We start from the raw sequence: 57671 nt of genomic DNA, 5'->3' as shown, positions 1-57671 counted from the left end.
GTTCATGCGTTCGCGTCTGCCGTCGATCATCTTGCTCGGTGTCGTCGGCTACTCGGTCGCGTTGTTCTTCGTCTTCTTCAATGCCCCGGACCTCGCCTTGACGCAGCTCGTCATCGAGACGGTATCGGTCGCCTTGTTCTTGCTCGTCTTCTACCACATGCCGGAGATCAGCAAGAAAGAAGTACGTGTTAAGTTTAAAATCGAGAATGCGATCGTCTCGATTTTCGTCGGGGTGACGGTGACGCTCCTCAGCTTCATGGCGCTGTCGAACCGTTCATTGTCGTCGATCTCCGAGTATTATAAAGAAAACGTCTATGACTTGGCAGCCGGGAAGAACATGGTCAACGTCGTCCTTGTCGACTTCCGTGGCTTTGATACGTTGTTCGAGATCGTCGTCCTTGCCATCGCGGCCATTGGGATCTATACGATGATCAAATTTAGAACGACAGTACGTACGAAAGGAGCGCGCGAACATGAACCGAAAAAATGATCAGGTCAATGACGTCATCTTACAGACGGCCGCGGTGATCATCTTCTTCATCATCATCGTGTTCTCGATCAATTTATTCTTCGCCGGGCACTACTCGCCGGGCGGAGGTTTCATCGGTGGTTTGATGACAGCGGCGGCGCTCGTCCTCTTGCTTCTCGCCTTTGACTCGAAGACGCTCGCTGACGTGCTCCCGTTCGACTATCGGAAGATGACGGCGCTCGGTCTCGTCATCGCGATGCTGACGTCACTTCATAGCATCTTTTGGGACCGTCCGTTCCTGACGCACGCCTATGACAAATTCGATTTGCCGCTCTTGGGCGAACAGACGCTTCACACGGCGATCGCCTTTGACCTTGGCGTTTACCTTGTGGTCATCGGTGTGACGATGACGATCATTCAAACGATTGGAGAGAGTGAATAATGGAAATCTTCGTTAGCATCATCATCGGTGTCCTGACGATGAGCGCGGTCTATATGATTCTCTCAAAGAGTTTGTTGCGCATCATCATCGGCACCGGGTTGCTCAGCCACGCTGCCCACTTGCTCGTCTTGACGATGGGTGGACTGAAAACCGGAGCGGCACCCGTTCTCGTCGATGGGGTCACGGAATATACCGACCCGCTCCCGCAAGCGCTCGTCTTGACGGCGATCGTTATCAGCTTCGGGGTGACCGCGTTCTTCCTCGTGCTCGCGTATCGGGCTTACCAGGAACTGAACACGGATAATATTGAGGAAATGAAAGGAACGGAATCGAATGATTAACTTACCGATCTTTCCGATTGTCATCCCGGCGCTTGCGGCCATCTTTCTTCTCTTCGCACCGAAGCAAGTTCGTCTGCAACGCGGAGTGGCACTCGGGGCTTTACTTGTAACGTTTGCAGTGACGGTGCTGCTCATCTTCACCGTGTCTCAAGACGGCATCATGACCGTCAACTTAGGGAACTGGCCGGCACCGTTCGGAATCACGCTCGTCTCGGACATGCTGTCGGCACTACTCGTCGCCACGTCGACGTTGCTCGTCTTTTTCATCGTCTGGTTTGCGACCCATTACTTCTCAGACGCCTATGAATCGAACTACGTCTACGTCGCGATGCTGTTCCTTCTCGTCGGGGTGAACGGTGCCTTCACGACAGGCGATATTTTCAACTTGTTCGTCTTCTTTGAAGTCTTCCTCATCTCGTCGTACGTGTTGATCGTGCTCGGCGGGAAGGGCGTCCAGTTACGCGAGTCGATTAAGTATTTGCTCGTGAACGTCATCGCCTCGGCGCTGTTCGTCATGGCCGTCGCGCTTCTTTACGGGACGGTCGGTACGCTCAGTTTGGCGGACCTCGCGCAAAAGATTCCGCTCGTGGAGAATCAAAGCGTCATCACCGTCATCGGTGTGTTCTTCGTCATCGTCTTCGGCTTGAAAGGGGCACTCGTGCCGCTCCACTACTGGCTCCCGGGCTCATATGTCGTGGCGCCGACACCGATTCTCGCCATGTTCGGGGCGCTGTTGACGAAAGTCGGCGTCTACTCGATCTTGCGGACGTATACGCTCCTGTTTGATGGTGGAAGTGCGTTCATGCAGAACTTCTTGATTATCCTCGCCGTGTTGACGATCGTCATCGGGATGATCGGGGCGATCGCCTATAACGACGTCAAGTTGATCATCATCTACAACATCATGATCGCCGTCGGGGTCATCTTGTACGGAATCGCACTCAACACGCAGACGTCGCTCGAAGGGGCGCTCTACTATTTGATTCATGACATGTTGATCAAGGCCGCCTTGTTCATGCTCGTCGGGATGATGATCGGCATTACCAAGTCCGGTCAACTGCGCGACATGGGCGGTTTGATCACCCGATTCCCATTGTTCGGTTGGACGTTCTTCATCGCAGCGTTGTCCCTCGCCGGGATTCCGCCGCTCAGCGGATTCTTCGGGAAACTGTTGATCGTTCAAGGCGGGGTCGGGGAAGGCAGCCTGTTCGGGCCGCTCCTCATCTTGCTGTCGAGTCTGTTCGTCCTCTTCTCGGTCATCAAAATCTTCTTGTACGGATTTTGGGGAGAAGAGAAACGAGTCTATGACGGTCCGCTCGTGCCGTATATGAACCGCCTCATCGTGCCGACGTTCTTGCTTGTCGCCGTCGCCGTCGCCTACGGGTTTGGTGCCGAAGCGATGCATCCGTTCATTACTCAGGCAATCGAACCGCTCGTGCAACCCGAAATCTATATCGATGCCGTGATTAAGGAGTGATTTAGAGATGGCTTACCAACTACTCATCAACTTTTTCCTGGCGTTCATTTGGATGTTCTTCACGGGTACGTTCACGACGAGCGGATTCATCATCGGTTACTTGCTCGGGTTACTCGTCATCTTCATGATGCGCCGCTTCTTTAAAAACACGGACTTTTACTTCACCCGTGTCTTGAAACTGTTTCAACTGTTCTTGATTTTCTGTCGCGAACTCGTCGTAGCCAACATCGAAGTGCTCCGGCTCGTCTTGAGCCCGAAACTAAAAATCCAACCAGGCATCTTTCGGTATCACACCGAACTCGATGCCGGCTGGAAAGTGAGTTGGCTATCGATGCTCATCACGCTGACACCAGGTACGCTTGTCGTCCAAGTGTCAGACGACAATAAGACGCTCTACATCCATGCGCTCCATATGCCGGATAAAGAGTCGCTCAAACAAGACATTTACGATAACTTTGAGTCGAACATCAAGGAGGCGACCAGCTAATGTTAAATATTATTATTTACGTCGCCCTCGCCATCCTCGTGCTCGCCATGCTCGGTATGCTGTACCGGGTCGTCAAAGGGCCGACGACAGCGGACCGAGTCATCGCCCTCGACTCGATCGGCATCGGGTTGATCTCGGTCGTGTCGTTGTTATCGATTTTGCTCGATACGACGATGTTCTTCGAGGTCATCCTCTTGCTCGGGATTTTAGCCTTTATCGGAACGGTGGCGTTCTCGAAATTCCTCGAGAAGGGAGAGATCATCCAACATGACCGCAACAATGATTTATGACATCTTGACCGGCGTCTTCACGATCATCGGTGTGTTCTTCACCGTCGTCGCGGCCATCGGTCTGATCCGGCTCCCGGACATCTATTCTCGCGCCCACGCCGCCTCGAAGAGTGCGACGCTCGGCGTCATGTTCGTCCTGTTCGCGGCGCTCTTGCACGTCTGGGTCGACCAGCGCATCTTTGACGCACGGCTTCTGCTCGGACTGTTCTTCGTCTTGTTGACGGCGCCGGTCGGCAGTCACTTGGTGGCCCGCGCGGCCCATTCTCAAGGTGTCCCGCTTTGGAAGAAATCGCTCCAAGATGCACTTCGAGAAGATAAGGACAAAGGAATCGAATGACGAAAGGCTCTTCCAAGTCAAATTGGAAGAGCCTTTTTGCGTCACATCAGATACGTCACGTCAGAGGCTGACGTCGGATAGGCGAACTCCAAGTGTTTGATGTGTTGATGGGTGATGTTGTTTTGTATAATAAACGAGAACAAGTTGATCAATTCCGGTGCATGTTGCCCAATCAAGTGGGCCCCGAGCACGTGGCCGTCTTTGCTGAGCAGAATGCGGGAAAACGCCGTCGTGTCGTTGATGCGCTCATACGTCAAGAAATGGGACAAGTCGTTGTCCTTACACTCGTAGTCGATGCCGCGCGCCTTCGCCTCCTCGACCGTCAGTCCGACCTTGGCAATCGGCGGTGTCGTGAAGACGACCGTCGGGGCAGGGCGCTCCGGTAAAGGACGCGTGTTGTCCCGTAACAGGTTGAGAGCGGCGATGCGTCCTTCCTGCCCCGCGAACGGGGTGAGGGCGGGGTTGCGGCTCTTGGCGACGTCCCCGGCTGCATATACGTTCGCATTCGTCGTCTGCAGGAACTCATTGACGAGGACGCCGCCGTGGTCGGACTCGATACCGGCCGCGTCCAAACGGAGCCGTTCGATGCTCGGAATTCGCCCGGTGGCGTTAAGGACGACGCCTTCGAGGGTAGAGTCATCTGATAACGTCAGCACGTCCCCATCCATCCGGACGGGCTCGATGCCGTAACGGACATCGATGCCGATTCGAAGCGTCTCATCGACGAGACGTTTGACGACTTTGCGATCGAATTGTTTAAGTGCCCGCGATCGGATGAGGAGGGTCACCTCGCTCCCGAAGCGGCGGAGGATATGTGCGAATTCGAACGCGATATAGCCGGCCCCGATGATGATGACGTGTTTTGGCAAGTCGTCGAGGTCGAAAACGTCGTCGCTCGTGATGGCCAAGTCGCCACCCGGGATGTCGAGCGGTCGCGGAATGAGACCTGAAGCGATTAAAAACTGATGCGCCGAGATTTCATGCCCATCAATGACAATTGAGTCTTCATCGATGAAATGGGGTTCGCCTTCGAACAAGTCGATGTCGTGCTCTTTCCAATGATGCATCTTCGTCGTCGGGACGGCGAAACGATACTCGTCGATACGCCGTTTAAAGGCGTGCCAATCGAGCGTGAGCGCGCCGTGGACACCGAGCGATTTCATCCGTTCCGCACGGGCAATGAGCTCTGCTCCTTCCGCGAGCATCTTTTTCGGGTCACATCCGCGTTGCGGGCACGTCCCGCCGAACGTCCAATTCTCGACGATGGCAATTTGTTTACCGGCGTCGCATAATACGTTAGCGGCTTGGCTCGCTGCCGAGCCGCTGCCGATGATGATGACATCGTACCGTTTCATAACAAAACCCTCCCTCTGAGACTTCATCAAATTTTTCCCGTCTGGAAGGAACTTAAACTGAGGTGATTGAATTTGAGTCATTCTGACCACATTAAACATAAATTGGCGCTGCTCCCGGACGAGCCCGGCTGTTACTTGCATAAGAACGAGTACGGCGAGATCATTTACGTCGGGAAAGCGAAAAATCTGAAAAATCGGGTCCGGTCTTATTTTACCGGGGCGCATGACATCAAGACAATGCGCCTCGTCGCTGAGATTCGCGACTTTGAGTATATCGTCACGGCGAGCGAACTCGAGGCGCTTCTGCTCGAGATGACGCTCATCAAAAAGCATGACCCGAAATACAACATCCGTCTCAAAGACGACAAGTCGTACCCGTACATCAAAATCACGAACGAGCCGTACCCGAGGTTACTCACGACGCGGAAGCTGAAGCGGGACGGCGGCTTCTATTTCGGCCCGTACCCGAACGCCTATGCTGCCAACGAGACGAAGCGGTTGCTCGATAAACTGTATCCGCTCCGGAAATGCCAACCGATGCCACGCAAGCTCTGTCTGTATTACCATATCGGGCAGTGTCTCGGACCTTGCGAGCTCGCCGTCGACACGGATGAGCAAAAAGACATCGTCCATGAAATTCGCCGCTTTTTGAACGGCGAGACGAGCGAGACGCTCGCCAAGCTCCAAGTCGACATGGGACGAGCGGCCGAAGATATGCAGTTCGAACGAGCCGCTGAGCTCCGTGACCAAATCCGGGCCGTCGAGTCGATTATGAACAAACAGAACATGATCACGGCCGACCCGACAGCACGCGACGTCTTCGGCTATACGCTCGACCGCGGCTGGATGTGCGTCCAAGTGTTCTATATGCGGGGCGGCAAGATGATCGAGCGCGACGTATCACTGTTCCCGCTCCACGGCGAGCCGTCCGAGGAGCTCGAGAGTTTCATCGTACAGTTCTACGAGCAGAACGTATTGCCGAAGGAAGTGCTCGTCCCCGAGATCGTCCGCATCGATTTGTTGAACGAGGCGATCGGGACGAAAGTGATGCAGCCGAAGCGCGGGGCAAAGCGACAGCTGCTCGACTTGGCGACGAAAAATGCGGGCATCGCCTTGAACGAGAAGTTCGAGTTGCTCGCCCGCGACGAAGAGCGGACGCTCCTCGCCATGCGTGAACTCGGTGAGGCGATCGGCATCCCGAACTTGTCGCGTGTCGACATCATCGACAACGCGAACATCCAAGGGGCGGACGCCGTCTCGGCACTCGTCGTCTTCGAAGACGGGAAGCCGCTCAAGAAGGAATACCGGAAATACAAGATTCGTACCGTCCAAGGACCGGACGACTACGAGACGATGCGAGAGGTCGTCCGTCGTCGGTTCCGTCGCCTGTTGACGGAAGAGAAGCGTCTACCGGACTTGCTGTTGATTGACGGGGGCATCGGGCAATTGAACGCCGCCCTCGACGTCCTGCAGAACGAGTTCGGGCTCGACTTGCCGGTCGGGTCGCTCAAAAAAGATGACCGTCACCGGACGAGCCAGCTCTTGTTCGGGGAAGGCGGCGGGGTCGTCGAACTGAATTCGCGCTCGAGCGCGTTCTATTTGCTCCAACGTATGCAAGACGAGGTCCACCGCTTCGCCATCACGTTCCACCGCAGTTTGCGGACGAAGAAGATGACGAAGTCGGTGCTCGACGATATCCCGGGCGTCGGGCCGAAGCGACGTCAGCAGTTGATCCGCCATTTCGGGTCGATGAAACAGATCCGCCTCGCCTCGCTCGAACAGTTGAAGGAAGCAGGCCTGCCCGAGAAGTTGGCCGAGACCGTTTTGCAATACGTTCATGAGGAGACGGACGAATGAGTCGAGGGGCATCCTCCGAGATGCCTGCCATCATCCGTCCGGTCGTCGAGGCGTTCATCGAGCGGGTCGACGGTGTGATCCCATCGCTTGAGCACCTCTATTTGCATGGGTCGGCCGCGATGGGAGGGTTTCATCCGGATCATAGCGACCTTGATTTTCTGATTGTCACGAGTCGTCCGCTAACGCCTGAAACAAAGGTGGGACTGACACGTCTCTGTCTTGAGTCATCGAACGAACCCTATCCGATTGAGTTGAGTGTCCTTACAGTGGGTGACCTGACAGCTTGGAGGCACCCGAGTCCATTTGATTTTCACTACAGCGAGGGTTGGCGTTCGCGTTTCGAATCGGCGCTTCAAACGGGGGAAATAGCGACCATACAATCCGGAATGACCGATCCCGACTTGGCCGCCCATATAAAAATCACTAGCGAGCGAGGCATCGTGCTCTACGGTCGTCCGCTCAAGGACGTAATCATCGGCTTCAATGAAGTCGACTATCGAGATGCCATCCTGTTTGATGCGCGAGACTGTCTCGATTCGATCCACGACACGCCGATGTATAGTGTGCTCAATCTGACGCGTGTCCTGGCGTATTGTTCCGACGACCTCGTCTTATCGAAACAGGAGGCGTTTGAGTGGTCGACAGCGAAAGGCTTCTCGATCGATGTGTTACCGACAATCGAGAAAGCGGCAGCGGCTTACGCCGGGAATGATGTAAGCTTCACAGCAGATGAACTGAATGTCTTCCGAGACTTCGCCCGGGACAACCTTCAACACATATAAAAAGAGCCGATGCGGTCAGTTCGCATCGGCTCTTCGTCATTCATACGTATCTTTTCGGTCTAGTTGGACGGTGATTTGGACGGCCTGGCGCGCCACATCGGCGTAGCCCTCGGCGACGCATTGGAAACGACCGGCAATTTGTTCGGCTAAAAAGCCAGCCTCAAGCTGGAAGTAGCCGGTTGCCTTTTCTTGGGTCGCAGGCGGGGGAAGTAGTTCGAACAAGAACTTATTTCCTTTTTCTTTCAACAACGTCAATTCTCCCCAGCCGGCTTCGGCAAAAAAGGCGCTCAGTTCGTCGTTCGTCATGACCGGGAACTTGCGTGCGACCCGTTTGCCCGACCAATAGATGACTTGGGCGTAGTCGTCCCCGAGCAAATCCGTCAACACATAATCGCGAAGCAGTTCGATCGCGAAAGTGGGTTGGCTCATCGTTTCCATCTTCTTCCATCACTCCATTCTCTCTATACCATTATAACGACGATTCGCCTTTTGGTCACCGGGTATTTTGCAAAAGAATGTGGCACAAATCGGTCGGGTTGTCTTGTCATACAAATTTCACAAGAGTAGAATAGGAGACAGAAAGCTATATTTACATTTGAAAACGCTTTTATTTACAAAACGAGCCAAGGGCTCGTGAAAAGGGGGAACTAGAATGGCAGCGCGTCGTGACTATTTCAGTCGTAAAGTCCATTCGCTACTTGGGGTCATCCCAATCGGCTTGTTTTTGATCGTTCACTTGTCGGTCAACTACTATATCGTCGATGGGGTGGAGTCGTTCAACAAGGCAGCAAAATTTATGGAGAGCTTACCGTACTTATACTTCCTTGAAGTGACGGTCATCGCTTTGCCGATGATTTTCCACGGGGTGTATGGCGTGTATTACGCGTTCCTCGGTTCGATTAACACGAACCGTTACTCGTACGCCCGCAACTGGATGTATATGATCCAACGCTTCACGGGCGTCTTCCTCGTCATCTTCATCGCATGGCACGTTTGGGAAACGCGCTTGGCGAAGTTGCGTGGCGTCGAAGTGAACGCGGAGATGATGCAAAACATCGTCGATAATCCGCTCATGCTCATCTTCTACATAGTCGGGATTCTCTCGGCTACGTTCCACTTCGCGAACGGTCTCTGGTCGTTTGCCATCACGTGGGGGATCACACAGTCGCCTCGTTCACAGCGCTTCATGAGCTATGTCTCAGGCGTCGTCTTCTTGGCACTATCTTTTGTCGGCATCCGTTCTATCTTGACGTTCGCAGGCATCTTGTAATTAGGGGGAAAAGTTCATGGCAAATCAAAGTTTGATCGTCATCGGTGGCGGTCTGGCTGGACTCATGGCGACAATCAAGTCGGCTGAGATGGGTGTTCCGGTAAAACTATTCTCGCTTGTACCGGTCAAGCGTTCACATTCAGTTTGTGCACAAGGCGGTATCAACGGTGCCGTCAACACGAAAGGGGAAGGGGATTCTCCTTGGCAACACTTTGATGACACGGTCTATGGGGGCGACTTCCTCGCCAACCAACCGCCGGTCCAAAAGATGGCGGAAGCGGCACCGAAGATCATCCACATGTTCGACCGCATGGGCGTCATGTTCAACCGGACGCCAGAAGGTCTTCTCGACTTCCGTCGTTTCGGCGGCACGCTCCATCACCGTACGGCTTACGCCGGTGCGACGACAGGGCAACAGCTCCTGTACGCACTAGACGAGCAGGTTCGTCGCTACGAGGCGCAAGGGCTCGTCGAGAAGTATGAAGGCTGGGAGTTCCTCCGGGCCATCATCGATGAAGCAGGTGTGTGCCGTGGTGCGGTCTGTCAGGATTTGCGCTCGATGGAAATTAAAGCGTTCCCATCGGACGCGGTCATCCTCGCGACAGGCGGCCCAGGTGTCATCTTCGGCAAATCGACGAACTCGGTCATCAATACCGGCCAAGCGGCTGGAGCGGTCTATCGTCAAGGTGCGGTCTATGCGAACGGTGAGTTCATCCAAATCCACCCGACGGCGATCCCGGGGGACGACAAGCTTCGTCTCATGAGTGAATCGGCGCGCGGTGAAGGCGGACGTGTCTGGACGTATAAAGACGGCAAGCCATGGTACTTCCTTGAAGAGAAGTATCCGGCCTATGGAAACCTCGTGCCGCGTGATATCGCGACGCGTGAAATCTTCGACGTCTGTGTCAACCAAAAGCTCGGCGTCAACGGCGAGAACATGGTGTACCTCGACTTGTCGCATAAAGACTCGAAAGAGCTCGACATCAAGCTCGGCGGGATCCTTGAGATTTACGAGAAGTTCGTCGGCGACGATCCACGAAAAGTCCCGATGAAGATCTTCCCGGCCGTTCACTATTCGATGGGCGGACTATGGGTCGACTACGATCAGATGACAAACATCCCAGGCTTGTTCGCAGCCGGTGAGTGCGATTACTCGATGCACGGTGCGAACCGTCTCGGGGCCAACTCGCTCTTGTCTGCCGTATACGGCGGGATGGAAGCCGGTCCGGCGGCCGTTCACTACATGCGCGGTCTCGACCAGGCGACAGAGAGCGTGGCAGAAGCGCTCTTCAACTTCAACGAACGTGAAGAAATCGAGCGGTTCAATGACATCCTCGCGATGGACGGTACGGAAAACGCGTATCAAATCCACCGTGAGCTCGGCGAACTCATGACCGACAACGTCACGGTCGTTCGTTACAACGACAAGCTCGAGGCGACGGACCTCAAACTCCGTGAGCTTCGTGAACGCTATAACAACATCTCCGCGACCGACACGGCTCGCTGGAGCAACCAAGGGGCATCGTTCATCCGACAACTCGACCACATGCTCGACCTCGCGCGCGTCATCACGCTTGGCGCGTTGAAACGTGACGAGAGCCGTGGCGCTCATTACAAACCGGACTTCCCGGAACGTGATGACGACAAGTTCATGAAGACGACGATGGCACGTTACAACGCAGGGGAAGTCGATATCTCGTATGAAGAGATCGACGTTTCGTTAATCCCGCCACGCAAACGGGATTACTCGAAGAAAGGGGCGAAGACGAAATGACGACGCCGATGCAATCTGAACAAAAAGATATTCGTTTTATCATTGAACGCCAGGACGGACCGGACCAAGCCGCTTATACGGAAGAGTTCACCGTCCCGTACCGCCCGAACATGAACGTCATCTCGGCGTTGATGGAAATCCGCCGCAACCCGGTCAATGCGAACGGGGACAAGACGACACCAATCAACTGGGATATGAACTGTCTCGAGGAAGTGTGCGGTGCCTGCTCGATGATCATCAACGGCAAGCCGCGCCAATCGTGTACGGCGCTCGTCGACAAGCTCGAACAGCCGATCCGCCTTGCCCCGATGAAGACGTTCCCGGTCATCCGTGACCTTCAAGTCGACCGTCAGCGCATGTTCGACGCGTTGAAAAAAGTGAAGGCATGGGTCCCAATCGATGGAACGTACGACCTCGGACCAGGACCGCGGATGCCAGAGAACAAACGTCAATGGGCGTATGAACTATCGAAATGTATGACGTGCGGTGTCTGCCTCGAGGCGTGCCCGAACGTCAATGACAAATCGAGCTTCATCGGACCGGCCGCGATCTCGCAAGTCCGTCTCTTCAACTCGCATCCGACTGGCGCCTTCCACGCGGAAGACCGTTTGGAAGCGCTCATGGAAGACGGCGGCCTCGCACAGTGCGGAAACGCGCAAAACTGTGTCGAAGTTTGTCCGAAAGGTATTCCACTCACGACATCAATCGCCGCGATGAACCGTCAGACGACGCTTCACTCGTTCAAATCGTTCTTCGGTAGCGACAAAGGCCGCACCGGTTCTGCGGTCGAGGCGTAAGGCTACGGATGACGAAGTACTTCCGGGAAGCCGATTGGGAAACACGTGTCAGAGCAGGGGTCGCGCTAGACGTCAAAGTCCGATTCTCGGAGTGCGACCCGTACGGTCACATGAATAACACAATTCCGTTCATCTATTTCGAGGACGCGCGGATCGAGTTTCTTGAAGCGACAGGTTTTTCGTTAAAAGATGGATTTGTCGTCGTAGCAGACGCCCAGTGCGACTACGTTCGCCAAGTGATGCCGCGGCAATCGATTGTGGTGTATGCCAATGTCTTGACGGTCGGAAACACTTCATGTGATATTCATTACGGGGCATATGATGGAGACCAGCTCATGTTCGCGGGGCGTACGAGCCTCGTGCACTTGTCGAAATCCGGTCGTCCGACCGAATGGACTCCAGAATATAAAAATCGCTTGCAGAATTTTTGCGAATCCGCTATCATTTGATAATGAGTTCACAAACAATTATTCTGCGGGTTCGCCTGTAGAATTGAAATTTGAAGGGAGACCTCACGTCATGGAAAAAACGTTCACAGTCGTTGCAGATTCAGGAATTCACGCTCGTCCAGCTACACAGTTGGTAAACACAGCTTCTAAATTCCAATCAGATATCAACCTTGAGTACAACGGTAAGACAGTAAACCTCAAGTCGATCATGGGTGTACTTTCACTCGGAATCGCAAAAGATTCTACAATCAAAATCACTGCAGCTGGTGACGATGCAGAAGAAGCGGTTAACACGCTTTCTGACATGCTCACAAGCGAAGGTCTTGCTCAGTAATTGAGCGACGGACGAGGCGGCCAATCGGCTACCTCGTCTTTTTTGTTTGTCACGAGACCGTTTCTTTTTCAGAATCGGCTTTTTTGGTAAGATAGATGGGAATGGAAGTGATGATTATGAAACGAGCGATTGGAGTACTCGATTCAGGAGTTGGCGGCTTGACTGTGGTCAAAGAACTGATGCGCCAACTACCGAAAGAAGAAATAATTTATATCGGCGACACGGAACGGTGCCCGTATGGCCCGCGCCCGCACGATGAGATTGAAGCCTATACGTGGGAACTGATCGAGTTCCTGTTAAGTAAGAACGTGAAGATGATCGTCATCGCCTGCAACACGGCGACAGCGGTCGTCTTGAAAGAAGCGCGCAAACGCCTCAATATCCCGGTCATCGGTGTCATCGACCCGGGGGCACGGGCGGCCGTCAAAGGAACGCGCAATAAACATATCGGCGTCATCGGAACGAAGATGACGATTGAAAGCAACTCATACGAGACGGCGCTCCGACACGTGGCCGGCGAAATCGATGTATATTCGCTCGCCTGTCCGCCGTTCGTCCCGCTCGTCGAAGCCGGCGAACTCGATGGGGAGCGCGTCCGCGACATCGTCGCTGAGACGATTCGTCCGCTTCAGTCTTCCGAGATGGACACGCTCATCCTCGGCTGTACGCACTATCCGCTGCTCGCACCGGTCATTCAAGACGTCGTCGGACCCGACGTCCATTTGATCTCGTCCGGTGACGAGACGGCGCTCGAAGTAGCGGCCATCCTTGACTTTAAAGAGCTCGAGAACGATTTGGATACGGTCCCGGTGCACCAGTTTTATGCGACCGGGGATGTCGTCATCTTTGACCGTTTGGCGACAGAATGGCTCGGTCAACCCGTGAGAGCGGAGAAAGTAGAGGTGTCCGGTGTCGATGCGTAACGAAAGACAACATGACGAGCTCCGGCCCGTCGAGATCGTTCCCCATGTGAATAAACATGCGGAAGGGTCGGTCCTCATCTCGATCGGGGACACGAAAGTCATCTGCACGGCGACCGTCGAAGAACGCGTCCCGAACTTCTTACGCGGCAAGAAGCAAGGCTGGATCAACGCCGAGTATGCCATGCTTCCGCGTGCGACCGGTAACCGCACGGTCCGCGAATCGGTCCGCGGCAAACAGTCGGGCCGGACGATGGAGATTCAACGGTTGATTTCGCGGTCGCTCCGTTCGGTCGTCGATTTAGAACGGCTCGGTGAACGGACGATTTGGATCGACTGTGACGTCATCCAAGCCGACGGGGGCACCCGTACGGCCTCGATTACAGGCGGCTTCTGCGCGCTCGTCCTCGCGGTCGACGCGCTCATCCGTCAAGGCAAGCTCGACGACACGCCGATCAAAGAAGGCGTCGCTGCCATCTCGGTCGGACGGACCGACGAATTGCTCCTCGACTTGAACTACGAAGAAGATGCCGCGGCCGAGGTCGACATGAACGTCGTCATGACGGCGAGCGGACGTTTCGTCGAAGTGCAAGGGACAGGGGAAGAAGCGACGTTCACGTTGCTCGAGATGAACGAGATGCTCCACATGGCCCAAAGCGGAATCGAGACGCTGTTCAAAGCGGCCGAAGACGCGCTCGGTGCCTCGTGGTGGTATGTCGGGGAACAATTGGAGGAAACAACATGAAACTGATCGTCGCAACACGCAATAAAGGAAAAGTCGCAGAAATTGAAGGAATGCTCACGCCGCTCGGGTTCGAAGTCGAATCACTTCTAGATTATCCGGACGCACCAGAGACGGACGAGACTGGGACGACGTTTGAAGCGAACGCCGAGTTGAAGGCGACGGAGGCGGCCCGCTATTTCGGCCACGCCGTCCTCGCGGATGACTCTGGACTCGAAGTCGATGCGCTTGACGGGGCACCCGGTGTCCATTCGGCTCGTTTCGCCGGACCGGAGAAGTCGGATGAAGCGAACAACGCGCTTCTTCTCGAGAAGTTGAACGGAGCGACCGAACGAACGGCTCGCTTCATCTGTGCCCTCTGTCTCGCCAAACCAACAGGGGAGACATTGACGGTACGCGGCACGATCGAAGGGACGATCGGCTACGCGCCTCATGGGGAGAACGGTTTCGGTTACGACCCGCTCTTCATCGTTCCGTCACTTCACAAGACGGCAGCAGAACTTGAACGCGACGAAAAGGCGGCGGTCAGTCACCGCGGTCAAGCACTACGAAAGTTAGAGGCAGAAATTATTCCGTTTATGGAGGGGTGACCTGTATGCGTTTTCTCGTAGTCAGTGACAGTCACGGATTGACAGAAGAACTATCGATCATCTTCAACCGGCACGAACAAGAAATCGATGACGCGTTCCATTGTGGGGATTCCCAGCTCGCGCTCGTCGATGAACATCTGCTCCCGTATCGTACGGTGCGCGGTAATTGCGACTTCGGCGGCGACCTCCCGCTTGAGCGAATCGAGGAGACGGCTGAAGGGACGATTCTCATCGTCCACGGCCATCACCACGACGTGAAGTACGACTTGAACCGGTTGCGTTACCGGGCTGAAGAGGTCGGGGCGAACGTCGTCTTGTTCGGCCACTCGCACGTCGCCGGAGCTGTGATTGAGGACGGGGTGCTTTACGTGAACCCGGGTTCGATTCGCATGCCGCGTGGACGGAGTGACAAGACGTATGTACTGATGGATCTCGAGAACGGACAGGCAACGGTCCGCTTTTATCGATCAGAGGACGGTTCGGCCGTCGAAGATCTCGATGTGAGCGGAAAGCTGTGACGGAATGAAAAGAAGGAATTGACAGCAAACCATTTTTCTATTATAGTTTTCTTGTCAATGTCCCAATAGCTCAGCTGGATAGAGCAACGCCCTTCAAGACAAATAGGAGCCTTTATAGGGAAACAGAAACCTATAGAGTGGACGACACTATATCGGTGAAGCCTTAACAGATGATGCTGATGGTAATACCGAGGAAACTTATTTCCTTTCGGGGACAAGGTGGTTCGAAGGACTAAAGGTCATCCTTTAGAGGTAGAGCCATTGAAGAAGCAGTTTGCTCGTGAGGTTCCGTAGAGACTACACGTGTCGCACCTGAAATGGTGAAGATATAGTCCAGACTACAAACAACACACGTTGGTGGCGAAAGCCATGGTGGTAAGCTAAGGCGTCGGTCGGGGGTTCGAATCCCTCTTGGGACACTTCCATTTAAAATAGAGATAGCCTCCACGGAGGTTGTCTCTTTTTTCGTTTTTCAGGGTATTGATTGACAACGAATCGATTCCTAAAGGAAGATGGAGATGAATGGAAAGGGTGTGGGGAGATGGCAAAAGAGCAAGCGTACCCGTTTCCAGGGAACTGGTCGCGGCTTCAGAAGATGATTCAAGAGGCAGACGCGGCCGGGGAACGGCAACGGGTCGAACCGATTCTGTGGGATTGGTACGAGGCAGTGCCCGGCGATCCATTTATTTTCATGGAAATATTCCAATGTCTGATGGAACGACCGGAAGAACCGGAGACGCTCGAGAAACTCGAAGAGCTCGTCACGACACAGATGACGGTGGCAGAAGAACCTGCAGCCGGCGGGCTTCAAATCGCCCAGTATTACATCATGCGTGACCAACCGTTCGAGGCGGCCCATTGGATCAACCTGTATCTCGAGTGGCAAGAAAAGACCGATCATGTCAACACGCAAGCACATCAAGTGCTCCAAGTGTTGAAGTTGACCGAGTTCCCAGCCGCGATCGCCAAAGTGAAGCGAATCCTTAACCGGGGCGGAATCGGCGAACAAATCGAGACGCTCGAACACGTTCATTTCAATATCGATGACGTCCTCGACAACGTCTTGAAAGAGCTCCTCGTCGCGGAACGGCCGAAGTTGATGAAGTTGATTGTGCTCCAAAAGGCGTTCGACGAGCTGCCGGTCATCGAATGGACCGACCTCGGGACGCGGCACCGATTGACGCATGACGAAGCGAAAATCCACACGGAAGCGTGGGAGACGATGGTCAACGGGTTGCAGCGAGCGGTATATGGTGACGAGATCGCGACGCAGCTGCTCATGAACTACATGTATACGCACTACCCGTTCACGCCTGAGGAAGCGTCTGCCGTGGAGACAGCGATTGTTCAAGCGAAAACGGCCATCCTGCAACATGAGGAAACGGACGGCCTCGCCGCCGAAATTCTTGAGGCGGACATGCGTTTCACCGAGGCGTTTCTGGACTAAATCCTTGTGTGCAGTCGTCGGATTTATGCTATAATACGGATTGTTGTACATTTTTGTACGTATAAACGAATTGTTGGAGGGACTTAGCATGACAGCAAAATGGGAAAAAACATCAGGTAGCCAAGGCGTACTCACGTACGAAGCACCTGCAGAAGCTTTTGATAAAGCAGTTGACGCCGCATTCAAAGATGTCGTCAAAACTTTGAACGTGCCTGGCTTCCGTAAAGGGAAATTGCCACGCCCAATGTTCAACAAAATGTACGGAGAAGAAGCACTCTATCAAGATGCGCTCGATATCCTCTACCGTGACACAGTTCAAGGTGCGGTCGAAGAAGCTGGTTTCGAACCAATCGCTCTCGAAAACATCGATGTAGACGGCACGCTCGAAAAAGGCCAACCTGTAACGTTCAAAGTAACGTTCGTTGTTGAGCCAGAAGCTGAGCTTGGCGAATACAAAGGTCTCGAGTACGAAGCTGTTGAAACAACAGTCACTGACGAAGAAGTTACAGCTGAACTTGACGCGCTTCAACAGCAAGGCGCAGAGCTTGCTGTCAAAGAAGGCGCAATCGAAAACGGCGATACAGCTGTCTTTGATTTCGCAGGTTTCGCTGACGGAGAGCAATTCGAAGGCGGCACGGCTGAAAACTACACACTCGAAATCGGTTCAGGCCAATTCATCCCTGGATTCGAAGAGCAAATGGTTGGCATGACGGCTGGCGAAGAAAAAGACGTTGAAGTAACATTCCCTGAAGAGTACCACGCTGACAACTTGGCGGGTAAACCAGCGACATTCAAAGTCAAACTTCACGAAGTCAAAGCGAAGCAAGTTCCTGAGCTCGACGACGAGTTCGCAAAAGACATCGACGAGTCAGTTTCATCACTCGACGAGTTGAAAGCGAAAATCCGTGAGCGCTTAGAGACTGCGAAGAAACAAGAAGCGGAAGGCACAATGCGCGACCAACTCGTCGAGCAAGCAACAGCTAACGCAACAATCGACGTACCTGCAGTACTCGTTGACCAAGAAGTAGACCGCATGGTTCAAGAGTTCGGCACACGTGTTTCTTCACAAGGAATCGACCTCAACATGTACTTCGAACTCACTGGTACTTCTGAAGAAGCGATGCGCGAAGAGATGAAAGAGCAAGCTGAAGAGCGCGTTAAAGCTCGTCTCGTCTTGAAAGCAATCGCTGAGAAAGAAGCGATCGAAGTGTCTGACGAAGATGCTGAGAAAGAACTCGAAGAAATGTCTAAACTTTACAACATTGCACCGGATCAACTCCGTACAATGCTCGCGCCACAAGGCGGAATCGAGACACTTAAAGGTGACCTCAAATTCCGTAAAGCGATCGACGTTCTCGTTGAAAACGGGAAAGCGAAGTAATCGGATGACAGAAGGACGGCTGCTCAGCAGTCGTCCTTTTTTTCGTCACGACACTTTGCATGTGTTTATCTTTGATGAAGTGATTTGTTCATGCTACAATTATTGCAACGCAGAGATGTAAATGTTTTTTCGAGAGTGCTTTGCACCTGAAAATACAAATAGGCGATTTATCGCACTTACATCCATTTTCATTCAGAAGGGGTGTACCGAATGTTCAAATTTAACGAGGAAAAGGGACAACTTAAATGCTCGTTTTGCGGGAAATCGCAAGAACAAGTCCGTAAACTAGTCGCCGGTCCTGGCGTATACATTTGTGACGAATGTATCGAGCTTTGCAATGAAATCGTTGAGGAAGAGCTCGGTGTCGAAGAAGAAGTAGAATTCAAAGACATTCCAAAACCACAAGAGATTCGTAACATCTTAGACGAGTATGTCATCGGTCAAGACCGGGCGAAACGTGCGCTTTCGGTAGCCGTCTACAACCACTATAAACGCATCAACGCCGGTGGCCGTTCTGATGATGTCGAACTTTCGAAATCGAACATCGTCATGATTGGACCAACTGGTAGCGGTAAGACGCTTCTCGCTCAAACGATGGCCCGCGTCCTGAACGTCCCATTCGCAATTGCGGATGCGACGAGCTTGACGGAAGCCGGTTACGTCGGGGAAGACGTCGAGAACATCTTGCTCAAGCTGATCCAATCGGCGGACTACGATGTCGAGAAGGCTGAAAAAGGGATCATCTATATCGATGAGATCGATAAGATTGCCCGTAAGTCGGAAAACCCATCGATCACGCGTGACGTATCTGGTGAAGGTGTCCAACAAGCACTTCTCAAAATCTTGGAAGGTACGGTCGCAAGCGTACCGCCGCAAGGTGGACGGAAGCATCCGCATCAAGAGTTCATCCAAATCGATACGACGAACATCTTGTTCATCGTCGGCGGCGCGTTCGCTGGCATCGAAGCGGTCGTCAAACGCCGTATCGGGAAAAAAGTTATCGGATTTGGGAACGACCAAGAAAACCGCGAGATGACGCAAGAAGACTTGCTCGCCCGCGCACTTCCGGAAGACCTTCAGAAATTTGGATTGATTCCGGAGTTCATTGGTCGTCTACCGGTCATGGCGACGCTCACGACGCTTGACGAGGAAGCACTCGTCGAGATCTTGACGAAGCCGAAGAACGCCCTCGTTCGTCAGTACGAGAAAATGCTCGAACTCGACGATGTCGAACTCACGTTCACAGACGAGGCGTTGGTTGAAATCGCCAAGCTTGCGATCAAACGTAAGACAGGCGCGCGCGGTCTCCGCTCGATTATCGAAGAAATGATGCTCGATGTGATGTTCACTGTCCCATCGCGCGACGATATCGAGAAAGTCATCATCACGGATGAAACGATTACGGGTCTTGCCGGTCCGAAATACGTGCTTCGCGATGGTACTGTCGAACAGACAGGCGACAATAAAGAGACAGCATAATTTTTAACGAAAAAGGCTCAAACACTCGGCACATCCGAGTTTTGGGCCTTTTTGCACAGGAGGCGTTGTAATGGAACAGTTACCTATCCTTCCTTTGCGTGGAGTCGTCGTGTATCCGCTCATCGGCGTGACGATCGACGTAGGGCGTCCGCTCTCCCTGCGGGCACTCCTTGCCGCAAAGGAACACGAGACAGATTTGATTGTCGTGACACAAAAAGAGACAGGCAAAGAATCACCTGAACCGGAAGACTTATATGCGATCGGGACACGCGTCCATATCGCCAAGATGAGCGAGCTGTCGAACGAGACGGTCCGCGTTCGTCTTGTCGGGAAAGAGCGCGTCAAAATCAACTCGATTGAAGAGACGAAAGAAGGCTGGTTCGCCGACGTCGAGACGCTTGACCTCGTCGAAGGGGAAGAAGTCGAACGGACTGCACTCGTACGCCTATTGAAAGAACAGTTCGGCAAACTCGTTGGGACAATCAAAGGGTTGTCTCCGGACGAACGGCGCCGCTTTGAGATGTATGAGCGACTCGAGTCGTTGACCGATTATATCTCTTCTAAACTTGATGTCGACGTCGACATTCGCCAAGCGATGCTCGAAGAAGCCGACGCGGTCAAACGCGGCTTAGAGCTGCTCGAGATCATGACGCATGAAGTCGAGATCATCGAGCTCGAGCAAGAGTTGCGCGAACGGACGAAAAAGACGATTGAGCAGGCGCAGAAAGAGTATTATTTGCGCGAACAGATGAAAACGATTCAGCAAGAGCTCGGTGACCAGTCGCAAGAGTCTGAACCGAACCGTCTCCGTGAGAAGCTCGAGGCGCTCGACTTGCCTGAGACGACACGGAAGAACGTCATGCGCGAAGCCGAACGGTTGAACGTCGTCCCGGCGACGTCACCGGAATACGCGGTCATCCGCAACTATCTCGACTGGATCGCTTCGCTCCCGTGGGGCATCGAGACGGAAGATAAACTCGACGTCAAACATGCGGCCGACGTCCTAGACGACGACCACTACGGCCTCGAGTCGGTGAAAGATCGAATCCTCGAGTATTTGGCCGTCCGCCAATTGACGAACTCGCTCCGTGGACCGATCCTTTGTCTCGCCGGACCTCCAGGGGTCGGGAAGACGTCGCTCGCCCGGTCGATCGCGTCGGCGCTTGAACGTCACTTCGTCCGCGTCTCGCTCGGCGGGGTGCGCGATGAAGCTGAGATTCGAGGACACCGTCGCACGTACATCGGGGCGATGCCAGGCCGTATCATCCGCGGCTTGAAGCAGGCCGAAAGCAAAAACCCGGTCTTCTTGCTCGACGAGATCGACAAGATGGCGTCAGATTTCCGGGGCGACCCGGCGTCGGCCATGCTCGAAGTGCTCGACCCGGAACAAAACGTCTCGTTCTCGGACCACTATATTGAAGAACCGTTCGACTTATCGAACGTGCTCTTCATCGCGACGGCGAACGACGTCTCGCAAATCCCGGCTCCGCTGCTCGACCGGATGGAACTCATCCAAATCGGCGGCTACACGGAACTCGAGAAAGTCGAGATCGCCAAACGTCACTTGGTGCCGAAACAATATAAAGAGCACGGCTTGAAAAAGAGCCAGCTCACGATCAAAGAAGACGCGCTTTACGAGGTCGTCCGCCGTTACACGCGTGAGGCCGGCGTCCGTAACTTAGAACGCGTCATCGGGTCGCTTTGCCGGAAAGCGGCGAAGCAAATCGCGATCGGCGAGAAAAAACGCGTCACCGTCTCGTTGAAGAGCCTCGGTGACTACCTCGGGAAACCGAAGTACCGCTATGGCAAAGGCGAGACGGAAGACTCGATCGGAGCCGTCACTGGACTCGCCTACACGGCGTTCGGAGGCGACACGCTCACGATCGAAGTGGCGCTCGCGCCAGGCAAGGGCAAGCTCCAGTTGACGGGGAAACTCGGTGACGTCATGCAAGAGTCGGCGCAGACGGCGTATAGCTATGTCCGTTCGAACGCGGAACGGTTCGGGATTGACCCGACGTTCTACGAGCGCCAAGACGTGCATATCCACGTCCCGGAAGGTGCCGTTCCGAAAGACGGTCCATCGGCCGGCATCACCATCGCAACGGCGCTCATCTCGGCATTGACCGGTAAGAAAGTCCGCCGTGATATCGGCATGACCGGAGAAATCACGCTCCGTGGCCGCGTCCTGCCAATCGGCGGATTGAAAGAGAAAGCGCTCGCCGCACATCGCGCCGGTTTGACGACCATCGTCATCCCGAAAGACAACGAGCGGGACATCGATGACATTCAAGACACCGTCCGTGAGAAATTGACGTTCGTCCCGGTCACGACGCTCGATCAAGTATTAGAAGTAGCATTTGGAGGAAATTAAATAATGAAAATCACTAAAGCAGAATTTGTCACGAGTGCCGTCGCACCGGACCATTATCCGATTCACGAGTTGCCGGAAGTCGCACTCGCTGGACGTTCGAACGTCGGGAAATCGTCGTTCATCAACAAGATTTGTCAGCGGAAAGCGCTCGCGCGCACGTCTTCAAAGCCAGGGAAGACGCAGACGCTGAACTTCTTCAACATCAACGATGAGATCATGTTCGTCGACGTTCCAGGTTACGGCTACGCGAAAGTTTCGAAGACGGAGCGTGAGAAGTGGGGCGTCATGATGGAGCAGTACTTGACGTCGCAAAGCGCCCTCCGTGGCGTCGTCCTCTTGGTCGACATCCGTCATGAACCGTCGGGCGACGACGTGACGATGTACAACTTCTTGAAGCATTACGAAATTCCGGTCATCGTCGTGGCGACGAAGCTCGATAAAATCAAGAAAGCGCAACGTCAAAAACATGAGGCGGCCGTCAAACGGAAGCTACAGTTCGAATCGACGGACCGGTTCGTCGCCTTCTCGGCTGAGACAGCCGAAGGGAAAGACGAGGCGTGGAAAGCGATTTACGATTTGTTGACGCAAGACGAAGATTGAGCGAAGACGAGGGAACCTCCTCGTCTTTTTTGTTTTCAGGGTTACGCGAGCGGGTAAGTATCGTATAATTGTCCTAATTACATAAGACAAGAGAATATAGAACGAGGTGGAAAGATGCAAATCATGTTTCAAAACAAATGGTACCGCTTCTTATTTTGGACGCTAACGATTTTCTTGGTCATCTGGGTCGGGACGGAAATCTCTTTCGTATTCCAACCAGTCCAAGTCATTTTGGCGCTCGTCACGGTACCGCTCATCATTGCTGGACTTTTCTATTATTTCTTAGTCGGGATCGTCGACTTCTTAGAAAAACGGTTAAACGGCAAACGGCCGCTCGCCGTCGGCATCACGCTCGGAGGACTCGTGCTGATCTTTACGCTCGTCTTCAGCATCCTCGGACCGGTGCTCGGCGAGCAGGTCACGTCGCTCGTCAACGCGATGCCGAGTATCGCCAAAGAGTTGCAAGAGCAAGCGTTCGCTGTCCGTGACTCGCTCATGCAAAACGAGTTCTTGTCACGCTTCATCGCCGAGAACGATGATATGTTCACCGATTTCACGAACAACGTCACGACGTACCTCGGTGATATCTTCGGGAACATCGCCTCATCGCTCGGCCAATTTGTCGGCTTTATCACGTCGGCCGTCATCACGATCGTCGTCATTCCGTTCATGCTTTTGTATATGCTCTTGGACGGAAAACGACTTCCGGATTCGATCGTCAAGCTGTTGCCGTCGAGTTATGAGAAGGAGACGCGCAACATCTTGCATGACATGCATACGACGGTTAAGAACTACGTCCATGCCCAGTTGATCGTGGCGTTCTTCGTCGGGATCACGTCGCTCATCGGGCTATGGATCATTGGACTCGACTATGCCATCTTGCTCGCGCTCTTCATGATGGTGACGAACATCATCCCGTACGTCGGACCGTTCCTCGGTGCGGCACCGGCTGTCGTCGTCGCCTTCATCCAAGACCCGATCAAAGTGCTCTGGGTCATCGTCGTCATCATCATCGTTCAACAAATCGAATCGAACGTCATCTCGCCGCTCATCCAAGGCAAGTCGCTCAAGGTGCATCCACTGACGATTATCATCGTCTTGCTCGTCGCCGGAAACTTGGCCGGGATTATCGGGATGCTCATCGCGGTTCCGTTCTATGCGGTGGCAAAAGTCGTCGTTCAAAACATCGTCCGGATTTACAAGCTGAGGGAGCGAAAACATTACCTCGAAGCGGAAGAGGAAGATGAGAAACCAGAGAGTCAAATCATCACCGATCCGTCGTCTCTGAAATGATTAAACAAGTAGAAATGGTCTCTATGTCCGTTTCTACTTTTTTCTGTCACAAAAAGTTCTTAAATTATTTCACAAAAATCGAACAGAAGATTATAGTTCCTAAATAAAAATTGTTATAATGTACGGTAGAGATGTGAAAAAGAAGAGACAACCGTCGGTGGATTTTGGATGAGGGGAAGAGGTACATGCATATTGTCGTCGTTGGACTAAATAACAAGACAGCCCCTGTCGCGATTCGGGAGCAGTTCTCGTTTGGGGAGCAAGAAATCGTGGACGCGATGATTGCACTTCGCGAAGAGAAGAGCATATTTGAATCGGTTATTTTGTCGACTTGTAACCGGACGGAGCTATACGTCGTCACAGACCAGCTCCACACCGGACGTTATTATACAAAACGCTTTTTAGCGAACTGGTTTGATTTAGAGATGGACCAATTCACCCCTTATTTATCGATTCGTGAAGGAGAAGAGGCAATTCGCCACTTGTTCCGTGTCACGTCTGGACTCGATTCGATGATCATTGGGGAAACACAGATTTTAGGACAAGTGAAATCAAGCTTCTTCCGCGCCCAAGAGAACGGGACGACGGGAACGGTGTTCAATAAACTGTTCAAAGAGGCCGTGACGCTCGCCAAACGCGCCCATACCGACACACAAATTGGGGAAATGTCGGTATCGGTCAGCTCGGCAGCGGTCACGCTCGCTCAAGGGATGTACAACCGTCTCGATGACAAACAAGTCGTCGTTGTCGGTGCCGGTGAGACGGGCGAGTTGACGACGCTCAACTTGTTCGAGGCCGGTGCGAAACAGATTGCCGTCTTTAACCGGACCGAGAGCAAAGCAAAAGCGGTCGCCGACAAGTTCCAAGGCCGGGCCCACTCGATCCGTGAGATCGCCTGTGGACTGCTCGACGCTGATATTTTGATCAGTTCGACCGGCGCCAAAGAAGCGGTCATCGCCTATGACGATGTCGCCGCCGCACAACTGCTTCGCCGAGAACGTCCACTTTTGTTAATCGACATTGCCGTGCCGCGAGATATCGATCCAGCGGTCCGGGCGCTTCCGGGCGTCCATTTGTTCGATGTGGATGACTTGAACGGGATCGTCAACAAAAACTTGGCGGCCCGTCTCGTCGAAGCGGAAAAGATTGAAATCAAAATCGACGAAGCGATTCAAGAGTTCCAAACGTGGCTCGTCACACTCGGTGTCGTCCCAATCATGAACGAGTTGCGCGCCCGCGCCCTCACTGTTCAAGAAGAGACGATGGAAAGCCTCGAGCGTAAGCTTGACCATCTATCGGACCGGGATAAAAAAGTCATCGGCAAACATATGAAATCGATCATCAACCAGATGCTTCGTGAACCGATTGACTACATCAAAGACGCCGCGGCGCAACCGGATGCGAACACACGCATCAACCAGTTCGTCGAGACGTTCGGCCTGGATGTCGACGTCCCTGACGTCGAGCCGGAAATGGAAGAGACAGAAGCGATGTCAGCGAAAGCACCACTCCGCGCTTTGATGCGCTAATACAAAATCAAAAAAGGCGGCGGATCTCGTCGCCTTTTTCTATGAAGGGGATATGGACTATGCGTAAAATTATCGTCGGCTCACGCCGTTCACAACTTGCGATGACACAAACGAAATGGGTCATCGAGCAATTGAAGAAAGCCGGGGCTCAAAACGAGTTCGAGATCAAGGAAATCGTGACGAAAGGCGACCAAATCGTCGATGTCCAGTTATCGAAAGTCGGCGGCAAAGGGTTGTTCGTCAAAGAGATTCAGCAACAAATGATTGCCGGGGAAATCGATTTCGCCGTCCACAGCATGAAAGACGTGCCGGCCGAGTTGCCGGAAGAGCTCTTTATCAGCTGCATGCCGAAACGCGTTGACGCCCGAGACGTGCTCATTTGCGAGAACGGATATACGCTCGAGACGCTCCCGGAAGGTGCTGTCATCGGGACGAGCTCACTTCGTCGCGGTGCGCAGATGCTCGCCGCCCGCCCGGACTTCGAGATTCAATGGATCCGCGGCAACATCGACACACGTCTCAAAAAACTAGAGACGGAAAACTTCAACGCCATCTTGCTCGCTAAAGCCGGGCTCGAACGCATGGGGTGGACGGATCGCGTCGACTTCGAAGCGCTTGACGCTGACATGATGGTCCCGGCGGTCGGTCAAGGCGTGCTCGCCATCGAAAGCCGGAAAGACGACGCTGAAGTGACGAACGTCTTGCAACTCCTGCATGACGACGTGACGGCGAAAGCGGCGACGGCGGAGCGGACGTTCCTCAAGGCGATCGAAGGAAGTTGCCACGTGCCGGTTGGCGGTTATGCGACGGTTGACGGGGACGACGTGACACTGACAGGCCTCATCGCCTCGGTCGACGGCAAAGAAGTGCTCCGCGTGACGAAGACGTCGTCTGACGCGGTCGCACTCGGGAACGAGGTTGCAGACGATCTTCTCGGACGCGGCGGGCGCGAAATTCTCGCCTCGGTCAATGCGTGACGTCTGGTACACAGGGACAAAACGACTGACCGCTACGCAACGAGCCCGTCTCGCCGCGAGCGGTCTTTCCGTGCATCACGTCCCGCTCATCGAGACGAGATTGACACATCGCGAGATCCCGATTCACACATTCGATTGGCTCATCGTGACGAGCCAGACGGCGGTGCCGGCGCTCCGTGACGTCCCGCGCGACGTCCGGGTCGCGGCCGTCGGGGAAAAGACGAAACAAGCACTCGAGGCCGAGGGCTTCACCGTCTCGCTCATGCCGAAGACGTATACGGGCGAGGCGTTGTTCCATGACCTTGCGACTGTCGTAAAGTCAGACGAGGTCGTCCTGTTCGCCCGGGGCGACTTGGCGAACACGGCGCATATGACGCAACTCGAAAACGTCCACGACTGGGTCGTCTATGAGACGATCGGCCGTGAACTGACAGAGACGGAAGTCGAGGCGCTCGAAGGAATCGAGGCGCTCCTCGTCCTCAGCCCGTCCGCCGTCCGGGCGATCACGCCGTACCTTGAACACTTCCACGGGACGTGGTACGCCATCGGTGAAGTGACCGAGCGCGCCGTCCGGAAAGTGTCGACGTTACCGGTCCGAGTGCCTGAGTGTTATACTATGGATGCATTAATACAGTGTATAGGGGAGGATTTTTCATGAACCAGTTCGACCGTCACCGTCGCCTTCGTTCATCGAAGTCGATGCGTGCACTCGTACGTGAAAACCATGTTCGGAAAGAAGATTTGATTTACCCGCTCTTCATCATCGAAGGGACAGATATTAAACGTGAAGTCAGCTCGATGCCTGGCGTCTTCAACTTCTCGCTCGACCGCCTCGAGGACGAGATCAAGGAGATCGTCGACCTCGGCATTCAATCGGTGCTCTTGTTCGGCGTGCCGGAACATAAAGACCCGGAAGGTACGGAAGCGTATCATGACCACGGCATCGTCCAAGAAGCGATCCGTAAAGTGAAAGAGTGGGCGCCACAGCTCACGGTCATCGCCGACACGTGCCTATGCGAATACACGTCGACGGGCCACTGCGGCATCGTGAAGAACGGTGACGTCGATAACGACGCGTCGCTACCGCTTCACGTCCAGACGGCGATCACGCAAGCGCAAGCGGGCGCTGACATCATCGCGCCGAGCTCGATGATGGATGGCTTCGTCGCCGCGATCCGTGAAGGGCTCGACCAAAACGGATTCAACCATATCCCAATCATGAGTTACGGCGTCAAGTACGCATCGGCGTACTACGGACCGTTCCGTGACGCAGCCCAATCGGCACCTGGTGAAGGCGACCGCAAAGGCTATCAGATGGACCCGGCGAACCGCCGTGAAGCGTTCCGTGAATCACAATCGGACGTCGAGCAAGGCGCCGACTTCATGATCGTCAAACCGGCGCTCGCGTTCATGGACATCATCCGTGACATGCGCGACTCGCTCGATATGCCGATCGTGGCGTATAACGTGAGTGGAGAGTACGCCATGGTCAAAGCGGCTGCTTTGAACGACTGGGTCGATGAGCAACGCATCGTCATGGAGACGATGGTCGGCTTCAAACGGGCCGGTGCGGACCTCATCGTCACGTATTTCGCAAAAGACGTCTGTCGCTATTTGGAAGGAGACTACGCATGACCTACAAACAAACACGCTCAGAAGCGGCGTTCGAACAAGCACGTCCGCTCATGCCGGGCGGGGTGAACAGCCCGGTCCGTGCCTATAAATCAGTCGGCATGACGCCAATCTTCGCTGAACGCGGTGAAGGCTCACGCGTCTACGATATCGATGGCAACGAATATATCGACTACGTCCTCTCATGGGGACCACTCATCCTCGGCCACCGTGACCCGGTCGTCACGAAGGCGATTCAAGAGCAAGCCGAGAAAGGCTGGACGTTCGGGACGCCGACCGAGCTGGAGACGAAAATGGCCGAGCTCGTCATCGAGCGCGTCCCATCGATCGAGATGGTGCGCATGGTCAACTCGGGTACGGAAGCGACGATGGCGGCACTTCGCCTCGCGCGCGGCTACACGGGCAAGACGAAAATCTTGAAGTTCGAAGGCTGCTACCACGGTCACGGCGACTCGCTCCTCATCAAGGCCGGTTCGGGCGTCGCGACGCTCGGTCTCCCGGACTCACCGGGCGTGCCGAAAGACTTGGCGAGCCAGACGCTCACGGTGCCGTACAACGACTTGGATGCCCTTCGCGTCGCCTTCGAGAAGTTTGGTGACGACATCGCTGGGGTCATCGTCGAACCGGCGGCCGGCAACATGGGCTTCGTGCCACCGCAACCTGGATTCCTTGAAGGACTCCGCGAGATCACGGAACAATACGGCGCGCTCCTCATCTTTGACGAGGTCATGACCGGGTTCCGGGTCGGCTACAACTGTGCCCAAGGTTATTTCGGTGTGACGCCGGATTTGACATGTCTCGGGAAAGTCATCGGCGGCGGCCTTCCGGTCGGTGCCTACGGCGGGAAACGCGAGATTATGGAACAAATCGCGCCGCAAGGACCGATTTACCAGGCGGGGACGCTCTCAGGGAACCCGCTCGCGATGATCGCCGGCTACACGACGCTGTCGCAACTCAAGCCTGAGCACTACGCCGAGTTCGAACGCAAAGCGGACCGTCTCGCTGAAGGCTACACGAAAGCGGCCGAGAAGTATAACATCCCGCACGACACGAACCGGGCTGGCTCGATGTTCGGATTCTTCTTCACGAACGAGAAAGTAACGAACTTCGAGAAGGCGAAGACGGCGAACCTCGACTTGTTCCGCGCTTACTATCAGAAGATGGCGGCGCGCGGCGTGTTCTTGCCACCGTCACAGTTCGAAGGATTGTTCCTCTCGACCGTGCACACGGACGAAGATATCGACCAGACGCTCGCAGCGGTCGACGCGACGTTCAAAGAGTTGCAACAAGAGTTTTCACTGTAATCTTGACGGAAACAGCTTCTGTCGCTACAATTGTTTAACAGATACGATTAAAAGCTACGATGAGGAATATTACGCCAACAACATCCTTTTTCAGAGACGCGGCCGCTTGGTGCGAGGCCGCGAAGGATGGGGCGGAAGTCGCCTCGGAGCTGACCTTTTGAACGAAGTAGGAAGGTCCGGTCCATCGACCGTTATTCGATTTTGAGGGCGCCACCTGTTGGCGAACTAAGGTGGTACCGCGGAAGATACGGCTTCTTTCGTCCTTAGCGTTAAGGACGAGAGTAGCCGTTTTTTTGTCCACATTATTAGAGGAGGTTGGGCATATGGCCAACGAGACAAACGAAATCACCATGCCGACGAAGTACGATCCAAGTGCGACGGAAGCGAAATGGTATGACTACTGGTTAGAGAACGACGTATTTAAAGCAGACGAGGATGATTCAAAACAGCCGTACACGATCGTCATCCCGCCACCGAACGTCACGGGGAAACTTCACCTCGGACACGCGTGGGACACGACGCTCCAAGATTTATTGACGCGCCTCAAGCGCATGCAAGGCTATGACGTCCTCTGGCTCCCAGGGATGGACCACGCCGGTATCGCGACACAAGCGAAAGTCGAACAGAAGCTCCGTGAGGACGGCATCATGCGCTATGACCTCGGACGCGAGATGTTCCTCGAGAAGACGTGGGAATGGAAAGACGAGTACGCGGACACGATTCGGGCCCAATGGTCAAAACTTGGTCTCGGTCTCGACTACTCACGTGAGCGTTTCACGCTCGACGAAGGACTTTCGAAAGCGGTCCAAGAAGTATTCGTCCGTCTCTATGAGAAGGGCTTGATTTACCGCGGCGAGTATATCGTCAACTGGGACCCGGCGCAAAAGACGGCCGTCTCGGATATCGAAGTCATCTATCAAGAAGTCGAAGGCGCATTCTACCACATGAAGTACCCGCTCGCTGACGGCTCAGGCCACATCGAGATCGCGACGACACGTCCGGAGACGATGCTCGGCGATACGGCTGTTGCCGTCAACCCGAAAGACGAGCGCTACGCGCACCTCGTCGGCAAGACGATCATGCTTCCGGTCATGAACCGTGAGATCCCGATCGTCGCTGACGACTACGTCGACATGGAGTTCGGTACAGGTTGCGTCAAGATCACACCGGCGCACGACCCGAACGACTTCGAGATCGGGAACCGCCACGAGCTCCCGCGTATCCTCGTCATGGACGAAGGTGGCAAGATGAACGAGAACGCAGGCAAGTACGAAGGGCTCGACCGCTTCGAATGCCGCAAGCAACTCGTGAAAGATTTGGAAGCAGACGGCACGCTCGTCAAAATCGAGCCGCACACGCACTCGGTCGGCCACTCGGAACGTTCAGGCGCGGTCATCGAACCGTATCTTTCGAAACAGTGGTTCGTCGACATGGAGCCGCTCGCGAAAGCAGCGCTCGAAGCACAAGGACATGACGATACGAAAGTCAACTTCGTCCCAGAGCGGTTCGAAGGCACATACCTCCGTTGGATGGAGAACATCCGCGATTGGTGTATCAGCCGCCAACTCTGGTGGGGCCACCGCATCCCGGCTTGGTACCATAACGAGACAGGAGAGATCTATGTAGGGAAAGAAGCACCGGCTGACAGTGAGAACTGGCACCAAGACGAAGACGTGCTCGACACATGGTTCTCGTCAGCGCTCTGGCCGTTCTCGACGATGGGCTGGCCGGACACGGACTCGGCAGACTTCAAACGTTACTTCCCGACGAGCGCGCTCGTCACGGGTTACGACATCATCTTCTTCTGGGTATCGCGCATGATCTTCCAATCGCTCGAGTTCACTGGGAAGCAGCCGTTCAACGACGTGCTCATCCACGGTCTCATCCGCGACTCGGAAGGCCGCAAAATGTCGAAATCGCTCGGAAACGGCGTCGACCCGATGGAAGTCATCGACCAATACGGCGCGGACTCGCTCCGCTGGTTCCTCCTCACAGGATCGACACCAGGGAACGACCTTCGCTTCTATTGGGAGAAAATCGAATCGACATGGAACTTCGCGAACAAGATTTGGAACGCGAGCCGTTTCGCCCTCATGAACATGGACGGCATGAAGTACGAGGATATCGATTTGTCAGGTGAGAAGACGCTCGCTGACAAGTGGATTCTCACGCGCTTGAACGATACGATCGACCAAGTGACGCGTCTCGTCGACAAGTACGAGTTCGGCGAAGCCGGCCGTTACTTGTACAACTTCATTTGGGAAGAGTTCTGTAACTGGTACATCGAGATGGCGAAACTCACGCTCTACGGTGAGGACGAGGCGGCGAAAGCGACGACACGATCAGTGCTCGCCTACACGCTCGACTCGATCATGCGTCTCATGCATCCGTTCATGCCGTTCCTCACAGAGGAGATCTGGCAGCACTTGCCACACGAAGGCGACTCGATCGTCCGTGCGAGCTACCCGACACGCCGCGACGAGCTCCACTTCGCGGACTCAGTACCAGCGTTTGAAGCGGTCATGAACGTCATCCGTTCGGTCCGTAACATCCGTTCGGAAGTGAACGCACCGATGTCGAAACCGATTCAGCTCTTCATCGCGACGAGTGACGACACGACGCAAGGTTACTTGAGCGAAAACGAAGCGACGATCGGCAAGTTCACGAACGCGACCGAGCTCGAAATCGGACGCGGCTTGGCGGCTCCTGACAAGTCGATGTCGGCCATCATGACGGGTGCGGAACTGTTCATCCCGCTCGCCGACCTCATCAACTTCGAAGAAGAGATCGCCCGTCTTGAGAAAGAAGTGGCGAAGTACGAGAAGGAAGTCGAGCGCGTTCAGAAGAAACTCGGCAACCCAGGCTTCACTGGCAAGGCACCGGCTCACGTCATCGACGAAGAGAAGGCGAAAGAGAAAGACTACCTCGACAAGCGTGACGCAGTTCGCGCCCGTTTGGAAGAGTTGCGTAAATAATAAATCAACCTTCTTTGGAGATTATCTCCGAAGAAGGTTTTTTTGTCGTTTGGTGGAATTTAGGAGAGGAGACGATGTAAAGGTGGAGTGACATGAGACGAATCGGAATGATGTTAGGTTTGGCTGTGATGGGATTGAGTGGGTGTGTGGCGGAACGAGCTGAACCGATCGAACCGATGGAATCAAAAATCATGGTTAGCGTGAACAAAGAAGAGATGGATTCATCCGTTTCCGATGTTGAGGAAACGACGGCGAAAGAAGTGTTCGGTTCGATCATCGAGGACGTGCCGAAAGGGACTGTTCGACTACTCGATGCGGTCACGGCCCAATACACGCTTCAATATACGGATGGCACGTCCGAACGACCGTCGAGAGACGGCGTCTTCTATGAAATGGTCATCGATGACCTCGGGCTCATCGCCATCCAGTTACCAAACCGCGACGATGCGTTTGGTGTATTCAACTACTCCCGAAACGAAGAGTGGGCGTTGCATGGCATCCAAAATATTACGATTCCCGAGACGGCCGTAAAAGTCCGTCACGGGTTGGATCTGTCCGAAGAGGAGCTCTTTGTCGCCCACCTCAAGATGGATCAGCTGGAGCGACCGGTGGAGATGTGGACGTTGTATGATGAGACGCAGCGCATCACGATTTTGTCGACTGATGCGTCCAGTGTGGCGGACGGAGAATTGATTGAGCGGCGAGACGTTTCAAATGAGCGGTATCGCTTGGATCAACCGGAAGGGAGAGGCTTGTTTTATCTGAATCAAGGCAAGCTCATCGTTTTGACGGGTGATGTGTCGGAAGAAGTGTTGCTCAAACTCTCTGACTCATTACCGGAGGCGTCGGTGGTGGATTTTCCGCTGAAGCAATCCGAATAAAGTAACGAACCCCCGCCATCAAGAATGATGTTCGGGGGTTCGTTTGCGTCCAATGTGGATGATGCCAAATAGGGCGATGGCAATCAAGATGTGAAAGATGAACGGTTGAGTATGGCCAATGCGGAATAGATGAATCGCATAGACGACATAAAGGATGCTTCCGAATCCTAGTAAGATGGAATAAAGAACCTTCATACGTCCTCTTCCTCCGGTTCTGTCCAAAACGGAAGGCGATCGGTCGTCACGAAGTAAGACGACGTGAGCAGGACACCGATCGCAAGGCCAGTCAATTGCGACTGAATCGGCTGACTTGTCAACGACAGATAAAAACTGTAGACGAGGTATGAAGTTGAACTTACGATGATTGTCATGAGCAAGAGTGTCATTTTCATTTTGTTTCACTCCATTCGAGCTCGTTCAAATGCTTCATGAACTGGACAAGCGAGACACCTAGGAAGAAAGCCGGCATCGTCCAGACCCAATTGCTTAGAAACGGACCTTGCCAGAGATCGAGCGAAATCATGCAGGCAAAGCCTAACGAAATAAGTGAAGCGAGTAATCGCATCATAAAACCTCCCAACGGACTTTGTCTATTCTACGTGGCGAATAGCCAAAAGGTTCCAAAAAAACCATCCCGCGAAAGCGAGACGGTTCATGTGCCACAAAACGTCTGATATGGATACGTCCGTGGCGGTCCAGGTGAGACATAGCGTCCATAGTCGGCTTCGTAATCGTACGGCTTTCGCAATACGTCGAGCAGTGCATGGGTCGGTTTGAAGTCACCGCGTTCGGCTGCCATGAGGGCGGCCTCGACGTGATGGTTGCGCGGGATGACGGCCGGGTTGTGCTGACGCATAAGCCGGGTGACGTCCTCATCAGGGAGACCTTGTTCCCCGAGTCGTTTCCGCCAAGCTGCGAGCCACGCCTTGCCGTCATCTCGATTGGCGAACGCAAGGGAATCTGTATCGCCGAGTGTAAGGGCACGGAACGTGTTCGTGAAGTCGGCCTCGGTTTCCATCATGAGCCGGAGCAATTCGTCCGTCAGTGCGTCGTCTCCGTCTTTTCGCACGTAGAGTCCGATTTTATGGGCGAGCCCAGTGAAATACGCCTCTTTATACGTTTCCGTGTAGTCGTTCAACAGTTTGTTGGCGATATCGACGGCCTTTTCTTGTGTGTCAGCGAGGAGCGGGAGCAACGTCTCGGCGAGGCGGGCCAAGTTCCACGACCCGATATACGGCTGATTCGCATAGGCGTAGCGTCCCTCGCGATCGATGGAGCTGAAGACGGTATTCGGGTGATACGTATCCATGAACGCACACGGTCCGTAGTCGAGTCCTTCACCGCTGATGAACGTGTTGTCCGTGTTCATGACGCCGTGGATGAACCCGACGAGCTGCCAATCCGCGATCAGTTGCGCCTGCCGGGTAATCACGCGGCCGAGGAACTGTTCATAGCGGTCCGGTTGGCCTGCAAGGTCAGGGTCGTGGCGCTGAATCGCATAGTCGGCGAGGGCGATGACGTCATCAATCGATCCGGCCGCGGCGGCGTATTGGAACGTGCCGACACGTAAATGGCTCGCCGCGATGCGCGTCAAGACGGCGCCGTGCTTCGGTCCTTGGCGCATGATCGGCTCACCGGTCGTGACGACGGCGAGCGCCCGGTTCGTCGGGATGCCGAGCGCGTGCATCGCCTCACTGATGAGGAATTCACGCACCATCGGACCGACGGCAGCTCGTCCATCACCGCCACGCGAGTACTCGGTCGGGCCCGAGCCTTTCAATTGAACGTCGACACGCTTTCCGTTCGGGGCGACGTGTTCCCCGAGCACGAGCGCCCGTCCGTCACCGAGCATCGTGAAATGGCCGAATTGGTGGCCGGCATACGCTTGCGAGAACGACGTGTCGGTCTGACGATTCCCGGCGAAGAGTGCGACGTCTTGAGACGTTTCGGCGTCGAGACCGAGCGTTTTGGCGAGTGCTTCGTTCCACAGGACGAGTTCGGGCTTGTCGACCGGATGGACCGGTCCCCGGTCGTAAAAAATGTCACGGAGATCGAGGTAGGTCGCCTCGAAGTTCCAACTGTTGGTCATAGTAATTCCCCCTTCTTCGCCTCGAGTATAGCACAGCCGATTCCTTGCGTAGCGCTTCGTGAATTTTGGTAAGATGAGAGGGAAGTGTGAAAACAGGAGTGATGGAAGATGGAGACGAGACAAGACGTATTGGAATGGCTGAACGGACAGCTGCGGTTCGGGATCAAGCCCGGGCTCGAACGCATCGAGTGGATGTTGAACGCGCTACAAATCGAGGAGTTGCCGTCGATTCACGTGGCAGGGACGAACGGAAAAGGGTCGACGGTCGCTTTCTTGCGGGCGATGGCGCACGCGGAGGGGTTGAACGTCGGGACGTTCATCTCACCGTACATCATCCAGTTCGAGGAGCGGATCATGTTGAACGGGGAGCCGATCAGAGAACACGACCTCGTCCGCATCGCCAACCGGGTCCGTGACTGTGCGAGTGCGTCACCGGAGACGTTGACGGAGTTCGAACTGCTGACGGTCATGGCGTGGCTCTATTTCCATGAACAACAGCCTGACCTTGTCATTTGGGAAGTCGGTCTCGGCGGCCGCCTTGATTCGACGAACGTGTTGACGCGACCGCTCGCGACAATCGTGACGTCGATCGGGCACGACCATCAAGGGATTCTCGGCGACACGCTCGAAGAGATCGCGCTCGAGAAGTTTGGCATCATGAAGCGGGGCGTGCCGATGTTCCACAGTTTGACGGATGAACGGTTGATCGCGTTGCTCAAGCGACAAGGGGAGACGATGGACGCATCGATTCACGACGTCACTCCACTCGTCACATCAATTGAGGACGGGACCGACACGGTCGTCACATATGATGGATTGGATCCAGTGACGCTCGGGTTGACCGGACACCATCAAGCGTATAACGGGGCGTGTGCCGTCGCCGTCGCGCGCCACCTCGGCTGGAAGGCGGAAGCGATTCGAGCGGGGCTCGAGGCGGCACAACACCCGGGTCGCTATGAGCTCATCTCGAGACAGCCCCGCATCGTGCTCGATGGGGCGCATAACCCAGAAGGTATCGCCGCGCTCGTCGAACAAGTGAAGATTGAGCGCGACGTGACCGTCCTCGCGGCCATCCTTGTCGACAAGGACCGGGAAGCGATGATCGCGTCGCTTCAGATGGTGGCGGATGTCTATGAGACGACGTTCGATTTCCCGCGCACCCGGACGAAAGAAAGTCTGATTGCCGACGGGGCCCGTTACGTGGACTGGCAGGGTTGGTTGGCTGCGTGGCTGGAGACACCCAAATCCGAGACGCTCGTCGTGACCGGGTCGCTCTATTTTATTAGCGAAGTGAGAACGTATTTAAAAGAAACATTTACCAATGCTTAAAGAAATCTATGTAAGTTCTTGTAAAGTGGTGTGATAATGAAGCATAACCATCAAATTCGGGGAGGAACTCGCATTGCGTAAGTTTCTGCATATACTCATTATTTTTATCTTACTTGGCTCGGTTGTGCCACCAACCGGGTCTGCCAATACAAATCAACCCCTATTGAACGTGTTGATTTTACGAGATGCTTTTAGCTCCTCAAAAACGCTCACCGTCGATCAATATAAGGCAGCAATCGATACGTACCGTGCCTCATTAAACGTAGACAATGCAAAGTTAAACGTGCAGTTCATGACGATTAAAGAATTTAACGCTTCTCGTTTTCCTATGGTAGGAGCGTATGACGCCGTCATGATCGGTAGCAGTCCGTTGTCTGTCAAATACCAGACGGGAACTATCGGACGGAGCGCGAACCATGACACGACACTTCAATTCAACGATTTGACTGCCCTTAAAGTAGATGAATTGTTCAACTCAATCGTGCGCGTCGGCTTACCGCTCTATATACACGAAGATGCGGCAAATGGAGGTTCCCAATTAAAACGACTCGCTTCATTTGCGACGTACTCGAATGTCTCGGTCTTCCCGAAAGAAGGCGAGAAAAATATCGATCAGCAGATGATTCAACAACTCAATAAATCTACGGGCATCCGTCCTCGATTGACGAGCACGAACCTTACTTACAATCAGCAACCTATCACGAATAACACCATCACTGTTCAACAGGATGTCCGAGCTCCGATTAATTTCGCATACAATTTGGCGATGTCTCCAAGTGCTGCCACGATTGTCGAGCTATACATCGACTTCGATCACAATGACCGGTTCCAGCCTCAAGAAAAAGTGGTTGAGCAAGCTGCCAAGCTTTCGGCAACGATTGACTTTACATTGTCACGTCCGACGTTCAGTGGTCCGAAAAACTGGATGCTTGTGGTGAAAGATACGATTACAGGACGAGCCGACTATAAAAAAGGAAGCTTTGTCTACGTGGATCAACAAGTGCAAGCAAATATTTTACAATTGACGGCAGGGACGAGCACGAATGGACAAATATCTAGAGATTTATCAGATATGCTTGTCGACCCGGCCGGAAACTATGCGTTCAAGCTGACGAACGGAAACACGGACAGTTTCGATAAAGGCGCATATGATGCGACATTAGCGGCAAACGAATATGATATGTTGATCTTCGGCTTTCAAGACTCATACAACGTGTCAGGCAGCATGAGTGAGACCGCGACGAGAAAAGTTAAACGCTTCAGCGAGACTGGCCAAGGAGTCATGTTGACGCACGACACGATTTTCCGCACGAATAGCGCGGATGCGCCGACTTCAGAATGGGAACGGCAGTTTGTCCACCACGATGCCGCATCGAACATTTCTGGGCAACGGACGTATACGAACATGGGGTTCGGTGCACCTGAACGAACGTCGCAGGCCATCAAAGTTCAAGATGGGATTTTCACCAACTATCCGTTCAAGTTAGATGCAGCACCGAAAAGTATCTCAAGTACCCACAATCAATATTTCACGCTCGATTTAAATGATCCTGAAGTGACGCCTTGGTATAACTTGTACTCTACAAGTGGAAACCGCGTCTATGGAGACGCGAATAACCATTATTACACATACACGAAAAACAACTTTACCTATTCAGGAGCAGGGCACACGAACAGCTTCACTCAGCTTGATGAGAAAAAAATCTTTATCAATACGATGTATCGTGCTTTCATCGGGGCAAACCATAAACCTTATAACGTCATTGAATCGATTAGCGATCAAGTGAATGCCTATTCGAAAGAAGACATTAAAACAAAGACGCTCGAAGTGACGGCTGGACGTGATGTACGCATCATGTGGCGTCCAAGCGACTATGACTTCCAAGATCAATCGCTCACTTCGACGTTCACGTACAACGGTAAGACAAGTACGTTTGAAAATTTACGAAACTATGAGGTAAGAGAATTCGTCATACCGGCCGCCGATGTCATCGAAGGGACACCTTTAGTAGTCTCCATCGAGACTACGGACAAGCGAAACGCCAAAGTGACCGATACGTTAACCATCAATGTGAAACAACCGGAATCGGTCTCGGATTTAATTAAAGTGACGCGCTCGATTAATCCGTCGACCATCTCCTTGTATGAGACAGGGACGATCAATTATCAAGTCGAGTATCCTGAGCAATTTGATCGACTGCCGAACCAGTTAGGGGACAAGTTTATTCGCATCAAGTTGGCGACATTCACCGAACAGTTGCCAAAAGAACTTGAAGTCGTGGCCATCCGCGATGCGGCAGGAAACGAGTTGCCCATCTCAAATACTCAAAGAATTGATGTCGCATTCCCGTTAGAGCTCTATTATTTACGAAATGGGTCTGTCAATGTCTTTTTACCAGAGGAGAGCGGGGACCGTCGTCTCACGTTTGACGTCGTCGTCCGAGCTGTTCAACCTTCTGCTTCGATTCTCCAGTTGAAACAAGCCGACAACGCCCTCAAGACGGACATCGATTATTCGAAGAAGCAAGATCATATATTAGATAAACATAACGACTGGGATAAGGAGACGACCATCACCTCAACGTTCCCGGATCTCTTTATCAACATCGGCTCCCCTTTCGCCTATAAGGCGAAGATTCCAGACGTGACACTACAAATCGGAGCAGATCAAGTCGTCAGTCCGGTCATCACGGATGCGAAAGGGAACGTGTTCACGAACCCGAACTGGAAAAACTTGAAATGGGAAGTCGTGGGCAACGACGGCATTGTTCAATTAAGTGGCTTAGGCAATAACGCCGTCATTAAAGGAATCAAAACCGGACAAGCGAAACTACGTTTAACGGTTGAACCAGGAGAAGGAAGACCGGCCATCACAGCTGAATCGACCATCAAAGTCATCAGTCCGCCTGAGCAAATCCAAATCAACGCCCAATCGTTATACGTCGGGCAAAAGGTGACGGTGACTCCAAGCATCTTACCGAGTACGGCTCAATTCGAGACAGTGCGCTATGAGACCGTGTCGGGTGACAGTGTCTCGTTCGTTCAAAAAGGCTCGGCACTAGAAATTAGTGGCCTCAAGCCAGGTGAAACGGTCATTAAAGCGACGGTAGACGCAGGAGACGTGTTCACTAATTTGAACATTCGTATGCCGTCTACGACGTTCACTGTGAGTGTAGTAGCACCTACGTTGACGCAAACGCCGGAACAACTTGATCTATGGGTATGGGATAGCCTTGATGATGAGAAGCGTGTGAACGATACGGCTTCGATTCGCATTCTGTCCAACCCAGAAGTCGGAAAAGAGACGACGTTGATTGGAACGATACCCGCTGCGTTGATGGTTACACCCATCGCGTCTGGTTATACGCTACGCGCCAACCATGGCCATGGGTCAAACGGGAACGTGACATCTATCTCGTTACAGACCGCCTTCGTCGAGACTGCACTTAAAAATGTCGTATCCAATCCTACTGTGATTCGCGTAAACGAGTATCCGAATCAAGTGTTGGCGCAAGACATGACCATCAATATTGGAGAAGGTGCCGCATCGAGAAGTCCGTCACTTCAATTCTGGCCGGTCACGTCGACATGGCGAGATTACCGTTTAGAAGTGTTGGCAGGTGAAGCGTTTGTGAAGGTGAATAGTTCTGGCAAGCAATTGATTCCCGTCAAACCAGGTATCGCAAAAGTGAAAGTATACACGACGCTCCCTAACGGTCGAACGTTCGTCCCTGTTATAGACACGTTCTATGTCCGTGTCATTGAAACATCGGGAGAGAGTAAAGACGATCGGTATTAATCCAAGAAAGTTGGAAGTCAATTGAAACGAAAATGGATGTTATGTGCCATGGTGCTGCTCGTATCACTCGGACTATTCGTTTGGAGCAAAGCGACAGTCGACCTTGCGTCCCTTCAAGGAGAGGACCTGCAAAAAGCCGTCTCGGCAAAACGTGATTTGACTGTGGAAGACGTTCATGAGCTTCAACGACGTGGTGAATGGAAAGCGGTCGAACTCGCAATTGAATCTGAAAAAGTAAAGCCGACACCCGACTTATTTTTAGAAGCCCTTCAACTCGGAACGAGTGAAGTGATTCGCACCTATTTGCAACATGGAGCTGATCCGTTCGCGGAAGTGAACGGAGAACCACTCATGGCGAGAGTGTATGGTGAAAACGCAGATGCAGAAAAATGGAAAGTCGTGAACCAAGAAGTTGACGATGATCGGCTCCTTGTCCTCGCCGCTGATGCGCTCGATATGAACGCCGTCACTTCACTGCTTGATGGTGGTGCAACGATTCCGGTGCAAGCGAAAGAATCAATTTTATATCAACCTGTCCGCCATAATCATGTGCTGCTCATCGAACGGTTGATCGCGAACGGAGCGTTATGGACGTCCGCGCACGAACAGTTGGCTCGTGAGTTCCGTTCCGACGCTGTATTGAAGTGGATGAATCAACATTAAAAAGACCCGCGCTCCAGTGAAGGAGCTCGGGTCTTTGCTGTCGCTTATTGAACTTGAACCGGTTGGCTCACAAAGAATTGAAGCTGATTGGTGACAGGTAACGTATCCAATTGATTGAAGACCGCATCGTTATACGTCAGCTGAAGACGCGAATGCTCGGGCGCTTGCTCAGGTACGTTACGCTCAAAGTACTGAGCGGCCGACAGTCCGTCCGCCTCTGGATAACGACCACGGAAGACGTTTACGTCGAGCGGGCCTCTGCTATATAACCCCCCTTTGATTTGGAGCTCCGACCCGACCGCGTACACTTGTGTCTTTTCTAAAGAGTCACTATACAAAAAGGCTTGGAGTGATGTCGAGCCGGTTTCGAATTCGTTGATCCGGTTCAATAAGATTTTCCCTTTCGAAAGAAGGATGAGCGAATTGAGACTGTCTTCATCAAGTGGTCGAATGTTGGCGCGATCAATCACGCTGTCACCGAGCACGTATACCGTGGACTCAAACGAGACGTTTCCTTGAATTGTCAAATCGCCGTTTACCAGCAACGGCCGATCAATCGAAATATGATCGAGCGAATCAATTGTAAGGTCACCATCAAACAAGAGTGGATTCTCATTTTTTGCAATTGATTCCGTAATCACCATCGGTCTCCCCGCTAAAGAGGACGGTAGTGTCACGATGGACGTATCCGTTAACCGGTCATATAGTCGTTTTGTTAAATAGGGACTCGGACGTTCGATAATAGTCGAGCCATCGTCACTAATGACACGTTCTGTCTCGAACACTTGGTTTGTCCGAGGGATGATTGATTCTTTGAAGAGGGTAGCTTCGACCGTGTTCGTGTAAGGCAATTTTTGAGCCAATCGTCGGTTCACGAACTCGATGATGGAATAGTCAAACTGGAATGGTGAGAACTGGCTAGTGACAGGTCCGGCATCTGGAAACTCGTTCGCGCCGTTATTTCCAGCTGTGAAATAGTTTGGCTGACGACATACACTACAAGAGGCAAGGTCCGGTACGTCGATTCGTCCATCTAAATAAAAGCGGCTCGTGGGCAGGTTTTGGAGCTGTTTCGCTTCGCCATCCAATTGGTAATTGGCAGAGCGCAACAACGTGAACGGGCCACCTGAGTAGATGTTCCCTTTTACGGTCGGCATCCCATTTACCGATAGCTGTTGGTCTGAACCAAGTACGTAATATAAAAATGATGGTAACGCCGTTAAATATAAGTCTTGAGTGTATTCGACCTTTAAACGTGGCTGTTCAGGGTTCGTTTGGCGGCTAGCCACGACATTCACTTGTAAAACTTTTGTGAATGGTGCGGTGTTGAGGGTGTTTGCTTCGTCATCCTCTTTTAATCGGATTGAGTACGTGATGGTACTGTCGCTCGTCTCGTTAAATTGCACAAACGGTTCGTCGGAAGCAAGTGTCTCTTGAATCGCGTCATTAAAAACGGTCTCAGAAGTCATATGATCCGGTACGCGATTCGAATCATGAAGCGGAAAACGATTACGCACGTCTGCTGCAATTAAGTTAAGCGCACTTTTTGCGTCTTCGTTTAGCTGCGTATCTTCGGTCCGGATGATCGTCAATTTATTTGTCACAAGGTTGACTTGCATGGCGGCGAGCGATAACACAGCGAGTGCAGCCATCGTCACAAGGACGAGGACGAGGACGTATCCTTCTTCTCGCTTATGCATAATGAGGACCTCCTTCTTTTAAAATGGGATAGCACTTTTAAACGTCCTGGTTGAATCAGGGTTCTCGGCCAAAGACAATACCAGCTCGATCTCAAAGAGCCCACTGGTCATATAGCGCGGACGACGCGCGTCGTAAACGGGATCAAGTAGCTGAATCGAGATTTGCTCGAGTATAACGTTTGGATTACTTGGTGTATAAGACGAATCAGATAAGTTCAGTTCAATCGATTCATAACCTGCTTGGCGATAAATCATGCCGGCCGATGAAATCTTTGGTTCGGAAAGTCGATGAAACTGATAAGTGTCATCGATCATTGTGACCGCGTCGAATTCACTGCGGTTCACTTCTGATAAGATGGAAGAGACTAAATAATCGGCTTCACTTCGTAGTTCACTCGTATCGTTTGTCAATCTAAACCCTAGAGTACCTGATAGAAAAGCCGTAATAATTGCTCCGCTCAAAATCGATGCCACGACTACTGTCACAAGCAGTTCAACTAATGTAAAACCATCTGATTTTTTACTGAGCGTCTTCGCTTTCCGGAACAGCTGTCTCGGGGAACGGTTCACGTAACGTGGCATTTGATATCACTCCTTTCAGACTTACAGGTGTGGTCATCGTTTCCGTCATGACGGAAACTTCAATTTCAACCGTGTTATCGAGTTGAATCGATCGCGTTTCGTTTAAGTCAACTTGGAACGTCTGTCCGTTAATCTCCGTACAAAATGGACAATGGGCTCCACTCGGGACAAGTTTTGATAGAGACAACTCATCTTGTAGCGTTGAAGCTCGCCGATCAAGTGTATGTAACGTGTTTTGTGCGACTTGGTTGGCAATGGTTCGATTCAAACTATCGTTCGTGGTTTTCAAACTTTGACTAAAAATGTTCAATAAGGAAAAGGAGAAGAGAGATAGAATGACGATCGAGACGAGTACTTCGACGAGCGTGAAACCTTGCTCGGAACGGGTCATTATATTGACCTCCTTTTCAAATATATTTTAAAGATAGGGAAAAAGAGACGTTTAACCTGAAATAATTGTTATTTTCTGTACAATGCATATTATACTAAAGTTACAGTGGTAACGGATAGTCATTCAAAGTCCCATTGGGCTTGAAATAGAGGGGGAAATGGAATGAAGCGATATGGGATACATTTGTTCATCCTAGCCGGGCTAGTCCTGCTCGTGTCGTTGCCGACGATTGGGCTCGTAAACTATCTCGATGCCTCGGCGAAGACGAGTACTACATATAAAGAAACAATAGTGGCTGGTATCAATGTATCGGGGATGACGAAAGAAGAAGCGGTTGTTCGGCTTGATAACGCCATCAAAGACTTCAACAACACGCCGTTCACAGTGACGCTCGTCGATGGGACGACACTCGAAGTCGGAAAAGACGTCGTCTCGTTCAACGTCGACGCGACACTCGAGGCGGTCACTGAATCGGATACATATCCGCTCATCACGACGGTCGATGAAGCACGGTTGACGCCATACTTAGAAAACCAACCGGTGACGCTTTCGATGGTGACACCGCCGCTCATCGAAGCGGCCTCGAACTTAAATTCAGACGTGATGCTCGAGATGACGGCAACAGAGAGCGACGTTGTCGCCTCGATCACGGTCAGTCCGACACCATCAATGCGATCGGCGCTCGATCGAATGAACGGCTTCGAGATGGAAGCTGGTGACATCTTCAGCTTAAAAGCGTTCGGGGAAGATTTTGAGGCGCTCAGCACGCTCGGTTCATCGATGTATCAATTGTTCGCGGCGACACCGTTTCAAATTTTAGAGCGCGTGCAACATGAGACGTTACCGGCTGAAATTGAGCTGGGTTACGACGTTAAAGTGGACGAACGCTCGAACTTCGCCGTTCAGAACACGGAACAGACACCATACGCGCTCATCGTGTTAGAGGAAGGGAACACCGTGACGGTGCAGTTACTCGGTAAGCCATTCATCGGTGCTTATGAATCGCGTGTCGAAGACGTGTCGACTGTCCCATATCAAAACATCGTCCGCTTCTCACCGTCGCTCACGGCAGGCAGTTCATCTGTGACCCAGTCCGGGCAGACCGGGGAGTCAGGTAAACTGTATCGCGTCCGCATCACGGACACCGGCGAGTCACTCGAGCTTCTCGGATTTGATTTTTATGAGCCGATCCCGGAAATTGTGACGAAAAGTTCCGTCCCGCTCCCGCCCCCTGAACCGGTCGAACCGGTGATTCCAACTTTCCCGGACGAATCACTGGAAGATGACCTGTTCGATGACGATGTAGAGGATGACGGATTGAATGAGTTTGAAGAACAGCCACCGGTGTATGAAGATGACCCGGTGCCAAGTGAGGGGGCAGTCGGATGATCGGGTATTTGATTTTGATTGCCTTTTGGGTACTCGCCACATTGACCGTGTTCGCCTTGTCGATTCCATACATTCGGAAGCGTGAGACGAAAGGGGTCATCTCGTTGCTCGTCGCCGTGCTCTCGCTCGGCGTGTATAGCCTGTACGTCGAAGGGCTCGAACGGGTATGGTGGGCGTGGGCCCTCCTCGCTATCGGTTTGGCCGGCGGTGCAGCGCTCAGTACGTTCATCGAACAGCGAGACGTCGAACAGGAGGTACCACAGAGGATGGTGAAGTAAGTTGAGACGAACGAAAAAACGGCTCGGCGAGATGCTCGTCGAGGCGGGGATAATCACACATAACCAGTTAGACGAAGCACTTACTCAAAAGCGGACCGGGGAGAAACTCGGGGACGCACTCATGCGATTGAACTATTTGACCGAGACGCAATTGATTCAAGTGCTGCACGAGCAGTTGAACGTGCCGATCATTTCAATATATGCGCAAGACATCAATGTGACCGTGACGAAGCTCGTCCCGAAAGTCATCGCCCAAAAACATGACATCATGCCGATTTCGTTGCAAGGTAACACGTTGTTCATCGCGACGGCGGACCCGCTTGATTTGATCGCCATTGATGACGTACGTCTCCAGACGGGGATGAACATCGAGGTCGGCATCGCCACGCGTGAACAGATTCGTAAGACGATTAGCCGCTTTTACGAGATGGATGCGTCGCTCATCGAGATTTTAAAAGAAGAAGCACCTGAACTTGAACGGCAGGAGACGGCGTCGCGTGATGACGCTCCGGTCATCCGGCTCGTCAATCAGTTGTTCTTGAGCGCGATTGACCAACGCGCCTCGGATATCCACTTCGACCCACACGAGAAGCAGTTGCACGTCCGCTTCCGGGTCGACGGTGATCTTCGGACCGAGACCGTCTATCCGAAGAAAATCCAAAGCGTCATGCTGACGCGCCTCAAGGTCATGAGTAACCTCGACATCACTGAGAGTCGTTTGCCACAGGACGGACGTATCAAATATACGCTTCGGGGCCGCCCGTACGACTTTCGCGTCTCGACGCTCCCGACGATGTATGGGGAGAAAATCGTCATCCGGGTGCTCGACTCCTCGGAAGGGTTGACGGATTTGACGAAGCTCGATTTCGGTGATGAGAACGAGGCGGTCTATCGCGATATGTTGAAACGGCCGAACGGGATTATCCTCATCACCGGGCCGACAGGGTCAGGGAAATCGTCAACGCTCTATGCGTCGTTGCGAGAACTGAACGAAGAATCGAAAAATATCATCACGGTCGAAGATCCGGTTGAATACCAGCTCGATGGCATCAATCAAGTCCAAGTCAATACCAAAGTCGGTTTGACGTTCGCGTCCGGTCTTCGGTCGATTTTGCGACAAGACCCGAACATCGTCATGGTCGGGGAGATTCGGGACACCGAGACGGCCGAGATTGCCATCCGAGCGTCGTTGACGGGTCACTTGGTTCTATCGACACTACATACGAACTCGGCTATCAGCTCGATCACCCGCTTGATTGACATGGGGGTCGAACCGTTCCTCGTCGCTGCCTCGACGTCAGGGCTCGTCGCCCAGCGGCTCGTCCGCCGCGTCTGTCGCGACTGCGGCCATGAACAGCCGGTCTCGAAACGGGAGCAGGAACTGTTTAGTGCTGAAAGCGTCCCGGTCGAGCGGATCATGCGTGGCAACGGTTGTGCGTCGTGTAACTTCACGGGCTACCGTGGACGGCTTGCCATCCATGAGGTCGTGCCGATCGATGAAGGGTTGCGCCGTCTGATCATGAACCAGGCGACGGAGGCCGAGATGGTCGCCTATGCGAAAGCACAAGGTGTTCGTTTCCTCCTCGCCGATGGGCTTGAGAAAGTCGCGCTCGGATTGACGAACACCGAGGAAATATTGAGAACAGTGATAACGGAGTGAGCTAATGATCCATCAGTCGATTGAAGTGATTTTAACGAAAGCGGTCGAACTACGCGCCTCGGACATCCACTTGACCGCCGGCTCACCGCCGATCATCCGGATCGACGGGAGCCTCATCACGATGGGTGACGAGAAAGTGTTGCCGTCTCATATCGAAAGCTATTTAAAAGACATCATGACGGATGAGATGCGGGGCCGCCTTGATATGCAGCGCGACCTCGATTTCTCGTTCGGCGTCCCGAGAGTGTCGCGGTTCCGCGTCAACGCCTATTATCAACGAGGTACGGTCGCCATCGCGTTCCGTTCCATTTCCGGGGAAATCCCGACGATGAACGAGCTCGATTTGCCGCAAGTGTTAAAGCGGTTGATTGAGAAGCCGTACGGCCTCATCCTCGTCACCGGCCCGACGGGTTCTGGGAAATCGACGACGCTCGCCGCGATGATCCACGAGATTAACCGGACACAGCGGAAACGAATCATCACGCTCGAAGATCCGATTGAATATCTCCATTCGCACGACCAGAGCATCGTCGATCAACGCGAGATCGGCTCGGACGTCATGAAGTTCGTCGACGGTCTTCGGGCCGCGCTCCGGCAAGACCCGGACGTCATCTTGCTTGGGGAGATGCGGGATCTCGAGACGATTTCGACGGCGATGACGGCTGCCGAGACGGGTCACCTCGTCATGGCAACACTTCATACATCAAGTGCGATGTCGACTGTCAGCCGTGTCATCGACGCCTTCCCGGCCGAGCAACAGGACCAGATTCGGACCCAGCTCGCCAACGTCCTGCTCGGTGTCGTCAGTCAGCGCTTATTCCCGCGCGTCGACGTGCCGAAAGGGCGTGTCGCCGCGATGGAAATTATGATCGGCAATCCTGCCGTCGCCAACTTGATTCGGAACGAGAAGGAGTTCCAACTCCCGACCGTCATCCAGACGAACCGGCAGAACGGGATGCAGACGATGGACATGGCAATTGAACAGCTCGTCCGTCAAGGTGTCATCAACCCGAATGTCACACCAAATGAAGAGAGGTGACTAGATGGCCATCTTCCAATACGAAGGCAAATTGCTGAACGGAAAGCGTAAAAAAGGACGAATCACCGCCGTCTCGCTCCGCGAAGCGAAAGAAAAGTTGCGCCAAGAATCGATTCTCGTCACCGAGCTCAACGAACTCGAGTCGACGGGGTTGAATAAAGAAGTCAACCTGCTCCCTGAGCGGGTCAAGATTGAACATTTGATTATGTACGTGCGTCAGTTCGCGACGCTCATCAGGGCCGGTGTGCCGATTGTCCGGGCGACGTCCATCTTACGCGTCCAGACCGAGTCGAAAGTGTTGAAGAAGACGCTCAGTCAAGTCGAGGACGATTTACGCGGAGGGATCGCTTTCTCGGAGGCGATCAAGAAACATCCGCGCGTATTCTCGAACTTCTTCAGCTCGATGGCACTCGCAGGTGAGGCGAGCGGGAATTTAGAGGAGGCGCTCGACCAAATCGGGCTCCAGCTCCAAAAACAGTATGACGTCAAACGGAAAGTCATCTCGGCGTTGACGTACCCGCTCGTCGTGTCGATCGTCGCCATTGGCGTCGTCGCGTTCCTCATGGTGAACGTCGTCCCGACGTTCGCAAGTATCTTCGGACAGCTCGGTGGGGAACTCCCGCTCATCACGCGCATCGTCGTCGCCGTGTCGGACTTCGTCGCCGCCTATTGGTGGCTCATCTTCGGTGGGGTATTCCTCGCACTGCTCATCTTCACCTGGATGCTCAAACGGGACAAGGAACGGTACGTGATTGACGGGTTGTTGTTAAAGCTGCCAATCTTCGGACCGATTGTCCTGAAGTCACAAATCGCATTGTTGACGCGAAGTTTGGCCGTCTTGCTTCAAGCGGCCGTTCCGATTTTGTCGGCGATTGAGATCACTGAGAAAATCGTCTCGAACCGGGTCATCCGCAAAGGGCTTGGTCAGGCGCGCAAGATGATGGCGCAAGGGATCCCGCTCCATGAACCGCTCGAACGAAACGACAGCTTCCCTCCGCTCATGACACAGATGATCGCGGTCGGCGAGGAGAGCGGAGATTTAGACTCGATGTTGAATGAGGTCGCAGAGTTTTATGAGACCGAGGTCGAGACGACGACAGACCGTCTGAAGTCGATCATCGAGCCGCTGTTGATCGTCGTCTTGGCGAGCATCGTCGGGGTCATCGTCATCGCGATTGTCGTGCCGATGTTCCAAATTTATGGTGATATCCAAAATCAGTAGAAACTTTTTATTTATTTGAAGATTTGTATCTTTTCAATCCTATTTTTTGAATGTATAGTAAAATTGTTCTACTTATACTTAGGTCTAAGGTAATGCATGCAGCACACCACACAGCAAAACACACAAAAGGGGAGAATCAGGCATGTTAGAGAAAATGAAAATGATTTGGCAAGACGCCAAACAATTGAAAGATGAACGCGGACTCACACTCGTCGAGTTGCTCGTCGTCGTCGTAATTTTAGGGATTATCGCAGCCATCGCCGTTGTCGCAATTGGTGGGATTATCGAGAACTCGAAGAAGGATGCGATGGTTGCTGATGCGAAGCAGATGGTTAGTTCAGCTAAACTTCATGTAGCCTCTAATCCTGATGCTCGGTCTTTAGACTTTTTAACAGGTGATGGTTCTAGTTATATTTCAGGACTCAAAGATCCTTTCCATTCTACAGGGGCGGAAACGTATACAGCGGCTTCAGTTACAATCACTGAAAATAGTGGGAAGTATAATTACTCAGTCACTTTGACAAGTGAAGATAATAATTTTGCTTTCTCTGCTACACCAGAAGGATCCTTAAATAAAGATACTCTAGAAACTCCAGAAGCAGAAGAAGAAGAAGAAGAGTAAATAAACCATCTCTCCGGCTGGCGCTGGGCACTCGCTCAGCCTAGCCGGTTTTCTGTTTATGGCATATACTTACAAGTAAGGAAGTGACCTTGATTGGTTGAACTTATTGGACTCATTTATAGCCTCGTCCTCGGGGCCGTCATCACGTCATTCACAAACGTCGTCGGGCTCCGCGTGCCACGCAAACAGTCCATCGTCACGCCGCGCTCCCACTGTCCGTCATGCGGGCATGTCTTATCCGCTTGGGAACTGATTCCGGTCTTCGGTTACGTGTTCCTGCGGGGGAAATGCCGCGGCTGTGGCGGGCGGATCGCGCCGACGTACCCGCTGTTTGAATTACTCGGGGCGGTCGGTTACGCCTATAGCTTCTGGCTATACGGATTCAGTCTCACGACGCTCCTTGCGTTCGTCTTCTTATCGACGCTCCTCGCCTTGGCGATGTCGGATTTGTCGACGATGCTCGTGCCGAACGTCATCTTATTGTTCACGGCACCGGTCCTTCTATTGCTCGCCTATAGTGCGGGTGCGGCATGGTGGACTCCGATCGCTGGGGCGGCACTCGGCTTTTCTGTTCTCGCCACCGTTTTTTTCGTCTCCAAAGGGGGACTTGGGGCCGGCGATGTCAAACTATTTACAGTAATCGGGCTCGTTCTCGGGCCGCGCGACGTCCTCGTCGCCTTGTTTTTATCGAGCTTGATTGGCGCGATCGTTGGACTGACGTTGATCGGTTTGAAACGAATGAATCGCAAACAGCCGATCCCGTTCGTGCCGTCGATCGCACTCGGCACGATGCTGACGTTTTGGTTCAGCGAACGTTTTTTTGAATGGTATTTTGATTTGATGTAGGGGGAAACCAGCATGAGCCGGTCTATAGAGAAAGGAACGGTCGCTTACTTTTCGTTCGATGCACTCAGCATCCACGGGGCCGTGATCAAACAAGGCGTGTTCAAGCGCAGCGCTTCCGTCCAATTGGCGAAAGGGGCATACATAGGCGGACGAATTGAAGACGAGAACGCATTCGGTCTCGCTTTCGATGAGTTGTGCCGCAAACTGAAAGTCCGAAAAGGGATGGTCTGTGCCGTCGATATGGCCGAGACCGAGGTGTTGTCCCGTAAAGTCGAGATCCCGTCGACGATCCCGAAAGATGAGATTCGGGGTTATCTGTTCATGGAGATCGGCAGCTCGATCATCTTGCCGTTCGACGATGTCGCTTTCGACTATGAAGTGCTCGGCGAAACCGAACTGAAAACCGAAGTCATGCTTCACGCCGTCTCGGTCGAGTTGACGAACGCGATTCGCGCCTACATGAAAAAACGCGGGTTCCAATTAAGGAAAATCGTTCCGCGTCCAGTCGCGATCACGAACGGGGTTTCCCGGATTGAGACGATCGACCCGCTCAAATCGACGCTTCTTTGGCACGTGACGCCGTTCGCGCACCAGTTGCTCGTCCTTGAAGAAGGCCAAGTCCGCTTCATCCGTGCCATCGAGACCGACCTCCCGTATCGTACTGAGACGACGGACGGCCTTGTCACGTATACATATAGCGGCTCGAAGGAGACACTCGCGACGCAGACAGACGAGTGGCTGAACGAGCTGGCCCGTTTCCTCGACTTCTATCGTTACTCGCTCCGGACGGACGGACGCCCGATTGACGAGTTACTCGTCTCGGGGACGGTCCCGAGCCTTGACGATCTCGTCCAGACGATTGAAAGTGAGGCGATGGTGCCGGTCAAACGGATTGCCGACCCGCTTCCACTGTCTCACGCGACGCCATTGTCGCACCAGATGTTGCCGCTCCTCGGGATGGCGACGCTCGACAAAGAACACGACGCCAACTTCATCAACTCGACCGATGTGACGCTCCGCTGGCCGATCATCGCGAGCCTGCTCGCCCTCTTGATTGGTGGCGGCGCGACCGGTTACTTGTTTTATGAAGTGAACGAGTTGAAGCGGAACGAGGCCCAGGTCGAGGAGCAGTTGCAGCTCGTCCGCATCTATCAGACCGAGCAAGTGAACTCGAAAGGTCAGCAAGTCCTATCGCTCGACCAGACAGTGACGGCGCTCACGGCCGAAGAACGATGGGCCGTCCCGGCGCTCCGGGCGTTGACCGAGCAATTGCCGCCGACGGGCTACGTATTGACGTATAACTACGCCGACGGTTCGCTCATGAGCGTGCGTACCCAGTTCGAGACGCTCGCCGATTTGAATGCGTTCCAGCGCTCGCTCTTGAACGATCCAAGGTTTGAGAACGTCAAACTGCTAGGTGTGACGACCGAGACGAAAGCGGAGACCGAGCAGGAGGAGACGGACACCGATGAGCCGCTCAGCCCGAGCGTGCTCGATTCGACGAATGAACCGCTCCCACGCTACATCGGTGAGTTCACTTTCACGTTCATCGATGCCGAACCGGAGACGCCGGAAGGGGAGACCCCAGACGGTGAGACACCGGACGGCGAGACGGAAGAGACGACCGATGAGGAGGTGGTGAGCGAATGAAACGCTCGACGATTTATTTGATTTTTACAATCTGTTTGTTCGCGGCCATCGCCGTACCGTCTTATTTCGGCTACCAATACTTCATCCACCAAGGCAACGTCAAGTCGCTCGAGCGGGAACTGTCGCTCGAGCAGACGAAGCTCGAACTGTTGCGCCAAGAAGGGGAAGTCGTCGACGTCGCCGACTCGCAGCGCCTCCAGACGCGTGTCCCGACCGAGGCAGCCCTCGACACGGTCGTCGAGACGTTATCGCAGGCGAGCCAACTGTCTGACGTCCGCGTTACGAGCATCGCTTTCGCCGACGGTGTCATCGCCGAATCGGAGGTGCCGGAAGACATCGACGAGCCGGAACCGAACGACGTGAGCGCGACGGCTGAACCGGCCGAACCGGTCGAAATCACGCCGGTCAACGCCTCGTCAATCCGTTCGACGGTATCGCTCCAAGCGGACACGTACGAGTCGCTCGTCTTGTTCCTCGAGTCGGTCGAGTCGATGAACCGAATCCATATCTTGCGCACGGTCCAATTCACCGGACCGACGGAGACAGGCCCGAACACGACGGAGACGGCCGAGCCGCTCGACTTCACGGTCGAACTCGATGCGTTCTATCGTCCGGATCTTGATCAACTCACAGACGATCGTTACGTACCGGCGCAGACGTTCACCCCGAAAGACATCCCGGTGTACGACTATACGACGCCATGATGCAAACGTCCCTTCAAAAAGAAGGGGCGTTTTTTTGAGGCGTCGTGGATTGTAAACGCCTGCCCGTTTGCCTACAATCGACAGTGAAGTGTGATACGGAAAAGAAGCCCGTTACGCACATATGGAAGGAGTCGTTACAATGAAACCAACACAGAAACGTGTCATCCTCGCCTCGATGTCGCCACGGAGGACCGAGCTGTTGAGCCAGGCCGGGATCAGTCATGAGGTCATCCCATCTAACGTCATCGAAGGGACGAACGGTCGGGAACATCCGGACGAGTATGTCGGACGCCTCGCTCGCGAGAAAGCGATGGACGTCGCCCGCGACAACCGTGATGCCATCGTCATCGGCTCGGATACGGTCGTCGTCTTAGACGGGACGATTTTAGAGAAACCGAAAGACCGGGACGACGCGCGAGATATGCTGCAACGGCTTTCGGGGGCGACCCACGAAGTGCTCACCGGCGTCAGCATCATCGGGCCCAAGCGGCAAGACTTGTTCGTCACGACGACGCACGTCACGTTCATCGAGATCCCGGACGCTTGGCTCGACGGCTATCTCGATTCGACGGAGCCGTACGATAAAGCTGGCGCTTACGGCATCCAAGGGTCGGGCGGTCTGTTCGTCAAACGGCTCGAAGGGGACTTTTATAACGTCGTCGGTCTGCCGATTCGTCCGCTCGTCGAGACGCTCGAACGACACGGGGTAGCGCCGCGCTTTCTGTGATTGAAGCGAAAGTTGGTGAAGGAATGACCATGGTGCTCGACCGAAGTGTTGAATCCGCGATCGCCCGGCTGCTCCAAATCGGGGGCAGGGGCGGCGACCCGCATGAGACGGCCCGACGGCTGTCTGACGTGTATCCGACGCTCCGGGCGCTGTCGCAGGCGTCCGTGAGCGACCTCTGTCAAATCGAGGGCATGACGAAGAAGAAAGCTGAGCAGTTGCTCGCGGCGTTCGCAATCGGTCTCCGTTACGTCGAGGAGCCGAAAGTAGAGACGCCGACGATCCGTTCGCCACAGGACGCCTATGAACTGCTCCGTGATGAACTCCGGTTGTTGAATCAAGAACATTTCATCTGTCTGTATTTGAACACGAAGAACCAGCTCATCGCCCGGAAGACGCTGTTCGTCGGTGGACTCAATTCGTCGATCGTCCATCCGCGCGACGTGTTCCGGGAAGCGCTCAAACTGTCGGCCGCTTGTTTCATCGCGGTCCATAACCATCCAAGTGGGGACGCGACCCCGAGCCGGGAAGACATCGAGGTATCGGAGCGGCTTGTCGAGGCCGGTCATATCGTCGGGATCGCCTGTCTCGACCACGTCATCATCGGGGAGGACCATTACGTCAGTATGAAACAGCGGGGGTATATGAATGGGTAAAGAATGGAGAGCAGGCATAGATATGTCTGCTTTTTGTTTATAGAATGGCTTTAGTTCATTTCTTGCTTTTTCTAGAGACTCATAATTTTTTCTTGCTTATGATCCCTTCAGGTTACTTTCATAGACCTCGTCAGTTCATTGCATGGACTCGTAAAACATGCATTATGCTAATTGTCCAGCAAAGATGCTATGTGCCATTTATAGTCTCTGCGTGGTTGATACGAAATGTTCTGCATATTCAAAGATGGACAACTTTTGAGTGTAGTGGAAGTGTATCTGATGGCGTAACGACAGACATTTATGATAGAAGTTATGAGCTTGAAGAGTTACTTGAAACATACAAGAATGAAAAGTTTAATCCTCAAACTGTAAGTGCAAGCAAAAAAAACCACCTTGTAACGGGTGGTTTTTGTTTGCGCTCATTTAGTTATTCAATAGCATAAGCTAATTAGTCCGTTAGGGTGGGATAATTATTTTATAAGTATCTCAAGCCCGATAAAAAGAATCAGAAGGTTGAAATAAATGGTAATTACAATTATTGTGTAAAAGTAATTCACCTTTTATTTGGTAACGAAATAGAGATGTAGGGGGAAAAGGAATGAAGAAGTTAATCGGATTTTTTTGCGCTGTGATGCTGATAATAGGAACCTTAATTCCGTTCCAAAAAGCATCTGCAGAAAATAATTTAGAAGGAACTTTAGAGGAAACAGTTCAAGTTGTACTATATTCAGACGACACAAAAGTAATTATGTCTGAAGTTCCAAATGCGCATGTGTTAGAGTACCAATCTAAGCTCGAAGATCCAGTATTCAGAAACTCGGAAATTCAAAAAAGTGTCGGACCAGAAGAAAACTTAACTGCTCCTACAAAATTAGCTGCCTCTTTATCGAAGTCTAGTATCTCACCAATGGCTGTGGTTCAACCACCATATGGCGGTACTACTAAAGATTATGTAAGATATATGACTAGAAATGATATCATTAAAATTATTAATAAATTTGATAATTCAAGAGACTGGCCAAGATTACTTTCTAATCCAGGGGCTGATTATGTGATTGCTAATAGTCCCAATGTTCTTGCTGCTATCAAAGTTATAAAAAAAATACCGAACTTTGTAACAGTGGCGACTACAGTTACTCTCTGGACAGCTGGTGACCTAGCTAATCGCCAAACTGCATGGTGGAAAGATTCGGCCATTCTGATTCTTAAAAAATCAATTACTGGAGTTAAATTGACAATAAAGCCGAATACGACATCTAATTATCCTGCTGCGTACATTACATTAGTGAGATACTAACAATAACTCTCGTTCAAGTATAAAGGGGGACTTCCATTGTCCAAAAAAATAACGATTAACGTTCTAGGATGGTTGTTTTTAATCTTCTTAACAATTAGCAAAATGTTCTTTAATGATCAACTTTCAGTCGTCACAACGGGTCTTGGAGGATTGATTTGTTTGATTATTTCTCTGACGATGATTGTGTATGGCACAGGGAGAAAACCTAATCACGCCAAAAATTAAATTTAAAAAGAAACTCATCAAACTGAACTGCTCCCCGTCAAGTAGACAGGGCTCAAGCCGCCTAGTCGTTTCTGGAAACGATCATGGTTGTAGAACGATATGTAAGTATCGATGGCCGATTTGAGTTCGCTATCGGCCTGGAACTCACGCAAGTAGTACATCTCCACTTTCATGGTAACGACTAGGGGAATTTACCAGCTAGAGTAAAGGTCTGATATACTCATCCTTGAGGTGTTTTATATGGAAAAAATAATTTGGTTATTGATGCTTATTGTCGCGATTGTCGCGAGTTTCGTCCCGCTCGAGCCACGCGTGTTGTCGCTTCTCGTATTCGCGTTGTTTGTCTTCATCAGTGTGGCTCTGTTTCAGCGGTTCCAACGTGAGGACAATTGGTTTGACCGCGTCTCACCGCTTGTCGGTGTCGGTGTCGGTATTGTCGCGTTCATCCTGTACGCCCTCGTATTCGTCGCCTGGTTCAACTCATCGAACGATGCTCAGGTGTGGCAGGTCATCCCGCAACTCATCTTTATGTATGTCGGGATTTACTTGTTCGTCGTGACGACGGCGAGCTTTATGGCAGGGGCGACTCGCCAAAAACCATCACGGTTCTTTCGACCGGTGTTGATTTTCACTGTATTTTTCTACGGGGCGATGCTTTTGCTCCCGCTCCAACCTGGGCTCTAAATTAGTAGTAGAAAAAGCAGGCGCATCCGCGTCTGCTTTTTTGTTTAAAACATCGTTCTCCCTAACGCTTTGTCTCCGACGTATCCTGTCAAGTTGCCTTCTGCCATGTAGGTTTAGAACGCTCTTCTACATTCGGATACAACAACACCCCACAAACGTTGGATATTCGTGTCCAACGTTCATGTGGTAGCTCACGGTCGGTGGTTCTGGCTTGTTCTCATGTATTCGATGACGTACTCGAAACGGCCGACCTACGCCGAGTCCGTATGACATACATGATCGCAATCGCTGCGGTCATCAACATGTACATCACAAACGTATTTACGTTGAAGAGCTGATTGCTCATATATGTATGTTTAATACCCGTTACCCTATCGAGATAGAGCGGGTCGGAGATCTTATATTCTCGTTCAATGACCACTTGTTGGACGTACTCTTTACGCTCGTGAAAATCATCGACCTGCTGTTCATAGATGAAAAACAAAGCGGTCCCGATGATGAACAACAGAGGGAGTAATATACGGGAATTAAAGTTGAAAAACTTCATCACTTTGATCCAATCATTCATGATGAACAGTGCAAGGAGCAACAGGATAGGAATAAACAACAAAGCAGGGTTACCATTCCCAGAAATCTGAACCGGCTCAACCGTCGACAGATTTCCAAGATAAAATGCGAGTGAAGTAAGCACAATCCGACTTAGAGCGAATAACCATTGTTTAATCATAGGTTCTCCTCTTAACTGAAATTTATCAACCACACCTAACATGAATTATAGAAGATAATCAGCCTACGTCATATACATATTTTGGTTGTTGTCAGTCCATTACAGGAATCGTTCCACCGGTGTCGAAAATCGAGAGTATACGGTTCTATACGACCTACGAAGAGGGAATGTGATCAGATATGAATGAGGAAACTATCTATCAGGAACGGGATTTGAAGTTGATGTTGACGGACATCAGGGACGGGACGGTTCGGTTACAGGAATTAGATGAGGAGCGGGTCATCCAATCGATGCT

At 52.8% G+C, this 57671-nt stretch carries 58 protein-coding genes, 1 pseudogene and 1 other annotated feature (2 of these 60 only partly in view); of the genes and pseudogenes, 48 read left to right on the top strand and 11 right to left on the bottom strand.

Annotated elements, in window-relative coordinates; all coding sequences use genetic code 11:
• The 7 genes in view from KNP75_RS10055 to mnhG are tightly spaced (at most 7 nt apart) and all read left to right on the top strand, a layout consistent with a single transcriptional unit that may run on beyond the window.
• Positions 1–490, top strand: partial view of a Na+/H+ antiporter subunit A gene (locus tag KNP75_RS10055; RefSeq protein WP_034776771.1) — the 3' end only. Its footprint begins 1940 nt before the window's first position; only the last 490 of its 2430 coding nucleotides appear in the window; its start codon lies off the left edge, out of view; it ends in the stop codon at positions 488–490.
• Complete coding sequence (locus KNP75_RS10050) at positions 474–911, top strand: Na(+)/H(+) antiporter subunit B (protein WP_034776773.1); 438 nt, start codon at positions 474–476, stop codon at positions 909–911. The genes KNP75_RS10055 and KNP75_RS10050 overlap by 17 nt, the downstream gene beginning before the upstream one ends.
• Complete coding sequence (locus KNP75_RS10045; protein ID WP_021066825.1) at positions 911–1252, top strand: Na(+)/H(+) antiporter subunit C; 342 nt, start codon at positions 911–913, stop codon at positions 1250–1252. The genes KNP75_RS10050 and KNP75_RS10045 overlap by 1 nt, the downstream gene beginning before the upstream one ends.
• Complete coding sequence (locus KNP75_RS10040; RefSeq protein ID WP_138859773.1) at positions 1245–2729, top strand: Na+/H+ antiporter subunit D; 1485 nt, start codon at positions 1245–1247, stop codon at positions 2727–2729. Before KNP75_RS10045 ends, KNP75_RS10040 begins: the two co-directional genes overlap by 8 nt.
• A gap of 7 nt (positions 2730–2736) precedes the next feature.
• Complete coding sequence (locus KNP75_RS10035) at positions 2737–3216, top strand: Na+/H+ antiporter subunit E (protein ID WP_215190311.1); 480 nt, start codon at positions 2737–2739, stop codon at positions 3214–3216.
• The gene (locus tag KNP75_RS10030; RefSeq protein WP_114165745.1) at positions 3216–3506 is read left to right on the top strand and encodes a Na(+)/H(+) antiporter subunit F1; all 291 of its coding nucleotides are present in this window, start codon (positions 3216–3218) and stop codon (positions 3504–3506) included. The genes KNP75_RS10035 and KNP75_RS10030 overlap by 1 nt, the downstream gene beginning before the upstream one ends.
• Entirely contained in the window at positions 3484–3843 is a 360-nt protein-coding gene (mnhG, locus tag KNP75_RS10025; RefSeq protein ID WP_034776781.1) for a monovalent cation/H(+) antiporter subunit G, read from the top strand. Before KNP75_RS10030 ends, mnhG begins: the two co-directional genes overlap by 23 nt.
• A gap of 41 nt (positions 3844–3884) precedes the next feature.
• On the opposite strand, the gene KNP75_RS10020 is transcribed toward mnhG, so the two are convergent.
• On the bottom strand, positions 3885–5198 hold the full coding sequence (locus tag KNP75_RS10020) for a dihydrolipoyl dehydrogenase family protein (RefSeq protein WP_215190310.1): 1314 nt from the start codon (positions 5196–5198) through the stop codon (positions 3885–3887).
• Positions 5199–5270: 72 nt separating this feature from the next.
• Between KNP75_RS10020 and uvrC the strand changes: the two genes are divergently transcribed.
• A complete protein-coding gene (gene uvrC / locus KNP75_RS10015) occupies positions 5271–7055 on the top strand; it encodes an excinuclease ABC subunit UvrC (RefSeq protein ID WP_215190309.1) in 1785 nt (594 codons plus the stop codon).
• Positions 7052–7837: an aminoglycoside adenylyltransferase domain-containing protein gene (locus KNP75_RS10010; protein WP_214752501.1), complete on the top strand. Its 786-nt coding sequence runs from the start codon at positions 7052–7054 to the stop codon at positions 7835–7837. Before uvrC ends, KNP75_RS10010 begins: the two co-directional genes overlap by 4 nt.
• A gap of 36 nt (positions 7838–7873) precedes the next feature.
• Here the strand turns inward: KNP75_RS10010 and KNP75_RS10005 are convergent, their stop codons facing one another.
• On the bottom strand, positions 7874–8266 hold the full coding sequence (locus tag KNP75_RS10005; RefSeq protein WP_251128231.1) for a YslB family protein: 393 nt from the start codon (positions 8264–8266) through the stop codon (positions 7874–7876).
• A gap of 223 nt (positions 8267–8489) precedes the next feature.
• Between KNP75_RS10005 and KNP75_RS10000 the strand changes: the two genes are divergently transcribed.
• From KNP75_RS10000 to KNP75_RS09895, 22 genes are all read left to right on the top strand, one after another.
• Positions 8490–9107, top strand: a complete 618-nt coding sequence (locus KNP75_RS10000) for a succinate dehydrogenase cytochrome b558 subunit (RefSeq protein ID WP_215190307.1) — start codon at positions 8490–8492, stop codon at positions 9105–9107.
• 16 nt (positions 9108–9123) lie between these two features.
• Positions 9124–10881 (top strand): succinate dehydrogenase flavoprotein subunit, encoded by a 1758-nt coding sequence (gene sdhA, locus KNP75_RS09995; protein ID WP_138859768.1) that lies wholly within the window; start codon positions 9124–9126, stop codon positions 10879–10881.
• Positions 10882–10889: 8 nt separating this feature from the next.
• Positions 10890–11678: a succinate dehydrogenase iron-sulfur subunit gene (gene sdhB, locus KNP75_RS09990; protein WP_200881496.1), complete on the top strand. Its 789-nt coding sequence runs from the start codon at positions 10890–10892 to the stop codon at positions 11676–11678.
• An 8-nt stretch (positions 11679–11686) separates the two neighbouring features.
• A complete protein-coding gene (locus KNP75_RS09985; protein WP_215190306.1) occupies positions 11687–12127 on the top strand; it encodes an acyl-CoA thioesterase in 441 nt (146 codons plus the stop codon).
• Between the two features lie 70 nt (positions 12128–12197).
• A complete protein-coding gene (locus tag KNP75_RS09980; protein ID WP_021066838.1) occupies positions 12198–12461 on the top strand; it encodes a phosphocarrier protein HPr in 264 nt (87 codons plus the stop codon).
• A gap of 116 nt (positions 12462–12577) precedes the next feature.
• Complete coding sequence (gene racE, locus KNP75_RS09975) at positions 12578–13384, top strand: glutamate racemase (protein WP_138859767.1); 807 nt, start codon at positions 12578–12580, stop codon at positions 13382–13384.
• Complete coding sequence (gene rph / locus KNP75_RS09970) at positions 13377–14126, top strand: ribonuclease PH (RefSeq protein ID WP_034776797.1); 750 nt, start codon at positions 13377–13379, stop codon at positions 14124–14126. The genes racE and rph overlap by 8 nt, the downstream gene beginning before the upstream one ends.
• Positions 14123–14713: an XTP/dITP diphosphatase gene (locus KNP75_RS09965; protein WP_215190305.1), complete on the top strand. Its 591-nt coding sequence runs from the start codon at positions 14123–14125 to the stop codon at positions 14711–14713. The genes rph and KNP75_RS09965 overlap by 4 nt, the downstream gene beginning before the upstream one ends.
• Before the next feature lie 5 nt (positions 14714–14718).
• A complete protein-coding gene (locus tag KNP75_RS09960; RefSeq protein WP_034776800.1) occupies positions 14719–15231 on the top strand; it encodes a metallophosphoesterase family protein in 513 nt (170 codons plus the stop codon).
• Positions 15232–15772: 541 nt separating this feature from the next.
• On the top strand, positions 15773–16678 hold the full coding sequence (locus KNP75_RS09955) for a hypothetical protein (protein WP_034776803.1): 906 nt from the start codon (positions 15773–15775) through the stop codon (positions 16676–16678).
• An 88-nt stretch (positions 16679–16766) separates the two neighbouring features.
• Positions 16767–18059, top strand: a complete 1293-nt coding sequence (gene tig / locus KNP75_RS09950) for a trigger factor (protein WP_034776805.1) — start codon at positions 16767–16769, stop codon at positions 18057–18059.
• A 210-nt stretch (positions 18060–18269) separates the two neighbouring features.
• The gene (gene clpX, locus KNP75_RS09945) at positions 18270–19538 is read left to right on the top strand and encodes an ATP-dependent protease ATP-binding subunit ClpX (RefSeq protein WP_034776808.1); all 1269 of its coding nucleotides are present in this window, start codon (positions 18270–18272) and stop codon (positions 19536–19538) included.
• 70 nt (positions 19539–19608) lie between these two features.
• Positions 19609–21909 carry an endopeptidase La gene (gene lon / locus KNP75_RS09940; protein ID WP_034776810.1) on the top strand — a complete coding sequence of 767 codons (2301 nt, stop codon included), beginning with the start codon at positions 19609–19611 and terminating at the stop codon, positions 21907–21909.
• A gap of 3 nt (positions 21910–21912) precedes the next feature.
• Complete coding sequence (gene yihA, locus KNP75_RS09935) at positions 21913–22509, top strand: ribosome biogenesis GTP-binding protein YihA/YsxC (protein WP_034776812.1); 597 nt, start codon at positions 21913–21915, stop codon at positions 22507–22509.
• Between the two features lie 114 nt (positions 22510–22623).
• The gene (locus KNP75_RS09930; protein WP_215190304.1) at positions 22624–23802 is read left to right on the top strand and encodes an AI-2E family transporter; all 1179 of its coding nucleotides are present in this window, start codon (positions 22624–22626) and stop codon (positions 23800–23802) included.
• A gap of 185 nt (positions 23803–23987) precedes the next feature.
• Positions 23988–25331 (top strand): glutamyl-tRNA reductase, encoded by a 1344-nt coding sequence (gene hemA / locus KNP75_RS09925; protein ID WP_034776818.1) that lies wholly within the window; start codon positions 23988–23990, stop codon positions 25329–25331.
• Positions 25332–25390: 59 nt separating this feature from the next.
• Positions 25391–26308, top strand: coding sequence for a hydroxymethylbilane synthase (hemC, locus tag KNP75_RS09920; protein ID WP_138859762.1), 918 nt, complete (start codon positions 25391–25393; stop codon positions 26306–26308).
• Complete coding sequence (locus KNP75_RS09915) at positions 26250–26966, top strand: uroporphyrinogen-III synthase (RefSeq protein ID WP_251128230.1); 717 nt, start codon at positions 26250–26252, stop codon at positions 26964–26966. The genes hemC and KNP75_RS09915 overlap by 59 nt, the downstream gene beginning before the upstream one ends.
• Positions 26963–27943 (top strand): porphobilinogen synthase, encoded by a 981-nt coding sequence (gene hemB / locus KNP75_RS09910; protein WP_138859760.1) that lies wholly within the window; start codon positions 26963–26965, stop codon positions 27941–27943. The genes KNP75_RS09915 and hemB overlap by 4 nt, the downstream gene beginning before the upstream one ends.
• A complete protein-coding gene (gene hemL, locus KNP75_RS09905; RefSeq protein WP_215190303.1) occupies positions 27940–29244 on the top strand; it encodes a glutamate-1-semialdehyde 2,1-aminomutase in 1305 nt (434 codons plus the stop codon). The genes hemB and hemL overlap by 4 nt, the downstream gene beginning before the upstream one ends.
• A 47-nt stretch (positions 29245–29291) precedes the next feature.
• Positions 29292–29512: a binding site (T-box leader), on the top strand.
• Positions 29513–29567: 55 nt separating this feature from the next.
• The gene (locus KNP75_RS09900) at positions 29568–32219 is read left to right on the top strand and encodes a valine--tRNA ligase (RefSeq protein WP_215190302.1); all 2652 of its coding nucleotides are present in this window, start codon (positions 29568–29570) and stop codon (positions 32217–32219) included.
• 92 nt (positions 32220–32311) lie between these two features.
• The gene (locus KNP75_RS09895; protein ID WP_215190301.1) at positions 32312–33100 is read left to right on the top strand and encodes a hypothetical protein; all 789 of its coding nucleotides are present in this window, start codon (positions 32312–32314) and stop codon (positions 33098–33100) included.
• Positions 33101–33118: 18 nt separating this feature from the next.
• Here the strand turns inward: KNP75_RS09895 and KNP75_RS09890 are convergent, their stop codons facing one another.
• The 4 genes from KNP75_RS09890 to KNP75_RS09875 all read right to left on the bottom strand — a co-directional run bounded on the left by KNP75_RS09890 (position 33119) and on the right by KNP75_RS09875 (position 35189).
• Positions 33119–33295 (bottom strand): hypothetical protein, encoded by a 177-nt coding sequence (locus KNP75_RS09890; protein WP_215190300.1) that lies wholly within the window; start codon positions 33293–33295, stop codon positions 33119–33121.
• Positions 33292–33492, bottom strand: a complete 201-nt coding sequence (locus KNP75_RS09885) for a hypothetical protein (protein WP_215190299.1) — start codon at positions 33490–33492, stop codon at positions 33292–33294. The genes KNP75_RS09890 and KNP75_RS09885 overlap by 4 nt, the downstream gene beginning before the upstream one ends.
• On the bottom strand, positions 33489–33665 hold the full coding sequence (locus tag KNP75_RS09880; RefSeq protein ID WP_215190298.1) for a hypothetical protein: 177 nt from the start codon (positions 33663–33665) through the stop codon (positions 33489–33491). The genes KNP75_RS09885 and KNP75_RS09880 overlap by 4 nt, the downstream gene beginning before the upstream one ends.
• An 87-nt stretch (positions 33666–33752) precedes the next feature.
• Positions 33753–35189 (bottom strand): protein adenylyltransferase SelO, encoded by a 1437-nt coding sequence (locus KNP75_RS09875; protein ID WP_215190297.1) that lies wholly within the window; start codon positions 35187–35189, stop codon positions 33753–33755.
• Positions 35190–35297: 108 nt separating this feature from the next.
• Here KNP75_RS09875 and KNP75_RS09870 point away from each other — a divergent pair, with 108 nt between their 5' ends.
• The 3 genes from KNP75_RS09870 to KNP75_RS09860 all read left to right on the top strand — a co-directional run bounded on the left by KNP75_RS09870 (position 35298) and on the right by KNP75_RS09860 (position 40980).
• A complete protein-coding gene (locus KNP75_RS09870) occupies positions 35298–36518 on the top strand; it encodes a bifunctional folylpolyglutamate synthase/dihydrofolate synthase (RefSeq protein WP_215190296.1) in 1221 nt (406 codons plus the stop codon).
• Between the two features lie 73 nt (positions 36519–36591).
• On the top strand, positions 36592–40317 hold the full coding sequence (locus tag KNP75_RS09865; protein ID WP_251128229.1) for a DUF5057 domain-containing protein: 3726 nt from the start codon (positions 36592–36594) through the stop codon (positions 40315–40317).
• A gap of 48 nt (positions 40318–40365) precedes the next feature.
• Complete coding sequence (locus KNP75_RS09860) at positions 40366–40980, top strand: ankyrin repeat domain-containing protein (protein WP_215190295.1); 615 nt, start codon at positions 40366–40368, stop codon at positions 40978–40980.
• A 44-nt stretch (positions 40981–41024) separates the two neighbouring features.
• Here the strand turns inward: KNP75_RS09860 and KNP75_RS09855 are convergent, their stop codons facing one another.
• Genes KNP75_RS09855 through KNP75_RS09845 form a run of 3 tightly spaced genes read right to left on the bottom strand, consistent with a single transcriptional unit; the run spans position 41025 to position 43653 of the window.
• The gene (locus KNP75_RS09855; protein ID WP_215190294.1) at positions 41025–42680 is read right to left on the bottom strand and encodes a hypothetical protein; all 1656 of its coding nucleotides are present in this window, start codon (positions 42678–42680) and stop codon (positions 41025–41027) included.
• Positions 42681–42698: 18 nt separating this feature from the next.
• On the bottom strand, positions 42699–43262 hold the full coding sequence (locus KNP75_RS09850) for a prepilin-type N-terminal cleavage/methylation domain-containing protein (protein ID WP_215190293.1): 564 nt from the start codon (positions 43260–43262) through the stop codon (positions 42699–42701).
• Positions 43201–43653: a prepilin-type N-terminal cleavage/methylation domain-containing protein gene (locus KNP75_RS09845; RefSeq protein ID WP_215190292.1), complete on the bottom strand. Its 453-nt coding sequence runs from the start codon at positions 43651–43653 to the stop codon at positions 43201–43203. Before KNP75_RS09845 ends, KNP75_RS09850 begins: the two co-directional genes overlap by 62 nt.
• Positions 43654–43815: 162 nt before the next feature.
• On the opposite strand from KNP75_RS09845, the gene KNP75_RS09840 reads away from it, so the two are divergent.
• From KNP75_RS09840 to KNP75_RS09785, 12 genes are all read left to right on the top strand, one after another.
• Positions 43816–45042, top strand: a complete 1227-nt coding sequence (locus KNP75_RS09840) for a G5 domain-containing protein (protein WP_215190291.1) — start codon at positions 43816–43818, stop codon at positions 45040–45042.
• A complete protein-coding gene (locus KNP75_RS09835) occupies positions 45039–45320 on the top strand; it encodes a hypothetical protein (RefSeq protein WP_215190290.1) in 282 nt (93 codons plus the stop codon). Before KNP75_RS09840 ends, KNP75_RS09835 begins: the two co-directional genes overlap by 4 nt.
• Before the next feature lies 1 nt (position 45321).
• On the top strand, positions 45322–46980 hold the full coding sequence (locus KNP75_RS09830; RefSeq protein ID WP_215190289.1) for a GspE/PulE family protein: 1659 nt from the start codon (positions 45322–45324) through the stop codon (positions 46978–46980).
• A gap of 4 nt (positions 46981–46984) precedes the next feature.
• Positions 46985–48019 (top strand): type IV pilus twitching motility protein PilT, encoded by a 1035-nt coding sequence (locus KNP75_RS09825; RefSeq protein ID WP_215190288.1) that lies wholly within the window; start codon positions 46985–46987, stop codon positions 48017–48019.
• 4 nt (positions 48020–48023) lie between these two features.
• Positions 48024–49241: a type II secretion system F family protein gene (locus KNP75_RS09820; RefSeq protein WP_215190287.1), complete on the top strand. Its 1218-nt coding sequence runs from the start codon at positions 48024–48026 to the stop codon at positions 49239–49241.
• A gap of 142 nt (positions 49242–49383) precedes the next feature.
• A complete protein-coding gene (locus KNP75_RS09815) occupies positions 49384–49863 on the top strand; it encodes a prepilin-type N-terminal cleavage/methylation domain-containing protein (protein ID WP_215190286.1) in 480 nt (159 codons plus the stop codon).
• Positions 49864–49956: 93 nt separating this feature from the next.
• On the top strand, positions 49957–50709 hold the full coding sequence (locus tag KNP75_RS09810; RefSeq protein ID WP_215190285.1) for a prepilin peptidase: 753 nt from the start codon (positions 49957–49959) through the stop codon (positions 50707–50709).
• A gap of 12 nt (positions 50710–50721) precedes the next feature.
• Positions 50722–52359 (top strand): pilus assembly protein PilM, encoded by a 1638-nt coding sequence (gene pilM, locus KNP75_RS09805; RefSeq protein WP_215190284.1) that lies wholly within the window; start codon positions 50722–50724, stop codon positions 52357–52359.
• The gene (locus KNP75_RS09800; RefSeq protein ID WP_034776853.1) at positions 52356–53063 is read left to right on the top strand and encodes a hypothetical protein; all 708 of its coding nucleotides are present in this window, start codon (positions 52356–52358) and stop codon (positions 53061–53063) included. Before pilM ends, KNP75_RS09800 begins: the two co-directional genes overlap by 4 nt.
• Before the next feature lie 139 nt (positions 53064–53202).
• On the top strand, positions 53203–53790 hold the full coding sequence (locus tag KNP75_RS09795) for a Maf family protein (RefSeq protein WP_251128228.1): 588 nt from the start codon (positions 53203–53205) through the stop codon (positions 53788–53790).
• Between the two features lie 29 nt (positions 53791–53819).
• Positions 53820–54443 carry a RadC family protein gene (gene radC / locus KNP75_RS09790; protein WP_235420135.1) on the top strand — a complete coding sequence of 208 codons (624 nt, stop codon included), beginning with the start codon at positions 53820–53822 and terminating at the stop codon, positions 54441–54443.
• 598 nt (positions 54444–55041) lie between these two features.
• Positions 55042–55740, top strand: coding sequence for a hypothetical protein (locus tag KNP75_RS09785; RefSeq protein ID WP_215190282.1), 699 nt, complete (start codon positions 55042–55044; stop codon positions 55738–55740).
• A 242-nt stretch (positions 55741–55982) separates the two neighbouring features.
• Here KNP75_RS09785 and KNP75_RS09780 read toward each other — a convergent pair.
• A pseudogene (locus KNP75_RS09780) lies at positions 55983–56141 on the bottom strand (IS3 family transposase); the annotation flags it as partial.
• Positions 56142–56205: 64 nt separating this feature from the next.
• Between KNP75_RS09780 and KNP75_RS09775 the strand changes: the two are divergent.
• A complete protein-coding gene (locus KNP75_RS09775; RefSeq protein WP_251128227.1) occupies positions 56206–56649 on the top strand; it encodes a hypothetical protein in 444 nt (147 codons plus the stop codon).
• Positions 56650–56866: 217 nt separating this feature from the next.
• Here the strand turns inward: KNP75_RS09775 and KNP75_RS09770 are convergent, their stop codons facing one another.
• Positions 56867–57376, bottom strand: coding sequence for a hypothetical protein (locus KNP75_RS09770; RefSeq protein WP_215190281.1), 510 nt, complete (start codon positions 57374–57376; stop codon positions 56867–56869).
• A 179-nt stretch (positions 57377–57555) separates the two neighbouring features.
• Between KNP75_RS09770 and KNP75_RS09765 the strand changes: the two genes are divergently transcribed.
• Positions 57556–57671, top strand: partial view of a DUF2785 domain-containing protein gene (locus KNP75_RS09765; protein ID WP_215190280.1) — the 5' end (the start) only. Its footprint extends 721 nt past the window's final position; only the first 116 of its 837 coding nucleotides appear in the window; its start codon is at positions 57556–57558; the stop codon falls past the right edge of the window.

Origin of the sequence: Exiguobacterium sp. s6, assembly GCF_018618155.1 — a bacterium.
Classification (GTDB): Bacteria; Bacillota; Bacilli; order Exiguobacteriales; family Exiguobacteriaceae; genus Exiguobacterium; species Exiguobacterium mexicanum_A.
This window is presented reverse-complemented; position numbering and strand designations above follow the sequence as displayed.

What these genes read in the sequence shown, in the direction of transcription:
- KNP75_RS10050 (WP_034776773.1), top strand. Translation starts at nt 474, where the DNA reads ATGAACCGAAAAAATGATCAGGTCAATGACGTCATCTTACAGACGGCC.
- KNP75_RS10045 (WP_021066825.1), top strand. Translation starts at nt 911, where the DNA reads ATGGAAATCTTCGTTAGCATCATCATCGGTGTCCTGACGATGAGCGCG.
- KNP75_RS10040 (WP_138859773.1), top strand. Translation starts at nt 1,245, where the DNA reads ATGATTAACTTACCGATCTTTCCGATTGTCATCCCGGCGCTTGCGGCC.
- KNP75_RS10035 (WP_215190311.1), top strand. Translation starts at nt 2,737, where the DNA reads ATGGCTTACCAACTACTCATCAACTTTTTCCTGGCGTTCATTTGGATG.
- KNP75_RS10030 (WP_114165745.1), top strand. Translation starts at nt 3,216, where the DNA reads ATGTTAAATATTATTATTTACGTCGCCCTCGCCATCCTCGTGCTCGCC.
- mnhG (WP_034776781.1), top strand. Translation starts at nt 3,484, where the DNA reads ATGACCGCAACAATGATTTATGACATCTTGACCGGCGTCTTCACGATC.
- KNP75_RS10020 (WP_215190310.1), bottom strand. Translation starts at nt 5,198, where the DNA reads ATGAAACGGTACGATGTCATCATCATCGGCAGCGGCTCGGCAGCGAGC.
- KNP75_RS10010 (WP_214752501.1), top strand. Translation starts at nt 7,052, where the DNA reads ATGAGTCGAGGGGCATCCTCCGAGATGCCTGCCATCATCCGTCCGGTC.
- KNP75_RS10005 (WP_251128231.1), bottom strand. Translation starts at nt 8,266, where the DNA reads ATGAGCCAACCCACTTTCGCGATCGAACTGCTTCGCGATTATGTGTTG.
- KNP75_RS10000 (WP_215190307.1), top strand. Translation starts at nt 8,490, where the DNA reads ATGGCAGCGCGTCGTGACTATTTCAGTCGTAAAGTCCATTCGCTACTT.
- sdhA (WP_138859768.1), top strand. Translation starts at nt 9,124, where the DNA reads ATGGCAAATCAAAGTTTGATCGTCATCGGTGGCGGTCTGGCTGGACTC.
- sdhB (WP_200881496.1), top strand. Translation starts at nt 10,890, where the DNA reads ATGCAATCTGAACAAAAAGATATTCGTTTTATCATTGAACGCCAGGAC.
- KNP75_RS09985 (WP_215190306.1), top strand. Translation starts at nt 11,687, where the DNA reads ATGACGAAGTACTTCCGGGAAGCCGATTGGGAAACACGTGTCAGAGCA.
- KNP75_RS09980 (WP_021066838.1), top strand. Translation starts at nt 12,198, where the DNA reads ATGGAAAAAACGTTCACAGTCGTTGCAGATTCAGGAATTCACGCTCGT.
- racE (WP_138859767.1), top strand. Translation starts at nt 12,578, where the DNA reads ATGAAACGAGCGATTGGAGTACTCGATTCAGGAGTTGGCGGCTTGACT.
- rph (WP_034776797.1), top strand. Translation starts at nt 13,377, where the DNA reads ATGCGTAACGAAAGACAACATGACGAGCTCCGGCCCGTCGAGATCGTT.
- KNP75_RS09965 (WP_215190305.1), top strand. Translation starts at nt 14,123, where the DNA reads ATGAAACTGATCGTCGCAACACGCAATAAAGGAAAAGTCGCAGAAATT.
- KNP75_RS09960 (WP_034776800.1), top strand. Translation starts at nt 14,719, where the DNA reads ATGCGTTTTCTCGTAGTCAGTGACAGTCACGGATTGACAGAAGAACTA.
- KNP75_RS09955 (WP_034776803.1), top strand. Translation starts at nt 15,773, where the DNA reads ATGGCAAAAGAGCAAGCGTACCCGTTTCCAGGGAACTGGTCGCGGCTT.
- tig (WP_034776805.1), top strand. Translation starts at nt 16,767, where the DNA reads ATGACAGCAAAATGGGAAAAAACATCAGGTAGCCAAGGCGTACTCACG.
- clpX (WP_034776808.1), top strand. Translation starts at nt 18,270, where the DNA reads ATGTTCAAATTTAACGAGGAAAAGGGACAACTTAAATGCTCGTTTTGC.
- lon (WP_034776810.1), top strand. Translation starts at nt 19,609, where the DNA reads ATGGAACAGTTACCTATCCTTCCTTTGCGTGGAGTCGTCGTGTATCCG.
- yihA (WP_034776812.1), top strand. Translation starts at nt 21,913, where the DNA reads ATGAAAATCACTAAAGCAGAATTTGTCACGAGTGCCGTCGCACCGGAC.
- KNP75_RS09930 (WP_215190304.1), top strand. Translation starts at nt 22,624, where the DNA reads ATGCAAATCATGTTTCAAAACAAATGGTACCGCTTCTTATTTTGGACG.
- hemA (WP_034776818.1), top strand. Translation starts at nt 23,988, where the DNA reads ATGCATATTGTCGTCGTTGGACTAAATAACAAGACAGCCCCTGTCGCG.
- hemC (WP_138859762.1), top strand. Translation starts at nt 25,391, where the DNA reads ATGCGTAAAATTATCGTCGGCTCACGCCGTTCACAACTTGCGATGACA.
- hemB (WP_138859760.1), top strand. Translation starts at nt 26,963, where the DNA reads ATGAACCAGTTCGACCGTCACCGTCGCCTTCGTTCATCGAAGTCGATG.
- hemL (WP_215190303.1), top strand. Translation starts at nt 27,940, where the DNA reads ATGACCTACAAACAAACACGCTCAGAAGCGGCGTTCGAACAAGCACGT.
- KNP75_RS09900 (WP_215190302.1), top strand. Translation starts at nt 29,568, where the DNA reads ATGGCCAACGAGACAAACGAAATCACCATGCCGACGAAGTACGATCCA.
- KNP75_RS09895 (WP_215190301.1), top strand. Translation starts at nt 32,312, where the DNA reads ATGAGACGAATCGGAATGATGTTAGGTTTGGCTGTGATGGGATTGAGT.
- KNP75_RS09890 (WP_215190300.1), bottom strand. Translation starts at nt 33,295, where the DNA reads ATGAAGGTTCTTTATTCCATCTTACTAGGATTCGGAAGCATCCTTTAT.
- KNP75_RS09885 (WP_215190299.1), bottom strand. Translation starts at nt 33,492, where the DNA reads ATGAAAATGACACTCTTGCTCATGACAATCATCGTAAGTTCAACTTCA.
- KNP75_RS09880 (WP_215190298.1), bottom strand. Translation starts at nt 33,665, where the DNA reads ATGCGATTACTCGCTTCACTTATTTCGTTAGGCTTTGCCTGCATGATT.
- KNP75_RS09875 (WP_215190297.1), bottom strand. Translation starts at nt 35,189, where the DNA reads ATGACCAACAGTTGGAACTTCGAGGCGACCTACCTCGATCTCCGTGAC.
- KNP75_RS09870 (WP_215190296.1), top strand. Translation starts at nt 35,298, where the DNA reads ATGGAGACGAGACAAGACGTATTGGAATGGCTGAACGGACAGCTGCGG.
- KNP75_RS09860 (WP_215190295.1), top strand. Translation starts at nt 40,366, where the DNA reads ATGGTGCTGCTCGTATCACTCGGACTATTCGTTTGGAGCAAAGCGACA.
- KNP75_RS09855 (WP_215190294.1), bottom strand. Translation starts at nt 42,680, where the DNA reads ATGCATAAGCGAGAAGAAGGATACGTCCTCGTCCTCGTCCTTGTGACG.
- KNP75_RS09850 (WP_215190293.1), bottom strand. Translation starts at nt 43,262, where the DNA reads ATGCCACGTTACGTGAACCGTTCCCCGAGACAGCTGTTCCGGAAAGCG.
- KNP75_RS09845 (WP_215190292.1), bottom strand. Translation starts at nt 43,653, where the DNA reads ATGACCCGTTCCGAGCAAGGTTTCACGCTCGTCGAAGTACTCGTCTCG.
- KNP75_RS09840 (WP_215190291.1), top strand. Translation starts at nt 43,816, where the DNA reads ATGAAGCGATATGGGATACATTTGTTCATCCTAGCCGGGCTAGTCCTG.
- KNP75_RS09835 (WP_215190290.1), top strand. Translation starts at nt 45,039, where the DNA reads ATGATCGGGTATTTGATTTTGATTGCCTTTTGGGTACTCGCCACATTG.
- KNP75_RS09825 (WP_215190288.1), top strand. Translation starts at nt 46,985, where the DNA reads ATGATCCATCAGTCGATTGAAGTGATTTTAACGAAAGCGGTCGAACTA.
- KNP75_RS09820 (WP_215190287.1), top strand. Translation starts at nt 48,024, where the DNA reads ATGGCCATCTTCCAATACGAAGGCAAATTGCTGAACGGAAAGCGTAAA.
- KNP75_RS09815 (WP_215190286.1), top strand. Translation starts at nt 49,384, where the DNA reads ATGTTAGAGAAAATGAAAATGATTTGGCAAGACGCCAAACAATTGAAA.
- pilM (WP_215190284.1), top strand. Translation starts at nt 50,722, where the DNA reads ATGAGCCGGTCTATAGAGAAAGGAACGGTCGCTTACTTTTCGTTCGAT.
- KNP75_RS09800 (WP_034776853.1), top strand. Translation starts at nt 52,356, where the DNA reads ATGAAACGCTCGACGATTTATTTGATTTTTACAATCTGTTTGTTCGCG.
- KNP75_RS09795 (WP_251128228.1), top strand. Translation starts at nt 53,203, where the DNA reads ATGAAACCAACACAGAAACGTGTCATCCTCGCCTCGATGTCGCCACGG.
- radC (WP_235420135.1), top strand. Translation starts at nt 53,820, where the DNA reads ATGGTGCTCGACCGAAGTGTTGAATCCGCGATCGCCCGGCTGCTCCAA.
- KNP75_RS09785 (WP_215190282.1), top strand. Translation starts at nt 55,042, where the DNA reads ATGAAGAAGTTAATCGGATTTTTTTGCGCTGTGATGCTGATAATAGGA.
- KNP75_RS09775 (WP_251128227.1), top strand. Translation starts at nt 56,206, where the DNA reads ATGGAAAAAATAATTTGGTTATTGATGCTTATTGTCGCGATTGTCGCG.
- KNP75_RS09770 (WP_215190281.1), bottom strand. Translation starts at nt 57,376, where the DNA reads ATGATTAAACAATGGTTATTCGCTCTAAGTCGGATTGTGCTTACTTCA.